The organism is Altericista sp. CCNU0014 (assembly GCF_044923475.1).
In the GTDB taxonomy this organism is placed as follows: Bacteria; Cyanobacteriota; Cyanobacteriia; order Thermosynechococcales; family Thermosynechococcaceae; genus JAAURS01.
The window spans coordinates 3,827,869-3,885,092 of the sequence record NZ_CP137338.1; the positions used below are offsets into that span (position 1 = coordinate 3,827,869).

At 53.4% G+C, this 57,224-nt stretch carries 55 protein-coding genes (1 of these 55 running past the window's edge); 19 read left to right on the plus strand and 36 right to left on the minus strand.

The genetic code is table 11. The features are described 5' to 3' along the window. Both thrC and murD read right to left on the minus strand, forming a co-directional pair. Positions 1-658 carry the 5' portion of a threonine synthase gene (gene thrC, locus R6H26_RS18265; protein WP_404784403.1) on the minus strand. Its footprint begins 641 nt before the window's first position, so only the first 658 of its 1,299 coding nucleotides appear in the window; its start codon is at positions 656-658; the stop codon falls past the left edge of the window. 416 nt (positions 659-1,074) lie between these two features. Continuing rightward, positions 1,075-2,475 carry a UDP-N-acetylmuramoyl-L-alanine--D-glutamate ligase gene (gene murD, locus R6H26_RS18270; protein ID WP_404784405.1) on the minus strand — a complete coding sequence of 467 codons (1,401 nt, stop codon included), beginning with the start codon at positions 2,473-2,475 and terminating at the stop codon, positions 1,075-1,077. A 154-nt stretch (positions 2,476-2,629) separates the two neighbouring features. On the opposite strand from murD, the gene R6H26_RS18275 reads away from it, so the two are divergent. From R6H26_RS18275 to R6H26_RS18290, 4 genes are all read left to right on the plus strand, one after another. Beyond that, positions 2,630-3,052, plus strand: a complete 423-nt coding sequence (locus R6H26_RS18275; RefSeq protein WP_404784407.1) for a DUF1824 family protein — start codon at positions 2,630-2,632, stop codon at positions 3,050-3,052. A 3-nt stretch (positions 3,053-3,055) separates the two neighbouring features. Beyond that, a complete protein-coding gene (locus R6H26_RS18280) occupies positions 3,056-3,478 on the plus strand; it encodes a DUF4332 domain-containing protein (RefSeq protein WP_404784409.1) in 423 nt (140 codons plus the stop codon). A gap of 204 nt (positions 3,479-3,682) precedes the next feature. Further along, positions 3,683-5,911, plus strand: coding sequence for a choice-of-anchor Q domain-containing protein (locus R6H26_RS18285; protein ID WP_404784411.1), 2,229 nt, complete (start codon positions 3,683-3,685; stop codon positions 5,909-5,911). Between the two features lie 165 nt (positions 5,912-6,076). Further along, the gene (locus tag R6H26_RS18290; RefSeq protein ID WP_404784412.1) at positions 6,077-6,490 is read left to right on the plus strand and encodes an LptA/OstA family protein; all 414 of its coding nucleotides are present in this window, start codon (positions 6,077-6,079) and stop codon (positions 6,488-6,490) included. A gap of 2 nt (positions 6,491-6,492) precedes the next feature. Here the strand turns inward: R6H26_RS18290 and R6H26_RS18295 are convergent, their stop codons facing one another. Both R6H26_RS18295 and R6H26_RS18300 read right to left on the minus strand, forming a co-directional pair. Then, positions 6,493-7,137 (minus strand): cupin, encoded by a 645-nt coding sequence (locus R6H26_RS18295; protein ID WP_404784414.1) that lies wholly within the window; start codon positions 7,135-7,137, stop codon positions 6,493-6,495. A gap of 142 nt (positions 7,138-7,279) precedes the next feature. Further along, entirely contained in the window at positions 7,280-7,618 is a 339-nt protein-coding gene (locus R6H26_RS18300; protein ID WP_404784416.1) for a cytochrome c oxidase subunit II transmembrane domain-containing protein, read from the minus strand. A 429-nt stretch (positions 7,619-8,047) separates the two neighbouring features. Between R6H26_RS18300 and pyk the strand changes: the two genes are divergently transcribed. The 7 genes from pyk to R6H26_RS18335 all read left to right on the plus strand — a co-directional run bounded on the left by pyk (position 8,048) and on the right by R6H26_RS18335 (position 15,490). After that, positions 8,048-9,484, plus strand: a complete 1,437-nt coding sequence (gene pyk, locus R6H26_RS18305) for a pyruvate kinase (protein WP_404784418.1) — start codon at positions 8,048-8,050, stop codon at positions 9,482-9,484. Between the two features lie 122 nt (positions 9,485-9,606). After that, the gene (locus tag R6H26_RS18310) at positions 9,607-10,107 is read left to right on the plus strand and encodes a DUF2231 domain-containing protein (protein ID WP_404784420.1); all 501 of its coding nucleotides are present in this window, start codon (positions 9,607-9,609) and stop codon (positions 10,105-10,107) included. After that, positions 10,104-10,706, plus strand: a complete 603-nt coding sequence (locus R6H26_RS18315; RefSeq protein WP_404784421.1) for a DUF2231 domain-containing protein — start codon at positions 10,104-10,106, stop codon at positions 10,704-10,706. The genes R6H26_RS18310 and R6H26_RS18315 overlap by 4 nt, the downstream gene beginning before the upstream one ends. Before the next feature lie 11 nt (positions 10,707-10,717). Further along, positions 10,718-11,674: a cytochrome c oxidase subunit II gene (locus R6H26_RS18320; protein ID WP_404784423.1), complete on the plus strand. Its 957-nt coding sequence runs from the start codon at positions 10,718-10,720 to the stop codon at positions 11,672-11,674. Further along, positions 11,671-13,353 (plus strand): cytochrome c oxidase subunit I, encoded by a 1,683-nt coding sequence (gene ctaD / locus R6H26_RS18325; protein ID WP_404784424.1) that lies wholly within the window; start codon positions 11,671-11,673, stop codon positions 13,351-13,353. Before R6H26_RS18320 ends, ctaD begins: the two co-directional genes overlap by 4 nt. Then, on the plus strand, positions 13,340-13,969 hold the full coding sequence (locus tag R6H26_RS18330) for a heme-copper oxidase subunit III (RefSeq protein ID WP_404784425.1): 630 nt from the start codon (positions 13,340-13,342) through the stop codon (positions 13,967-13,969). Before ctaD ends, R6H26_RS18330 begins: the two co-directional genes overlap by 14 nt. Before the next feature lie 9 nt (positions 13,970-13,978). Next, positions 13,979-15,490 carry a GMC oxidoreductase gene (locus R6H26_RS18335; protein ID WP_404784427.1) on the plus strand — a complete coding sequence of 504 codons (1,512 nt, stop codon included), beginning with the start codon at positions 13,979-13,981 and terminating at the stop codon, positions 15,488-15,490. A gap of 35 nt (positions 15,491-15,525) precedes the next feature. Here R6H26_RS18335 and hypE read toward each other — a convergent pair whose 3' ends face one another. Genes hypE through R6H26_RS18355 form a run of 4 tightly spaced genes read right to left on the minus strand, consistent with a single transcriptional unit; the run spans position 15,526 to position 19,521 of the window. Continuing rightward, positions 15,526-16,608: a hydrogenase expression/formation protein HypE gene (hypE, locus tag R6H26_RS18340; protein ID WP_404784429.1), complete on the minus strand. Its 1,083-nt coding sequence runs from the start codon at positions 16,606-16,608 to the stop codon at positions 15,526-15,528. A gap of 4 nt (positions 16,609-16,612) precedes the next feature. Next, positions 16,613-17,731, minus strand: coding sequence for a hydrogenase formation protein HypD (gene hypD / locus R6H26_RS18345; RefSeq protein WP_404784430.1), 1,119 nt, complete (start codon positions 17,729-17,731; stop codon positions 16,613-16,615). Beyond that, positions 17,715-18,749, minus strand: coding sequence for a dihydroorotate dehydrogenase-like protein (locus R6H26_RS18350; RefSeq protein ID WP_404784432.1), 1,035 nt, complete (start codon positions 18,747-18,749; stop codon positions 17,715-17,717). Before R6H26_RS18350 ends, hypD begins: the two co-directional genes overlap by 17 nt. Positions 18,750-18,765: 16 nt before the next feature. Continuing rightward, positions 18,766-19,521 (minus strand): DUF4058 family protein, encoded by a 756-nt coding sequence (locus R6H26_RS18355; protein WP_404784434.1) that lies wholly within the window; start codon positions 19,519-19,521, stop codon positions 18,766-18,768. A 214-nt stretch (positions 19,522-19,735) separates the two neighbouring features. Here R6H26_RS18355 and R6H26_RS18360 point away from each other — a divergent pair, with 214 nt between their 5' ends. The 5 genes from R6H26_RS18360 to R6H26_RS18380 all read left to right on the plus strand — a co-directional run bounded on the left by R6H26_RS18360 (position 19,736) and on the right by R6H26_RS18380 (position 25,269). Continuing rightward, positions 19,736-20,047: a hypothetical protein gene (locus tag R6H26_RS18360; protein ID WP_404784436.1), complete on the plus strand. Its 312-nt coding sequence runs from the start codon at positions 19,736-19,738 to the stop codon at positions 20,045-20,047. 258 nt (positions 20,048-20,305) lie between these two features. After that, positions 20,306-23,527 carry a COR domain-containing protein gene (locus tag R6H26_RS18365; RefSeq protein WP_404784437.1) on the plus strand — a complete coding sequence of 1,074 codons (3,222 nt, stop codon included), beginning with the start codon at positions 20,306-20,308 and terminating at the stop codon, positions 23,525-23,527. A gap of 12 nt (positions 23,528-23,539) precedes the next feature. Further along, positions 23,540-23,815: a BrnT family toxin gene (locus R6H26_RS18370; protein WP_404784439.1), complete on the plus strand. Its 276-nt coding sequence runs from the start codon at positions 23,540-23,542 to the stop codon at positions 23,813-23,815. Next, the gene (locus R6H26_RS18375; protein ID WP_404784440.1) at positions 23,802-24,407 is read left to right on the plus strand and encodes a hypothetical protein; all 606 of its coding nucleotides are present in this window, start codon (positions 23,802-23,804) and stop codon (positions 24,405-24,407) included. Before R6H26_RS18370 ends, R6H26_RS18375 begins: the two co-directional genes overlap by 14 nt. Positions 24,408-24,624: 217 nt before the next feature. Then, positions 24,625-25,269, plus strand: a complete 645-nt coding sequence (locus R6H26_RS18380; RefSeq protein ID WP_404784442.1) for a Uma2 family endonuclease — start codon at positions 24,625-24,627, stop codon at positions 25,267-25,269. 28 nt (positions 25,270-25,297) lie between these two features. Here the strand turns inward: R6H26_RS18380 and R6H26_RS18385 are convergent, their stop codons facing one another. From R6H26_RS18385 to R6H26_RS18445, 13 genes are all read right to left on the minus strand, one after another. Next, a complete protein-coding gene (locus R6H26_RS18385) occupies positions 25,298-25,951 on the minus strand; it encodes a Uma2 family endonuclease (protein ID WP_404784443.1) in 654 nt (217 codons plus the stop codon). A 57-nt stretch (positions 25,952-26,008) separates the two neighbouring features. Beyond that, the gene (nifJ, locus tag R6H26_RS18390) at positions 26,009-29,605 is read right to left on the minus strand and encodes a pyruvate:ferredoxin (flavodoxin) oxidoreductase (RefSeq protein ID WP_404784445.1); all 3,597 of its coding nucleotides are present in this window, start codon (positions 29,603-29,605) and stop codon (positions 26,009-26,011) included. Beyond that, positions 29,602-29,853: a HypC/HybG/HupF family hydrogenase formation chaperone gene (locus R6H26_RS18395; RefSeq protein WP_404784446.1), complete on the minus strand. Its 252-nt coding sequence runs from the start codon at positions 29,851-29,853 to the stop codon at positions 29,602-29,604. The genes nifJ and R6H26_RS18395 overlap by 4 nt, the downstream gene beginning before the upstream one ends. Further along, positions 29,844-32,375, minus strand: a complete 2,532-nt coding sequence (gene hypF, locus R6H26_RS18400; RefSeq protein ID WP_404784448.1) for a carbamoyltransferase HypF — start codon at positions 32,373-32,375, stop codon at positions 29,844-29,846. Before hypF ends, R6H26_RS18395 begins: the two co-directional genes overlap by 10 nt. Beyond that, complete coding sequence (gene hypB, locus R6H26_RS18405) at positions 32,372-33,184, minus strand: hydrogenase nickel incorporation protein HypB (RefSeq protein WP_404784450.1); 813 nt, start codon at positions 33,182-33,184, stop codon at positions 32,372-32,374. The genes hypF and hypB overlap by 4 nt, the downstream gene beginning before the upstream one ends. After that, a complete protein-coding gene (gene hypA / locus R6H26_RS18410; protein ID WP_404784452.1) occupies positions 33,184-33,525 on the minus strand; it encodes a hydrogenase maturation nickel metallochaperone HypA in 342 nt (113 codons plus the stop codon). The genes hypB and hypA overlap by 1 nt, the downstream gene beginning before the upstream one ends. After that, entirely contained in the window at positions 33,507-33,989 is a 483-nt protein-coding gene (locus R6H26_RS18415) for a hydrogenase maturation protease (protein ID WP_404784454.1), read from the minus strand. The genes hypA and R6H26_RS18415 overlap by 19 nt, the downstream gene beginning before the upstream one ends. Further along, positions 33,986-35,410 (minus strand): Ni/Fe hydrogenase subunit alpha, encoded by a 1,425-nt coding sequence (locus tag R6H26_RS18420; RefSeq protein ID WP_404784455.1) that lies wholly within the window; start codon positions 35,408-35,410, stop codon positions 33,986-33,988. The genes R6H26_RS18415 and R6H26_RS18420 overlap by 4 nt, the downstream gene beginning before the upstream one ends. Positions 35,411-35,421: 11 nt before the next feature. Next, positions 35,422-35,970 carry an oxidoreductase gene (locus tag R6H26_RS18425; protein ID WP_404784456.1) on the minus strand — a complete coding sequence of 183 codons (549 nt, stop codon included), beginning with the start codon at positions 35,968-35,970 and terminating at the stop codon, positions 35,422-35,424. After that, positions 35,958-36,674 carry a bidirectional hydrogenase complex protein HoxU gene (gene hoxU / locus R6H26_RS18430; protein WP_404784457.1) on the minus strand — a complete coding sequence of 239 codons (717 nt, stop codon included), beginning with the start codon at positions 36,672-36,674 and terminating at the stop codon, positions 35,958-35,960. Before hoxU ends, R6H26_RS18425 begins: the two co-directional genes overlap by 13 nt. Positions 36,675-36,706: 32 nt before the next feature. After that, on the minus strand, positions 36,707-38,311 hold the full coding sequence (gene nuoF, locus R6H26_RS18435) for an NADH-quinone oxidoreductase subunit NuoF (protein WP_404784458.1): 1,605 nt from the start codon (positions 38,309-38,311) through the stop codon (positions 36,707-36,709). A 69-nt stretch (positions 38,312-38,380) separates the two neighbouring features. Then, complete coding sequence (gene hoxE, locus R6H26_RS18440; protein ID WP_404784460.1) at positions 38,381-38,932, minus strand: bidirectional hydrogenase complex protein HoxE; 552 nt, start codon at positions 38,930-38,932, stop codon at positions 38,381-38,383. A 381-nt stretch (positions 38,933-39,313) separates the two neighbouring features. Then, positions 39,314-42,094 (minus strand): bifunctional acetate--CoA ligase family protein/GNAT family N-acetyltransferase, encoded by a 2,781-nt coding sequence (locus R6H26_RS18445; RefSeq protein WP_404784462.1) that lies wholly within the window; start codon positions 42,092-42,094, stop codon positions 39,314-39,316. A 780-nt stretch (positions 42,095-42,874) separates the two neighbouring features. Here R6H26_RS18445 and R6H26_RS18450 point away from each other — a divergent pair. After that, positions 42,875-44,467 (plus strand): helix-turn-helix domain-containing protein, encoded by a 1,593-nt coding sequence (locus R6H26_RS18450; protein WP_404784463.1) that lies wholly within the window; start codon positions 42,875-42,877, stop codon positions 44,465-44,467. Positions 44,468-44,542: 75 nt separating this feature from the next. On the opposite strand, the gene R6H26_RS18455 is transcribed toward R6H26_RS18450, so the two are convergent. The 4 genes from R6H26_RS18455 to R6H26_RS18470 form a co-directional block, all read right to left on the minus strand. Further along, complete coding sequence (locus R6H26_RS18455) at positions 44,543-44,704, minus strand: hypothetical protein (protein ID WP_404784465.1); 162 nt, start codon at positions 44,702-44,704, stop codon at positions 44,543-44,545. Positions 44,705-44,905: 201 nt separating this feature from the next. Beyond that, positions 44,906-47,191 (minus strand): nitric-oxide reductase large subunit, encoded by a 2,286-nt coding sequence (locus R6H26_RS18460; RefSeq protein ID WP_404784467.1) that lies wholly within the window; start codon positions 47,189-47,191, stop codon positions 44,906-44,908. Positions 47,192-47,246: 55 nt separating this feature from the next. Next, a complete protein-coding gene (locus R6H26_RS18465; protein ID WP_404784468.1) occupies positions 47,247-47,564 on the minus strand; it encodes a cupin domain-containing protein in 318 nt (105 codons plus the stop codon). A gap of 15 nt (positions 47,565-47,579) precedes the next feature. After that, positions 47,580-48,356: an SAM-dependent methyltransferase gene (locus tag R6H26_RS18470; RefSeq protein ID WP_404784470.1), complete on the minus strand. Its 777-nt coding sequence runs from the start codon at positions 48,354-48,356 to the stop codon at positions 47,580-47,582. A 190-nt stretch (positions 48,357-48,546) separates the two neighbouring features. Between R6H26_RS18470 and R6H26_RS18475 the strand changes: the two genes are divergently transcribed. After that, positions 48,547-49,185 carry a type I restriction endonuclease subunit R gene (locus R6H26_RS18475; protein WP_404784471.1) on the plus strand — a complete coding sequence of 213 codons (639 nt, stop codon included), beginning with the start codon at positions 48,547-48,549 and terminating at the stop codon, positions 49,183-49,185. Positions 49,186-49,347: 162 nt separating this feature from the next. On the opposite strand, the gene R6H26_RS18480 is transcribed toward R6H26_RS18475, so the two are convergent. The 4 genes from R6H26_RS18480 to R6H26_RS18495 form a co-directional block, all read right to left on the minus strand. Further along, complete coding sequence (locus R6H26_RS18480) at positions 49,348-49,605, minus strand: hypothetical protein (protein ID WP_404784473.1); 258 nt, start codon at positions 49,603-49,605, stop codon at positions 49,348-49,350. An 83-nt stretch (positions 49,606-49,688) separates the two neighbouring features. Next, positions 49,689-49,928, minus strand: coding sequence for a hypothetical protein (locus R6H26_RS18485; RefSeq protein WP_404791478.1), 240 nt, complete (start codon positions 49,926-49,928; stop codon positions 49,689-49,691). Beyond that, on the minus strand, positions 49,876-50,133 hold the full coding sequence (locus R6H26_RS18490) for a Txe/YoeB family addiction module toxin (protein ID WP_404784474.1): 258 nt from the start codon (positions 50,131-50,133) through the stop codon (positions 49,876-49,878). The genes R6H26_RS18485 and R6H26_RS18490 overlap by 53 nt, the downstream gene beginning before the upstream one ends. Continuing rightward, positions 50,117-50,380, minus strand: coding sequence for a type II toxin-antitoxin system Phd/YefM family antitoxin (locus R6H26_RS18495; RefSeq protein WP_404784476.1), 264 nt, complete (start codon positions 50,378-50,380; stop codon positions 50,117-50,119). Before R6H26_RS18495 ends, R6H26_RS18490 begins: the two co-directional genes overlap by 17 nt. A 225-nt stretch (positions 50,381-50,605) precedes the next feature. Between R6H26_RS18495 and R6H26_RS18500 the strand changes: the two genes are divergently transcribed. Next, positions 50,606-51,880, plus strand: coding sequence for an FAD-dependent oxidoreductase (locus R6H26_RS18500; RefSeq protein WP_404784478.1), 1,275 nt, complete (start codon positions 50,606-50,608; stop codon positions 51,878-51,880). Positions 51,881-51,930: 50 nt separating this feature from the next. Here R6H26_RS18500 and R6H26_RS18505 read toward each other — a convergent pair whose 3' ends face one another. The 7 genes from R6H26_RS18505 to cysE all read right to left on the minus strand — a co-directional run bounded on the left by R6H26_RS18505 (position 51,931) and on the right by cysE (position 55,994). Continuing rightward, complete coding sequence (locus R6H26_RS18505; protein ID WP_404784480.1) at positions 51,931-52,530, minus strand: (2Fe-2S) ferredoxin domain-containing protein; 600 nt, start codon at positions 52,528-52,530, stop codon at positions 51,931-51,933. Between the two features lie 30 nt (positions 52,531-52,560). Further along, on the minus strand, positions 52,561-52,764 hold the full coding sequence (gene nifT, locus R6H26_RS18510) for a putative nitrogen fixation protein NifT (protein ID WP_404784481.1): 204 nt from the start codon (positions 52,762-52,764) through the stop codon (positions 52,561-52,563). Next, positions 52,761-53,027, minus strand: a complete 267-nt coding sequence (locus R6H26_RS18515; RefSeq protein WP_404784483.1) for a nitrogen fixation protein NifZ — start codon at positions 53,025-53,027, stop codon at positions 52,761-52,763. Before R6H26_RS18515 ends, nifT begins: the two co-directional genes overlap by 4 nt. Then, on the minus strand, positions 53,014-54,162 hold the full coding sequence (nifV, locus tag R6H26_RS18520; RefSeq protein WP_404784485.1) for a homocitrate synthase: 1,149 nt from the start codon (positions 54,160-54,162) through the stop codon (positions 53,014-53,016). The genes R6H26_RS18515 and nifV overlap by 14 nt, the downstream gene beginning before the upstream one ends. Positions 54,163-54,348: 186 nt before the next feature. Beyond that, positions 54,349-54,891, minus strand: a complete 543-nt coding sequence (locus R6H26_RS18525) for a Dps family protein (protein ID WP_404784487.1) — start codon at positions 54,889-54,891, stop codon at positions 54,349-54,351. Between the two features lie 49 nt (positions 54,892-54,940). Further along, entirely contained in the window at positions 54,941-55,213 is a 273-nt protein-coding gene (locus tag R6H26_RS18530; protein WP_404784489.1) for an Asr1405/Asl0597 family protein, read from the minus strand. Next, on the minus strand, positions 55,191-55,994 hold the full coding sequence (gene cysE, locus R6H26_RS18535) for a serine O-acetyltransferase (RefSeq protein ID WP_404784491.1): 804 nt from the start codon (positions 55,992-55,994) through the stop codon (positions 55,191-55,193). The genes R6H26_RS18530 and cysE overlap by 23 nt, the downstream gene beginning before the upstream one ends. Positions 55,995-57,224: the final 1,230 nt, after the last annotated feature.

Below are 57,224 nucleotides of genomic sequence, written 5' to 3' on the forward strand. Positions count from 1 at the left end.
AGTAGTAAGGACGCAAGTTGATATTGACGAAGCCCCAACCGTGGGTGTTGGCCACTTCAGAACACAAACGGTTGACTTGATCGTAATTTCCGTGGACTGCCATGAGCGTGGGCGCGTAGATCAGCGTACCGATCACCTTTCCGGCTTCGAGATCGGAAGGGATGAAGACGCAACAGTCGAGTCCGGCATGGGCGGCGATCGCTGCGGTAGAGTTTGCCAAGTTCCCCGTACTGGCACAGGAAACCGTCGTAAAGCCCAGTTCGCGAGCGCGCGTCAAGGCCACAGACACCACCCGATCCTTAAAGCTCAAGGTGGGCATGTTGACCGCATCGTTTTTGATGTAGAGATTTTTAAGGCCCAGTTGACGGGCCAAACGATGAGACTTGAGCAGCGGCGTCATGCCAGTGCCCATATCGATGGGGTTGTCAGTTTCGACGGGCAGAAACTGACGGTAGCGCCAGATAGAGTTGGGACCGGACTCGATATCTTTGCGAGAGATTTTACCCTTGAGCGCGCTGAAGTCGTAGTTGACCTCTAAAGGCCCAAAACACATCTCGCAGACGTGAATGGCCTCCGCTTTATATTCCGTACCGCACTCTTTACACTTCAGTCCTTTGAAGTAAGCGGTCTTGTCTTGGGTGAGAATGCTTTGGGTCATTGCGCCTGCGTCCTTGCCTCGAAGCTCAGTGATGACAGTTTGCCAGTCGGTTCGTTAGATACTAGCACGCACAAAAACAAGCGTCAAACATACCCGACTTAAAAAGTCGGGTATTGATGAACTATATGCAGGCAGAGGTTTTCAAGCTTTTTAACTGTTTTTTTAGGATTTAAGTTCTGGAAAATTATTTTTTATCCCTCGGTTAAATTTTGCCTATAGGATCCGAAAATGCTGGATCGTTTGTTCGGCGGCAAAATCGCGATAAGGATGGAGCAATCTCCAATACCCAGAAAAAACCGCCACGCTCGTCAGAGAGGCTCTCAAGTCTGATGATGGCAGTCTTGATTTGCAGTCTCACGATCTCGACGCAAACCGCTTAGAAGTCGAGCGGTTCGATTGGTTTGCCATCAAGCTATTTATGATTGCTTCGTTCGCGGCGGCAATGCAGCCGCGCATGACAACGGGGCCGCGCAAAGCTGGCGGAAATGGTCTCCCCGGTGTTCGAAGCTTCGGTATTGGTCGAAACTAGCGCAAGCGGGCGATAGCAGGACGACCTTCGCTCCATGCTGTCGGGCGAATTCCGCAGCCCGAGGAACCGCCCGTTCCATTGTTTCGACGATTTCATACTGAAGATAGCCGCTTTCGTGGAGGCGCTTGGCAAAAACTGGGGCAGCTTTGCCAATCAACAACACAGCGGCAGCTTTTGCTCGAATGGTTTGAATCCAGAGGGTATCGTCGCCGACCTTCGGATCGCCACCTGCAATCAAAATGGATGGAGCGTCTACCGCATCCAGTCCTGTTTGGGCGGCATCGTAATTCGTAGCTTTACTATCGTTGATAAACGCAACTCCATCGTGAGTGCAGATATATTCCAGGCGATGGGGAACGCCGGGGAAGGAGGCTACCGCTTGAGCGATCGCCGTTTTGTCAATCCCGGCAAGATGGGCGACCGCCACGGCGATCGATAAATTTTGCCGGTTGTGCAGTCCCGGCATTCGCAGCACGTCAACGTCCACGATCGGTTCCCCTAGAACGCAAACCCAACCCGAATCGATATAGGTGTGGACGGACGGGATCGACTCCAATGTGCGATGAGTAGAAGTCCAGCAGACATCAGGCCAGCGCTGGGACAGGTTCTGACGGAGGTAAGGATCGTCGCCGTTCAGTATCCGATGTTGCGAGTTTTGGAGTAAGCCGGCCTTGATGTCTCGATAGTTCTCTAACGTGCTGTGGCGCTCTAAATGATCTGGCGTGAAGGTCGTCCAGACACCGATGCGGGGGGCAAGGGTTGGAGAAGATTCCGCCTGATAGCTGCTGACTTCAGCAATAATCCAATCTACAGGCTCCCCAGAAAGTGCCACCTCGCAGGCACTATAGCCAATATTGCCGCAAGCTGGAGCTTTTAGCCCAGCGACCTGAAAAATGGCAGCGACCAGTGCGGTGGTGGTCGTTTTGCCATTGGTGCCCGTAATGCCGACCCAAGGAACGTCCTTGAGATAGCGCCAAGCCAGTTCCAACTCCCCCATTACTTCAACGCCCTGGGCGCGAGCTTCAATAAGGGCGGGGAGTTGCCACGACACCCCCGGACTGACCACAAGGCGATCGGGTCTGGGAAGATTTTCTCCTGCCAGCGCCAGTAGGGTAAAACGCCAGCCCAGCAATACCGGAATGCCTTCTGCGGCAAGGGATTGCTGCTGCTCTAGGAGTTGTTCGGAGCGTCCCGCGTCGCTCGCCGAAACCTCCCATCCATCTCGTTTGAGCAGATGGGCAGCAGCAACACCAGAGCGACCGAGACCGATAATATGAGCGACAGGCATGGGAGAGAACGCGTACAGACTTTTGCATCCCTCATGGTACCGTCTGATGTGGCACGGTATGTCTGTGCGCTTTAATTTTTCTGGGCCTTCTCACCATCGATGGCGATTCTGATTGAGAATGGCAACAAGGTCATGAATGTTGAGGTCGTCCGCAATGCAGTCCACGAGTCCGATGACAACGGCGCGAGCCCGATCGATTCTCGCTCCTTTTAATTGTCTTGAGGTCAAAACCATTGCCGATTTAGAGGAAAAAATCGCCGTGCGGCAGGCGGTTTTGCATTTGGCAAGCATCGCGGATACCCACATGTTCGGGATTTTAGCGGCGGATTGGGACGAGGCGATCGCCGCGCTCTACAGCTACGCAAAAGCTTTTGGCGAAACACCTCCAGCGGTTGCGAAACCGTGCGATGGTGCCGTCTACATCAAGTTCAACCCGCGTTCTGGATCGTGCTATGCCAGCCCTTATCTAGACGATCGTCGCGGCATCCTGATTGCCTTTCAGTCCGATTTTGCCGATGGCATCAACGAAATGTGCGGTCACCTGCCCCTCGATCTTTTTGACGCGCGCGAACGTTAAACGATGACCACCTCAATGCCGCCTCAAGGTTGGCCGCTCGCCGAACTGCCGGGGATGAGCGCCCAAGATTGTCAGAAACTCTACGATCTCGAGATCGAATCGACGACGGCTTTACTCAAGCGCACCCAGACCCCTGCCAAACAGCGTCAGTTAGCAGAAAAACTGCAAATGTCCGATCGCTGGGTCCGCAAATGGATAGCGCTGGCAGAGCTATCGCACCTGAGCAGCGTTGGCTGCCAGTATTGCGGGCTATTGCTCCATGCGGGAATCACGTCCGCAGCCCAGCTCTCTAACATGAGTCCGTCTATGCTGCACCGCCATATTTTGCGGCTCCAGGTTTCGACAATGCAACGGCGAGATCTCTGCCCGAATGCAGGGGTTGTAGCGCGATGGATTCAAGAGGCGAAAATGGCCGTTCGAGGATAGCGAGCGCAGTTTTACGCGATTCGCTATCGGCTCCCTCAGCCAGCAGATCGACCTTCTGGGATCCGTAAAACCTTTGAACGCCCAGAGACCGGGGGCCAAATTAACTGTGGAAATTACTGCGGGCATTTGGCGCATTCTCGATAAACTTGGGCACCTTAGATAGCGAAATGCTTTTTCAACGCACGCTATCCTCGGGGGGCAATCATGGCAATTATTACGGTTACGACTGCAAACGATAGTGGGGTGGGGTCTCTCAGAACGGCGATCGCTTCGGCTCAGGCGGGCGACACCATTACCTTTGCCTCCGATCTTGCAAACCAGACCATCGCCCTGACAACGGGTGAAATTACCATTACTAAAAATGTGACGATCGATGGATCTGCCGCTCCCAACCTCACCATCAGTGGCAGCGATCGAAGTCGGATTTTCATGATTAACAACCTGCTCGACGTCTCGATTGCAGGATTGACATTTATCGACGGTCGAGCGGTGGTAGAGGGGACTGGGATTGGTGAAGGAGGTGCCATTAAAGTCCGAGGTTCCAGCCGTTTAACGGTTGAAAATAGCACCTTCAAAGATAATGTTGCCGAGCGAGGCGGCGCCATTCAAATAGGTTATGGCAGTTCTGCAACCGTCCTCAATAGTATTTTTGACAGTAATGACGGCTCTATTGCTAGCGATGGATTTAGCGCTGGCGCGATCTCCACTTACGGGGCGGGAGGTCCGAACGGGACGGGCAAGCTTGAAATCGAAGGTAGCACGTTCGCAAACAATAAGGGTGTAAATGGCGGTGCCGTCTACGTTCTACTGGCTCCGCTGAGCATCGAAAACTCGACCTTTAGCAACAATCAAAGTTTGAAGCAAGGGGGTGCTGTTTTCACGGATGGCGCCAGCGGCAGTCAAGCCGATACATTGGGTGGAACTACTACCATTTCGAGCAGCCGATTTGAAGGAAATCGATCGGTTGCTGGCGGGGGCGCACTCTACCTGTGGGGGTACACCAACGACCAATACATCGTCAAAGATAGTACGTTGATTGACAACTCCGTAACGCGGGGTGGGAAATACAATGTCGGGCGAGGAGGAGCGATCGAGCACAGTGGCGGCAGTCTTACCCTTGATGGCACGACGCTTGCCCGCAACGTCTCCCCGGGTCAAGGAGGAGGATTGTGGGTCAATAACAACACCGCAGCCGTTACGATTACAAATACCACCATTTCCAATAATACGGCACAGCAAGATGCGGGCGGGGGAATCTTTTTGTTGGTGCCAGATGGAAGACCTGTTACGATTACAAATTCAACCCTTGCGGGCAATATTGCCGGACGCGATGCAGGCGCAATTTGGACGAGTGGTTTAGTCCGAGACGTGACGCTTAAAAACACCCTGTTTGCTAAAAATACAGCGACGCAAACGAGACAAGGAAATACCAATTTTCAATTAAAGGATGGTGGCGGCAATCTTGTTGAAACTTTGACAGGGAATAAAGGACCCAAGGTTACTGCCACAGCAACGTATGTTAGCGATTTAAAGTTAGATACGCTACAACAAGTTGGCAGGAATTGGGTGCATCCCTTACTACAAGGCAGTCCTGCCATTAACAGCGGCGTAAGTGGGGCACCCGCGACCGATCAGCGCGGCATTTCTCGCGATAAAGCGCCCGATGTCGGTGCTTACGAATTAACCTCTAGCGACATAAGCGCTGTATCGAGCCCTATCGCGCTCAGGAGCTTTACCAACAGCGATTCCATCTTCGGCGGTATCGGCAACGACATCTATTACGTCTATAGTGCGGCAGCCTCCATCGTTGAGGAACCAAATGCTGGTATTGATAGAGTTGAAGCCTCGGTCAGCTGGACCTTAGGAGACCATCTAGAGAATCTCACCCTCATCGGAACTGCGGCCATTGACGGCACGGGTAATGCTCTCAATAATTCACTTGTCGGTAATGCTGCTGCCAACACCCTCTCAGGAGGCGATGGCGACGACCTCATGAAAGGGAACCATGGTGATGACCAACTCCTAGGTGGAGCTGGAAATGACAAGTTGCTCGGCGGAAGAGACAATGATTATCTGATGGGTGGGTCAGAACGGGATACCCTCACGGGCGGATTGGGCAAAGACCGCTTTGATTTGACGACCACTCGGACAGAGGGCTTTGACACTCTCAGAGACTTCAATGGCATTGACGACCAAATTCTAATTTCCAAGTCGGAATTTGGGCTAGATCAACAGGCGGGTACGCTTCTGCAAGCAGATTTGTTTAGACTGGGCGCTAGCGCGACAGCGGCAACCGATCGTTTCATTTATGACAGCGCTACGGGCAAGCTGTTCTTCGATCCAGACGGGTTAGGCGGTGCAGAGCAGGTTCAAATTGCCACCCTCTCTAACAAAGCGGAGCTAAGCAGCAGCCATTTAATGGCGATTGCATAGGGTGAAGGGGGCGTTACGGCGCGCCTTAGCGTCCCCCAATTTCCCCAAAAACCGTCCGAGGAATCTGAACCGATTTGCAGACCGCACGATCGCCCTTTCTGGAGTGACGCCATTGCAGTCTGTCGCTCTATAATAATCGAGCAAGCGTTGTTTCAGAGACACCCTATGGCTCGATCGTTGCCTTACAAATTCATTCTCAGCCTGTGCGCGATCGGTCTATCTTTCACGGGTTTTAGCGAAGCCACCGCCCAGGTGCAGCGTCGCGCGCTCACGCTGCGGGCGGACATGCAGCAAGCCAATGCGAAGACAGGGGTTGTAACGGCAAATGGCAACGTTCAGCTGAACTACCCAGCCCGCAAGATTCAGGCGACGGCAAATGCAGCTCAGTACTACAGCCGCGAACGACGCATCGTTTTGAGTGGCAATGTCTACGTGTTGCAAGATGGGAACAGCTTGAAGGCGGATACCATTACCTACCTGGTCGATGAGGGGCGGTTTGTGGCAATGCCGCTCGATCGACGTCAGGTGGAAGCAACGCTTTTAATTCCCGATGATGATACGCCTGTAACGAACAATTGAGGTTAAAAGGGCTTCGCAGTGCAAGCGATGGGGTCGAACTCAAAGCGAGATCGCGGTTGAGTATCGCCATAGATCTGAAATGTCAGCGTGGGTTCGGCGCCGATGGATTCGATGGAATGAATAGCTTGGGGCGTAAAGCTAATAATCTCGCCAGGGCTGAGAATTTTTTCGCCGACGGGCACGACTCGGTCGGGCAGTTCCGGGTCGTGGGTGCGCCGCCAGAAGGTATGTTTTTCTAGGCCTTTGAGGACTGCGACGACACCCCAGGTGCCGTGATTGTGGAGCGGCGAACTGACCCCTGGCAGAAAGATGACATTTTGGACGGTGAGCGGATAGCCAATCTCGTCGTAGAGGGTTTGAATGGCAAAACCAGTTTTGGGGCAAGGGTCCGGGCATTGGGTTTGCACCCAGTAGGAATTCGCCACGAGCTGCCGCACCCGCATCCGAATTTGCGGGAGATAATCCCACTCTTCGCTTTCGTGAATGGCCCGATCGAGCAAATCCGTAATTTCAGTCAGGAAGCGGTGGAAATAGTAGCGATCGCGAATTAAGTCCCACTCGCGGGCAGCGGGGCGGAGCTGGCACTCCCCCGCATCCGTCACGAGCCAGTCTCGGCCTTGCAGGGTTCCCTGGGGTTCAATCATCATCTCTTGAGACGCAAGGCTTGCGCCCCCTCAATTAAAACAAAGTCATGAGATATAGCAGGCTAAACAAAACAATCCAAATAATGTCCACGAAATGCCAGTAGATTTCCAATCTCCGCAATCGCCCCTACCGTGTAATACATCTTTATGCATAGAATCCGATCGATCCTGCATTCGCCCCCCTAGTCCCCCATCTTGGGGGAAAATTAGCCCTGTTTTCTGGATTTCTTCCCCCACAATGCCCGTCTGTGTCATCGCCCTTGCGGCGGCGGAAGCGAATCGCAAAAAGAAGGATCGCCCCTTGCACCACAATAAAAAGGGCCGTGGCGATCGCGATCGTCACATTGAAAAAGTTATCCACCAAAGCGGCTTGCTCAGAAGCTTGCTCCGGCAGGAGAGGGTGATTTTGACCCACCCAAAAACTGACGAGCGCGATTAAGACACCCGCCACTAGCGTGAGTAGCGAAGTCGGTATTTGCTTCATGACGAAAAACTGAAAGGTACGGTTGGACCGTCGCCTGAAGGACAACTGCAAATGAGACACCTGATACGAAAACATTGAGAATGGCGGGCTGTCATTCCAATGCTGCGATCCCTAGTTCCAGTTCCCTGCAATTACCATACAACACTTTGATGGCTCGCAATCTACCCAGCCGACAGTCTAAGTTAGGAAATCAATACTTTTGCCTTGGACTTAAATCGCGATCGAACTCAACGCGATCGACACACCCTCTCATTGCGACATCGCGCGCGGTATTAGTAGTGATTTGAACAGTTAATCCAAGGCTCTCCCTGTAAGCTTTCCTCAGTCAATGAATCTCTCCAAGAGTCTAACCCACGACCGTCAAGCGCTCCTTTGAACCATAGAAGACCGACTCCCATGCAATGTATGGCTAGATAAGGAAGTGTTGCGATGAAACCATTACTCCACCGCACCAAGATAGTTGCGACCATCGGCCCCGCCAGCGATTCTTCCGACATGCTGCGCAAGATGATGCTAGCGGGAATGAATGTGGCCCGCCTCAATTTTTCCCACGGTAAATACGACGAGCACGCCGAGCGGATTCGACGGTTGCGTGCGGTTGCCGCAGAGCTGGACTTGCCGTTAATGCTCCTGCAAGACTTGCAAGGACCCAAAATTCGAGTCGGCGAGTTGCCGGCAGAGGGAATCGTGCTGGCCGCAGGCGACCCCCTCGTCTTAGTGCCGATCGCCGACTACACGGGCCAACCCCATACCGTCGGCATCGACTATTCCTACGTTGCCGAAGAAGCCGAACCCGGCACTCCCATACTCTTAGACGACGGCCTGCTGGAGTTGCGGGTCGAGAAAATCGACGGCACCGCAGTTCTGTGTCAAGTCGTGGAGGGTGGGGTACTCAAAAGTCATAAAGGTGCGAACTTTCCAACGCTCAACTTGCGCCTGCCTTCAATTACCGACAAAGACGTGCGCGACCTAGACTTTGGCATCGCGCATGGGGTCGATCTCATTTCCCTCAGCTTCGTGCGACAACCGGAGGACATTCAATTGTTGAAAACATTGCTCCAGGCAAGAGGAGCCGACATTCCGGTCCTCGCTAAGTTAGAGAAACCCCAGGCGATCGCCAATCTAGAGGCGATCGTGGATGCGTGCGACGCCATTATGGTGGCGCGGGGCGATCTGGGGGTTGAAATGAGTCCAGAAAAGGTGCCGCTGATTCAAAAACAGATCGTCCGGCTCTGCAATCGCAAAGGGGTTCCGGTCATTACGGCCACGCAAATGCTGGATAGCATGATCCGCAACCCGCGACCGACCCGAGCTGAAGCCAGCGATGTCGCCAATGCCATCATGGACGGCACCGATGCCATCATGCTTTCCGGGGAATCTGCCGTGGGCGATTACCCCGTGGAGGCGGTCAAAATGTTGGCTCGCATTGCAGCGGAAGTCGAACCCTCCATTCAATTTGTCAACCACCCGCCCAATCGCGCGGACGATACCGATGCCATCAGCGAAGCCTTGCATGCCATCGATCGCACCGTCGATCTCCAGTGCATCGTGGCCTTTACCGAAACGGGCTATACGGCACAGCTCGCCTCTGAAGAGCGGCCCAAAGCCCCCATCGTCGCCTATACCCCGGACCCCAAAATTTACCGCCAACTCAGCCTCAATTGGGGGGTCAGGCCCATTCTCTTGGATCGGGTCGAGTACGACCTCTCTACCGTCCTCGATCGAGTCGAGGCCGATCTCATGCAGCGGCAGTTTGCAGCCCCTGGCGATAAGGTCTTGGTCATGGGCGGCATCCCGTTCGGTAAAGCTGGCAGCACCAACTTCCTCAAAATTCACACGATCGCCCAGCATAGAGAACGAGATTGAGTTGGGAGGTGGCCATTCAAATCCGCTGCGATGATGGTTGCTCCTTCAAACCTCCAAATTCTAAACGCGTTAAAATTCTGTGAGACTTCATTTCTCAGCGTAGGTTTTCAACAGCAAGTATCATGCTGGAGTATCTTCCCCCGCTCAACGACCACAATCTACCCTACCCCGACACAATTCATCCCATCGTGGTGCATTTCGTAATTGCCATGGTGCTCTTCGCGGTGTTGTGCGATGGCATTGGCTACTTCACCCGCAACGCTCGACTATATGAGGTGAGCTGGTGGAATTTATTTTTTGCAACCATTTCCGTTTTTATTGCCATTATTTTTGGGCAGATCGAAGCGGGATTGGCCGGACCCTATGCCGTAGCGGAGTCAACCTTGAATCTGCATACTATTCTGGGATGGTCCTTGTCCGGCATCATTGCAGCGGTTACGGCTTGGCGCTACGTTCTGCGATCGCGCGATTCTAAAACACTGCCCCCCTTATTTTTAGTCGTCGGTATACTACTGGTAGGGCTAGTTTTAGTCCAAGTCTATCTTGGTGACTTGCTGGTTTGGGTGTACGGACTGCACAGCGTTCCAGTTGTAGACGCGGCTAAGAAAGGATTGTTGCAATGAGTCCCGATTTAATTGACCCGCTCAAAGCACAGCTCGGGGCCAATGGATTGCCCTACGCCCTACCCATTCATCCTAATCTCGTGCATTTGACCCTGGGATTGTTTATTGTGGCGATCGCCTTTGATATCGTCGGCGTGCTCTTCCCTCTCGAAAAACCCATCTTCAAATTTCTCGCCATTCCCGCCACCCGATCCAACTTTTTTGATGTGGGATGGTACAACATGCTGGCAGCGGCGATCGTTACCTTTTTCACCGTAGCAGCGGGCTTCTACGAAGTCATGCTGGCCGAACCTGCCACAGGTGTCAAAAGTGCCTGGGGCTTGGAGGCAATGGACACAATGCTCTGGCACGGCTTGGGGGGCATTTTGCTGTTGATGGCGATCGTAGGGATGACCGTTTGGAGGGGATTTCAACGGTTTGTCTGGCGCAAAGAGATGGCCAGACAAGTGCAGTGGGGCTATCTCTGGGCCGGGTTGGCAATTTTTGTTTTGATGTTCGCGCAGGGCACCTTGGGCGCGCACTTAGGTGGGGACTTTGGCGTCCATGTCAGTGCCGATCGCCTGTTACAGCTGGGCGAAGATCCAAACGCGCTGTTGTAAGGATAGAACCCATGAGAATTCGCACCGTTTTAATCTTAGGTACGACTGCGACTGTCCTCGCCCTCGCCAGCGTGTGGATGGGACAGCAATCCTATAGCTGGTTCCCGCCCCAGGCGTCCGCAGAATCGCAACTGATCGATCGGTTGTTTAGCTTTTTGGTGACGCTGGGGACGTTTATCTTTTTGGGCGTGACGGGCGCGCTGACGTATTCGGTGTTGTTTCAGCAGGCGGGTAAGTACGATACCCGCGATGGTCCTCCGATTGAAGGAAATGTGCCCTTGGAAATTGTCTGGACGGCAGTTCCCTTTGTATTGGCCGTTTGGATTGCCTTTTACAGCTACCAGATCTACACGGAGATGGCAATTCTAGGGCCGATGGAACACGCGCACGGGAAGAGCATGTTGGCGGCATCGGCGATCGCAGACCCCCTAGAGAAGGTCCCTGTCGTCCCACCTGCGGATGCCATCTCCCCCATTGAAGTGCGCGCTCGCCAGTGGGTATGGGAGTTTCGCTATCCCGATCGCAACGTCACCAGTACGGAATTGCACCTCCCTGTCAACCAACGGGCAAAGCTCATGCTGCAATCGGAGGATGTGCTGCACGGCTTTTACGTGCCAGCCTTTCGAATCAAGCAAGATATCATTCCCGGTCGCACGATCGATTTCGGATTTACGCCCATTCGGGAAGGGCGGTATCGGTTGCGGGATTCTCAATTTAGCGGCACCTACTTTGCTGCAATGCAAGCCGATGTCGTGGTGGAGTCTCCCGAGGCTTATCAGCAGTGGTTAACCGAGGCAGCCGCCCAGCCGCCGACTCCAGCCTACAACCGCGCTTTTGAAGAGTATCGTTTGGCTCAGAATCCCATCAGTACGGGTTGGAAAACTGTCGAGCCAGCCGCCCCTCCCCTCGTCAACGTCTCTACCGGTCCTGCTAACAACCCTCCTAGCGATGAAGCGAGCAAACCATGACGAATCTCTCCGTAGAGGCGATCGCCCAAACTGAACAACCCCTTCCCGGTGCGCCCGATAACTGGAAGCGATTCTTCAGTTTCAGCACCGATCACAAGGTGATCGGCATCCAGTACCTAGTGACCTCGTTTTTCTTCTTCTTGATTGGCGGCCTTCTGGCCATGATCATGCGAGGCGAGCTGATCACGCCCGAATCCGACCTAGTGGATCGGGCCGTGTACAATGCCCTGTTCACCATGCACGGCACCATCATGCTTTTTCTGTGGACGTTTCCCTCCCTAGTAGGGCTGTCCAACTATCTAGTGCCCTTGATGATTGGGGCCAAAGACATGGCTTTTCCCCGACTCAATGCCGCAGCGTTTTGGATGGTGCCCGTTTTTGGGACGATCTTGATGGCCAGCTTCTTCGTGCCGGGAGGGCCTTCCCAGTCAGGCTGGTGGGCGTATCCTCCCGTGAGCCTCCAGAATCCGACGGGCAACCTCATCAACGGACAAGTGTTGTGGCTGCTGGCAGTTGCACTCTCTGGCGTGTCTTCGATTATGGGAGCTGTCAATTTTGTGACGACCATCGCTCGCATGCGAGCGCCAGGGATGACCTGGTTTCGGATGCCCGTATTTGTCTGGACGGTCTTGTCGGCGCAAATGATTCAGCTCTTGGGCCTGCCTGCGCTGACGGCGGGTGCTGTGATGCTGCTACTGGACCTTACCGTCGGCACTAGCTTTTTCGATCCTGCCAAGGGTGGCAATCCAGTGCTGTACCAGCATTTCTTTTGGTTTTATTCCCACCCAGCCGTTTACGTCATTATTCTGCCGATCTTTGGCGTGTTTTCGGAGGTATTTCCGGTTTACGCCCGTAAGCCTCTGTTCGGTTACAGACTGGTGGCTACTTCTTCTTTGGTCATCACGGGCTTGAGCACCCTGGTTTGGGTGCATCACATGTTTGCAAGCGGCACGCCGGGCTGGATGCGGATGCTATTCATGGCAACGACGATGCTGATTGCAGTCCCTACCGGAATTAAGGTATTTGCCTGGGTGGCGACCATTTGGGGCGGTCAGTTGCGATTGAATACCCCCATGCTGTTTGCCTTAGGCGGCTTGGTTATGTTTTTATTTTCGGGCATTACCGGAGTCATGCTGGGATCGGTGCCCTTCGACATTCACGTCAACAATACCTATTTTGTGGTCGGGCATTTTCATTACGTGGTCTACGGTGCCGTGGTGATGGGCATGTATGCCGCGCTGTATCACTGGTTCCCTAAAATAACGGGGCGGATGTATTCCGAAGGGTTGGGCAAGCTCCACTTTGCCCTCACGTTCCTCGGCACGAATCTCAACTTTTTTCCCATGCATCCCCTGGGACTGATGGGGATGCCGCGACGGGTGGCTTCCTACGATCCTGAATTTGCCTTTTGGAACGTCATTGCCAGTTTGGGAGGATTTCTGCTCGGCATGTCTACCCTGCCCTTTCTTCTGAACACGATCGGCTCCTGGGTGCAGGGCGAAAAAGCGCCCAAGAATCCGTGGCGGGCGATCGGATTGGAGTGGTTGCTCTCTTCTCCCCCCACGACTGAGAACTTTGAAGAATTGCCGATTGTCATTGCCGAACCCTACGGTTACGGTAAATCAGAACCCCTCGTTTCTAACCCCGATGCCTTGGAGGTCATCCATGAATCCCGCTGAGATCGATCCTTCCTCGAACGCTCAAGGCGTTCTCCAACAGCCTTTAGAAGTCCACAGCATCGCCGATCGGGGTCACGAGGACCATCGGATGTTCGGGTTCGTCGTGTTTCTGCTGTCCGAAAGCGTTATTTTCTTTAGCTTTTTTGTCGGCTATGCCGTCTACAAAACCTCAGCCTTGGAGTGGCTGCCCCCCGGCGTGACCGGGCTAGAAATCCGAGAGCCTGCCATTAACACCGTCGTGTTAGTTTCTAGTAGTTTTGTCATCTACTTTGCCGAACGCTTTCTCCATGCCAAGAATCTTTGGGGTTTCCGAGCTTTCTGGCTGCTGACCTCGGCCATGGGCAGCTATTTTTTATACGGTCAGGCGGTGGAATGGCGCAGCCTCCCCTTTGGCTTTACTGACAATACATTTGGCGGCACTTTTTATCTGTTGACTGGATTCCACGGTCTGCATGTCATGACGGGGGTACTGTTGCAGCTCATCATGCTGGGGCGCTCTTTCCTTCCGGGGAACTACGACAAGGGCGAGTTTGGAGTGGCAGCAACCTCGTTGTTCTGGCACTTTGTGGATGTCATCTGGATTATTTTGTTCGTGCTGATCTATATCTGGCAGTGAGGCAGCGTCATGATTATCGACGACCGATCCTACGACATCATCATTGTGGGTACGGGAGCGGGGGGCGGCACCTTGGCCCAAAAGCTGGCTCCGACGGGTAAGAAAATCTTGATTTTGGAGCGGGGCGATTTCATGCCCTTGGCGGAGCAGAATCGCAGTAATGTAGATATCTTCAAACGCGAGCGCTACCACGCACCGGAACAATGGTACGACCGCGCCGGAGAACCGTTTTCGCCTCAGACGAACTACGCGATCGGCGGTAATACTAAAATCTACGGTTCTGTCCTACAGCGATTCCGCGAACGGGATTTTGAGGCGGTACAGCATCAGACGGGCGTTTCGCCAGAATGGTGTTTGAAATACTCGGATTTCGAACCTTACTATACCGAAGCCGAAACCCTATACAAGGTTCACGGCGAAATCGACAAGGACCCGACCGAACCCCCGCACAGTGCCGAGTATCCCTTCCCATCTGTGGCGCAGGAACCGCAGATTGAGGAGATTGTAGGGGCGATCGCCCAGCAAGGACTTCACCCGTCTCCCTTGCCCCTAGGACTCACGCGCCAAGCGGACGACCCGACCAACGATGCTGAAGTCAGCGGGATTGTGCCGGCCTTAACCTATGCCAACGTCACTCTAAAAACTGGGGCGAGGGTCGTGCAGTTGCATACCAATCCGTCCGGTCGGGCGGTCAAAGGCGTCGAAGCGGAGATTGCCGGAGAATCTTTCCTGTTTTTGGCGGATATTGTCGTACTGGCCTGCGGTGCGATCAATTCGGCGGCGCTGCTGCTGAAGTCAACGAGCGATGTCAATCCCAATGGCCTAGCCAATCGTTCTGGATTGGTGGGGCGCAATTTAATGAAAAGCCTGATTACCGTAGTCGTGCAGCTCAGCACCCAACCCAATTCCGGCACGTTCCAAAAGACGGTAGCGGTGAATGATTTCTATTGGGGCGACACTGACTTTCCCTATCCAATGGGACACATTCAAAACTCCGGCGGACTGCTAGCAGATATCATTTTTGCGGAAGCGCCTCCAACGTTTTCAGTCCTGGCAAAGTTTATGCCCGGTTTTGGGTTGAAGCAGCTAGCGACCCATTCTATTGGTTGGTGGGCGCAGACGGAAGATTTGCCCAAACCCAACAATCACGTCCGGATCGAGGGTCAAAAACTAATCGTAGACTATACCGCCACTAACCGAGAGGCTCACGATCGCCTGATTTACCGCTGGACTGACGTACTGAAAACGGTCGAAAAAAACCTACCTGGCTTTCAGCAAGGGGTCGCGCATCCGAAGGGCGAAAGCCCGCTTCAGGTATTAGCCAATCAGTGCGGCACTTGCCGCTTCGGAACCGATCCGGCTACGTCTGTACTAGACCCGAACTGCCGCTCTCACGATGTGGAGAACCTGTACGTGGTCGATAGCAGTTTCTTTCCGTCCAATGCTGGCGTCAGTCCTGCCTTGACCGTCATGGCCAACGCGCTGCGGGTGGGCGATCGCCTGATCGAACTGTTGGGGTAGAAGTCGGAGATGGCAGGGGCTAGCAAATTTGGGGGCTAGCAAATTCTCGGAAGTTGTTCGCCGCTGAGGTAATCCAGAATTCGGGTGCCTCCAATGGCATGGTGCAGCTTTACCCATCCCTGAGAAAAGCTGGAATGGCTTGGGGGGATGCAGTCCCGCACCACACCAATTTGCTGGGCCGCTAGATCGGATGAGATGGGTGAGGTATCGCGCAGGATTTGGAGGGCAGTATCGGCTTCTGGCTCTGGCACGAAGGCGACAAAGCGACCCTCGTTAGCAATATAAAGCGGGTCTAATCCTAGAATTTCGCAAGCCCCTCGGACGGCTTCGCAAACGGGAATCTGCTGCTCTTGGAGCGCAATTTCGACCTGGGCGGCGATCGCAATTTCGTTCAGCGTCGTTGCCAACCCGCCCCGCGTGAGATCCCGGAGGCAATGAATTTCAATTCCGGCAGCAATTAAGGCTTGAACCGGGGCTGCGAGGGGCGCTAGATCGCTTTCTAACGTCGTCTCAAACGCTAAGCCTTCCCGTTGTGCCATGACAGCGATTCCGTGACGACCGATATCGCCGCTCAGGATAATTGCATCGCCAGGTTTCACAGATTTAGGGGTAATGTGCCAGGGATGGTCGATCGTACCGACCCCAGAGGTATTGACATAAAGTCCGTCCCCCTTGCCGCGCTCGACCACCTTGGTGTCGCCCGTGACGATGTGAATTCCAGCGCAAGCTGCCGCTGCTCGGATCGATTGCACCACTTTCCAAAGGATTTCCATCGATAACCCTTCTTCTAGGATGAAGCCAAGACTGAGGTAGAGAGGTTTAGCGCCGGCCATGGAGAGATCGTTGACGGTGCCGTACACAGCCATTGCGCCAATATCGCCGCCGGGGAAAAACAAGGGCGAGACCACGTAGGAATCCGTAGTGAAAGCCATCCGTCCGTGGGGAAGTTCCAACCGCGCTGCATCGTGCTGCCAGTCCGGTTCCGAGCCGAAGGCAGGCAACAACATTTGGTCGATGAGTTGGTGCATGAGTCTGCCGCCCCCGCCGTGGGCCATGAGGACGTGGGGGTATTGTTGCAGGGGGATGGGGCATTGGGCGAGAAAACGAACAGAAGTCATGGGGCTAGCGCGCTGCGACAGCAGGCATCTGACGATAGCGGTAGTAGGCAGCACAGGCCCCTTCCGAGGAAACCATCGGCGCGCCGAGGGGGTGGTTGGGGGTACAGCGCGTCCCAAAGGCCGGACATTCTTGGGGCTTGCGGATACCCTGCAAAATCTGGCCGCTGATGCACTCATCGGATGCTGCCGCAGCAGGTGCTGCGACGGGTGAAAGCAATGCTTTGTGGCGCACGTCGAAGGCTACAAATTCAGGTTTGAGTCCCAGACCGCTGGCCGGAATTTCGCCAATGCCCCGCCAGGTCTGGGGCACGATCTCAAAGACCGTTTGCAGCACAGCTCGAGCGGTTTCGTTGCCTTGTCGGCGCACCGATCGCGCGTAGCAATTTTCAACGGCGGCTTCTCCGCTTTCGAGCTGGCGGATGCAGCGGTACAGTCCTTCTAGAATATCTAAGGGTTCAAATCCGGTCACGATAATGGGAATTTGGTACCGAGCGGCGATCGCCTCGTACTCCCGATACCCCATCACGGTACACACATGTCCTGCTGCCAGAAATCCCTGAACTTGACAATCAGGGGAGGATAGAATCACTTCCATAGCTGGGGGGACTCGCACGTGGGACACCAGCAAGGAAAAATTTTGTAAGTTCTGCTGTGCAGCTTGATAGACCGCCATCGCCGTGGCTGGAGCCGTCGTTTCAAAGCCTACTGCAAAAAATACGACTTCTTTGTCGGGATTGGCTTGAGCAATTTTCAGCGCATCCAAGGGGGAGTAGAGAATGCGAATATCCCCGCCCGTTGCTTTAACGCTGAGAAGATCTCCTTTCTCAAGGCTTCCAGGGACGCGCAGCATATCGCCAAAGGAGCAGAGGATGACGTTGGGCAGGGCCGCCAGGGCAATCGCCGTGTCGATCGTCTCAGCCGAGGTGACGCACACGGGACAGCCGGGGCCGTGAATCAGAGCGATTTCAGGAGGCAGTAGCTCGTCCAGGCCGTATTTGACGATCGCGTGAGTTTGACCGCCGCAGATTTCCATGATCGTCCAGGGGCGGGTGACGAGTTGGGCGATCGCCTTAGCGTAGTGCCGAACGGCTTCTGCGTTGCGGTATTCATCGACGTACTTCATCGCGTTCCTCCACTGCTGACCAATGGGGATAGTAGGTTTGCAGCGTCTTCATATACTGTACCCGTTCGAATTGACTGGGGTCGGGACAATTTTGCTGGCTCATGGTGCCTCGCAATTGCGAGACGGATGCATATTCGTGTTCTTCGAGCCAGGTTTCGAGATCCCGCTCGATGCTGCGCAAATGACCGACCCCGTGGCGCAATAGAGCGGCCACAATTTGTGTCGCAGCAGCCCCTGCCATCAGCAGCCGCACGACATCCTGGGCATTGTGAATCCCGCTGGTGGCGGCTAGATCCGCTGGAATGCGACCGTAGAGAATCCCAATCCAGTGCATGGGCAGCCGTAAGGCTTGGGGCGTACTCAGCAACAACTGAGGCCGAATTTCCAAGGCTTCGATGTCGATATCGGGTTGGTAAAAGCGATTGAATAAAACCAGCGCATCGGCTCCCGCTTCGCAGAGGCGTTTGGCCATATTGGCGGTGTTGCTAAAGAAGGGGCTGAGTTTGACCGCGACTGGAATAGTCACCTGGGCTTTCACCTGTCTCAGAATTTCCAGATATTGCGCCTCGACCTCCGCGCCGGAGAGATCCGGGTCGGTGGGAATCCAGTAAATATTGAGTTCGATCGCATCGGCTCCAGCTTGTTGGATGTTTTGGGCGTATTCCACCCAACCACCCAGGGAGGAACCGTTCAAGCTACCCATAATGGGAATGTCTAGGGCTGCTTTCGCTTGCTGAATCTGCTCCAGATAATGTTCTGCCCCGACGTGGAAGATTTCGGGTTCTGGAAAGTAGGTGAGGGCTTCGGCAAAGCTGTTCGTTCCGTATTCGAGATGGTGGTGCAATTCCAAAACATCCCGCTGGATCTGTTCTTCAAAGACCGAATGCATGACGATCGCCGCCGCTCCGGCATCCTCCAAGCGCTTGAGGGTATCGAGGTCTTCGCTAAGGGGGGCGGCAGCTCCGACGACGAGGGGCGATCGCAGCGGCAACCCTAGATAAGTTGTGGTTAAATCCATCAGTTTTCTCCGTTTTTTAAGTCTTTAAGGTCTGAATCCAAGCAAAATCGCGATCGCTAACGGGAGGAATTGGTTGCTGGGTATAGTCAACGGTCAGATTTAACGCAGCCTCTCGATAAACTGTGTCTAACAATTCATGCAGATTAATAACAGGTTCTTCATCCTGCGATCGCAGCGGTAATGGAAACAGCGGTATCGCATCCCTCAAATTAAACGCGTACAATTCTGCGGCAGGACGGCGATCGGCTCGGCTTACTAATATTCGATAGTCTGATTGGATCCCTCCTCCCACGGGTTTCGGATCCCCAGTTCGCAACAGATCCACCTCAACCAGATTGGCATCGCTGCTCAAAATCTTCTGACGTTTGGCATCGTACTTCTGCTTGCCCTCCCCCGCTCGCTTATTTTTGGGCGATAACACTTCTACGACGGTCACAACCCTTCCAGTGCCGACCTCGCGGATTTCTAAATATCGCTCTTGCACGTCTTCAGTCATGGGCACGGTGACGGCTAGCGGCTCGCTTAGAGTTGCTGTTGCGAGATTTGGGCTAGCAGCGTTCGTGCCTTTTTGAAACACTGACACATCTGGAATCCCGACCAGTAAGGCGTCTGAATACACTCGCTTTTCTACAGCCGCCCGATACTTGGGTGTAATGACGGCATTGAGCGATCGCGCTAACACTGCAATCAACCCAAAATGTACCTCAGACCATAATTCTGGATTTTCTAGATAAGGGTTCATTCCTGGAAAATCTGGAAAGTTGAGCGTCATTTGCGCTACTCCCATAACACGATACGAATGTGTTCTCGAAAGAAGTAGAGGGTTAACTAGGTACCCCCATCCCAAATTATTTAGGTTGTTGTTCGAGGGTGTGGGGCGATCGCAACCATGTTAGATTTCCTGTCTATCCATTTGCATTGTAAACGCTCATTCTCATTGACTGCGCAAGAGGTTTTACATCCGATTTGTCAGGAGACATGGAGAGGTGCTGCTCAATAGTGCTTCTTATCATAAGATTGCGCCGCATTTGGTGCTGATGGCTTTTCTTTATCGGGTGGTTAATGGAAGGGGCACGCTGGAGCGGGAGTATGCGATTGGGCGCGATCGCATGGATCTTTGTTTGCAGTATGGCTCTGTTATTGTGGGGATTGAGGTTAAGGTGCAGCGGTTGGGGTTGGATTTTGGCTGGTCGGTTATTTGCGATCGTCGGAAGACGGTGTTGCCAATTGCCACTCGGCTGCGGTCTGAACGACATCAAACTGATTTAGGCCGAACGATTGAAGTTATTTATACTTGATCTAAGTTCCGCGAAATCTGATGCAAATCTTGAAAACGATGCCCTGATGCCATGCTAATGGATCTCAAAAACAGCCAACCTCACGTTTTTCATAAACTCACCCCCAAGGGCTACACAATCCGGCTGATTCTCACTGAATCTAATGAAGTCACACGGCCAAATTTTCTCACCCTTTTGCTATCTTTATCCATGATTTTGCCATCTGTTGCATAAATTTGTTCTTTGGCAAAAATAGAAACAACCTAAGTTGAGGGACAGATGATGTCGGGAAAGAAATTTTTGGAGATGTCGCAAGAGGAATTGTTGGAGATTATTGAAAAGGCTCAGCAAAGTGGACAAACAGGACTGAGATTGGAAGCAATCCAAGAACTGCCCCCAGAAATTGGTCAGTTAATCAATCTCAAGTCCCTTGAAATCGGCTATAACAAACTGACAGCATTACCAGAATCCATCGGACAGTTAACCAATCTCACGTCCCTTCATCTCCGCAATAATCAATTAACGATGTTGCCAGAGTCCATCGGACAGTTAATCAACCTTACGTCCCTTGATCTCCGTAATAATCAACTGACGACGTTACCAGAACCCATCGGACAGTTAACTAATCTCACATCCCTTGAAATCAGCTATAACAAACTGACAGCGTTACCAGAATCCATTGGACAGTTAACCAATCTCACGTCCCTTGATCTCCGCAATAATCAACTGACGATGTTGCCAGAGTCCATCGGACAGTTAATCAACCTTACGTCCCTTGATCTCCGCAATAATCAACTGACGATGTTGCCAGAGTCCATCGGACAGTTAATCAACCTTACGTCCCTTGATCTCCGTAATAATCAACTGACGATGTTGCCAGAGTCCATCGGACAGTTAACCAATCTCACATCCCTTGAAATCAGCTATAACAAACTGACGATATTACCGAAATCCATCGGACAATTAACCAATCTCACGTCTCTTAAAATCAACCATAACAAACTGACGGTTTTACCAGAATCCATCGGACGGTTAACCAATCTCACGTCCCTCGACCTCTGCAATAATCAACTGACGACTTTGCCGGCATCCATTGGACAGTTAACTAGCCTTATGACTCTTGACCTCCGCGATAGTGGACTAACCTCGTTACCAGATGTTATTGGACAGTTAACTAATCCTACTACCTGCCACATCCGTTTTGAGCAATTTATGAAATCGTCGGATGCAATCGTTCAATTACCCAATTTTACATCCCTTGACCTTAGCAATAACCAACTAACGACATTACCAGAATGGCTTGGTCAGTTAACCGATCTTATATACCTTGACCTCAGTAATAACCAACTGACAACATTACCAGAATGGCTTGGTCAGTTAACCGATCTCATATACCTTGACCTTAGCAATAACCAACTGATGACATTACCAGAATGGCTTGGTCAGTTAACCAATCTTACATCCCTCAACCTTAGTAATAGCCAACTGACGGCGCTACCAGAATGGCTTGCTCAATTAACTAATCTGGTAGCTCTCGACCTCAGCAATAACAGACTGACTAGTTTGCCAGAATGGCTCGTCCAGCTAACAAATCTTAAGATCTTCTACCTCCGCTCCAATCAATTCATGACTTCACCGGATGTGATCGGCCAGTTAAGCAATCTGACAGCTCTCGTCCTTAGCGATAACCAACTGAAAACCTCACCAGAATTAATCGGCCAGCTAACAAATCTCACCATCCTCGATCTTAGCAATAACCAACTAAAAACTTTGCCAGAATTAATCGGCCAACTAACAAATCTCAAAATTTTTGAACTTAATGGAAATTCATTCAGCGAAATTCCTCCAGAAGTTGTCAGAAAGGGAGGTCTCGCAGTTCGCGATTACTACCGCCAACGTTTAGAAGCGAATACAGATTACATTTACGAAGCAAAACTCCTAATTATTGGTGAAGGTGGAGCCGGAAAAACTAGCCTTGCCAATAAACTGAAAGACCCTAACTACACCCTTAAACTCGAAAGTAGCGCCACTCCCGAAAAATCTACCGAAGGAATCGATGTACTTCGCCTCGATTTCGATCATCTTAGCGGCAACCCCTTCCGTATCAACGTTTGGGATTTCGGGGGTCAAGAAATCTACCACGCCACCCACCAATTTTTCCTCACCAAACGCTCCCTCTACCTCCTCGTTGCCGACACCCGCCAAGACAACACCGACTTCAACTACTGGCTGGAAGTCGTCGAACTGCTCAGCGAAGCCAGTCCCACCCTCATCGTTAAAAATGAAAAACAAGAGCGCCCTTGTCAAGTCAACGAAAATCAACTGCGTGGTCGTTTCCCCAACCTGGAAAAAATTTTACCCACCAACCTCAACACTAATCGAGGTTTGCTCGAAATCCTTGCTGCCGTCCAACACCACATCAGCCAACTCCCCCACATTGGCACTCCCCTCCCCAAAACTTGGGTCAATGTCCGCAAAGTATTAGAAACGGACTCCCGCAACTACATCAGTCAGGATGAATTTCTGACTCTCTGCGACACCCACGGTTTCAAGCGCCACGAAGACAAACTTCAACTCAGTGGCTACCTCCACGATCTAGGTGTCTGTCTACACTTCCAAGACGATGCTGTATTAGAAGAAATTGTCATCCTCAAACCTGAATGGGGCACAACTGCCGTCTATAAAGTCCTCGACACCGCCAAAGTACAAGAAAATTTAGGTTGCTTTACAGACAACGACTTAGCCATTATTTGGGCAGATAGCCAATATGCAACTGTACGCCGAAAATTACTTCAGTTGATGATGAAGTTCAAGCTCTGCTACGAAATTCCTCACCGTCCCAAAACCTACATCGCCCCCCAACTTCTCTCCCCCAATCAACCCGAATATGACTGGGATGATACCAACAACCTCATCCTGCGCTACCACTACGAATTCATGCCCAAAGGGATGCTTACCCGCTTCATTGTCGAAATGCATAGACTCATTGACAGCGAACTCGTTTGGAAAGAAGGTGTCATTCTCAAGGATGAAAATGCCCGCGCTGAAGTAATCGAAGCCTACTACAAAAACGAAATCCGCATTCGCATTACTGGCAAACTCAAAAAGCCCCTTCTAGAGAGTATCCGTCACGAATTTCGTAAAATACACGAGTCCTACAACAAGCCAGAAGACTCACCGGAGAAGCATCGTCTCCGTTACCAAGAATTTATCCCCTGCAATTGTTCATATTGCAAAGGCACCCAAACCCCCTTCTCCTATTCCCTCGATCGCCTTCAAGCACGGTTAAAAAGCGATCGCCGCCAAATTGAATGCGACATCAGCTATGAAATGATTGATGTTCGCAGCTTGATTGACGATGCGATCGGTCACAGTGCAAACAGCCTGAATCGAGAAAAAGATTCTGAGCGATCCCGCATTAATATTCACATTGGCGATAAAATCGGTCACGACAAAGTGGGACAAGATAAGATTCAAGGCGACAAACCCGAGCATTTGTAGGCGCAATCGAGAATGGAATTTGAATGGGATGAAAACAAAGCCAGCAGCAACCTTACAAAACACGGCATCAGCTTTGAAGAAGCCAAAACAGTTTTTCAGAACGATGTCAATTCCATTACCTTCTTCGACCCCGACCACTCATTCGACGAGGAGCGCTATATTGAGATTGGACTATCCGCCAAGGGTCTACTGCTCGCCATTGTTTACGTAGAACGAGAAGGCTATATCCGCATTATCAGTGCTCGTAAAGCAACGCTAAGAGAGATAAAACTCTATGACCAAAGCTGATCGAACCCGACCAAACCCTAACATGGACGAAGACGATATTCTGCCAGAGTACGATCTGAGTAAGATATCGTACGTTCGTGGCAAACACGCCCATCTAGTCGGACAACCTCACACCGTAACCATCCATCAAGGCGATGGCACCGCTACCGTTCAAAAATTTGATAGCACAGGCAACATGACCAGCGAAAAACACAACGTTTGGATCGGCGATCGCATTGCAGGCGATAAAGTCGCAGGCGACAAAGTCATGGGCAACAAAGTCCAAATTGGCACCGTTCAAGGGGATGCCGTTGCAGGCAACAAAATCGTCAACGCTCAAAATCTAACCGAGGCTGCCAAAGAAATTCAAGACCTAATCGAACAACTCGCTCAAACCTACCCTACCGATACGATGCCCGCCAAAGTTAGCTTTGCCAATGCAATCGTTCAGCGCATTGATGCCAACACCTCCCTCAGCCAACGAATCCTGAGCGCAGGCAAAGCCGGAAGCATTGCCGCCATCGGCCAAGTTCTCAATCATCCCTTAGCGAGTTTTGTAATTGCTGCGATTGAAGATTGGCAAAAGAGTAAAAACGCTAGCAATATTGCATAAAGCCAGCACTAGAGGCTTTGTATCGAGCATTGTGCTGACTTTATGAGTGTTCTCCTCTCCCCATCCTTATGCCGCCACATCAAACAGCAGCAGTTCAGCATTAAGTTTGCTTTCGTTCAACTGAGTCCACAATATCGAGCGTGGCTTGTTGTAAAGGCGATCGCACAGATTTTTTGTAGAATGAATAGAACAAAACCTGCATTTTTAGGCAACGATCGTGACTCAGTTGCAAATCCAAACGCCACTCAACACATGGCAGCCCGCCTCCTGGGAAGAGTTTGTCAAACTTGCCGACGACCCAGCTTCTGCAAAGCTGAAGTGCTATTACTACAGCAGCCACATGAGATTTGAACCCATGTCTACGGGTGCTGACCATTCTAAAGACCATGCTTTAATGATGTTTGCGTTGTCCTTTTTTGTGGCACATCAAGGGATTTTAGCGACGGGGCATGACGGTTGTTCCTATCGAAAACCTGGGTTTGATGAGTTTCAGCCAGATATTTCCTACTACATTGGCGAGATCGCGAATGCGATTCCTTGGGGAACCAGAGTCATTGATTTAGAGCAATACCCACTACCCAATTTAGTCATTGAAATATCAGATACCTCTTTGGCAGACGATCTAGGGGCAAAACGGTTTCAATATGAGGGGCTTGGCATTCCTGAATACTGGATTGTGAACGTGCAAGCAATAAAAATTATGGCATTTGCGATCGCCTCCGATGGCAGCATTCGGCATATTCGAGAATCGCAGGTATTACCAGGTCTGAAGCTAGATATTTTAGAAGAAGCCCTCCAGCGCAGCCGTCAGGAAAACCAATCGGCAACCACCACCTGGTTAATGGAGAAATTTCGAGTTTAGTTTCTCCCTGAGAAAAACCGTAAAGACGTTAGGTACGCTTTGCATCGCCTCTAACCCAATGACGAAATGCTTTCAAAGTGGCATTTCTACCTGCCGTTTTACTGTGCGCTAAATATTGGGGAATTGCTTCGATGAGAGGGAGTCCTGGAAAAATTGGACTCTCAGAAACTTCAACATACTTTCCGTCCCGTAAAACAGCAATCAGCAACACCCCTCTGTCAAAGCACCATAACTCAGGCACCTTCAAGGCTTGATAAAGATCGGGATGGGTGCGTGAAGTTACGTCAATTTCGAGGGCTAAGTCTGGTGGCGGGTCGATGGCTAAATCTAATCGCTTCTTACCCCTCACACGGGCTTCGTTTTGGATGTAAAAGCATTGATCGGGTTCGAGACCTTGTTGTAAGTCTGGATCTTTGAATGTGGTTGAACCGAGAGTCAAAAACTCAATGTCTAATTCTTCCAATAACGCTTTGAGGAGATCGCCGACAATTTCCTTATCGTATTCATGCTCTGGCAGCGGCATCGTAATTTCTAAGACTCCCTTGTCATAGGCCAGCCGCGATCCTCGATGGTCTCCTAAATCCTCTAGAATGGCCTCAAATTCTTGCCAGCTTACCCCATGCAGCAATACATGCTGTCCCGGTGGCACATCAATCCGTTTGACGGGAATTTGGACAACCATTTTTTACCGTTCATGCCTGAGCTATAGCTCGATGTTAACCGATCTAGCACTTCTAATCTACGGATTAGATGTTGCAGGTCGAGCAGCCAGATATTGATACATCTGCCAGCGCGTATTCACCTCCGCTTGAGCCTCCTTGAGCAATCGCTTCGCATCCTCCGGGCTACTGCGCGAAAGCATCTTGAAGCGGTTTTCGCTGTACATCGCCGTTTCGACCGGGAGTTTGGGCGATCGCGAATCCAGCAACAGCGGATTTTCGCCCTGTTCCGTGCGGCGCGGATCGTAGCGGTAGAGGAGCCAGCGCCCCGAATCGACCGCGAGTTTTTGCTGCTGCATGCCTTTTTGCATATCGATGCCGTGGGCGATGCAGTGGGAGTAGGCAATAATCAGCGAGGGGCCGTTGTAAGACTCCGCTTCCAGGAACGCGCGCAAGGTATGTTCGTCCCGCGCGCCCATCGCGACGCTGGCGATGTAGACATTGCCGTAGGTCATCGCCATGAGGCCCAGGTCTTTCTTAGGTGCAGGTTTACCGCCAGAGGCAAATTTAGCGACTGCTCCCTTAGGTGTGGACTTAGACATTTGGCCGCCCGTGTTGGAATACACCTCCGTATCCAGCACTAGGATATTCACATTGCGACCGCTGGACAGAACGTGATCGAGGCCGCCGTAGCCGATATCGTAGGCCCAGCCATCGCCGCCGATCGTCCAGACGCTTTTTTTAGCTAAATAGTCGGAGAGGGTTTGGAGGCTGGCGATCTGCTCGCTGAGGTTGGGAAGCAGGTTCGGCTGATGGAGCCAGTTGGCGAGATACCCCTTCAATTGCGCGATCCGCTCCCGTTGCTCGAAGATATCGGCTTCGTCGGTTTGTTCCGCGTTTGTGAGGGCGGTTGCTAATTCGGCGGGGATGGGAGAACCCTCATGACGCATCAGCTCCTGAAGCAGGGCGATCGCCTGTTCGATGTGCTGATCCAGCGCAATGCGGAAGCCCAACCCGAATTCGGCATTGTCTTCAAACAAGGAATTCGACCAGGCAGGGCCGCGTCCCTCGCCGTTGAACGTCCAGGGAGTGGTGGGCAAATTGCCGCCGTAGATCGAAGAACAGCCCGTCGCGTTGGCAATTAACATGCGATCGCCAAACAATTGCGTGGCCAGTTTGATATAGGGCGTTTCGCCGCAACCTGCACAGGCCCCCGAAAACTCGAAGAGGGGTTCTTGCAACTGCTGCTGCCCGATTTTATTGAGGTTGAGCTGGCTGCGATCGGGGTTCGGCAGGTTGAGGAAAAAGTCCCAATTCTCCCGTTCCTGTTCCCGCAGGGGCAGTTGCGGTGCCATGTTGATGGCCTTAAGGCGCGGTTCGAGTTTGTTTTTGGCGGGGCACACGTCCACGCAGAGGGCGCATCCGGTGCAGTCTTCGGCAGCAACTTGGATGGTGAACTTGAGATCGTGCCAATCGCGATCGCGGGCTTGGGTGCTTTTGAAGGTGGCAGGGGCATCGGTCAACTGCTCCGGTTCGTAAACTTTGGCGCGGATGACGCTGTGGGGGCAAACCATGACGCATTTGCCGCACTGGACGCAAACGTCTGGGTCCCACACGGGAATTTCGGTGGCGATGTTGCGTTTCTCCCATTGAGTGGTGCCCGTGGGGTAGGTGCCATCCACGGGGAGGGCGCTGACGGGCAGGTCGTCGCCGTGGCGCGCCATCATGGGGCCTAACACGTCGCGTACGAAGGCGGGCGCTCGGTCGGGGACGGGGCTGTGGGATGCCGCTGCTGCAACGGCTCCCACGGCGACGGGCGCGCCTAGGGGTACTTCGTGGAGGTTGTCGAGGGTGCGATCGACGGCGGTCAGGTTCATTTGCACGATGGCTTCGCCCTTTTTGCCGTAGGTCTTGCGGATCGCTTTTTTGATTTGGGCGATCGCCTCTTCCCGTGGCAATACACCCGCCAAGGCAAAGAAGCACACCTGCATGACGGTATTGATGCGACCGCCCATGCCTGCATCGCGAGCGACCTGGGTGGCATTGATGGCGTAGACCTTGAGCCGTTTGGCGAGGACGATGTCCTGAAGTGCGGCAGGCAGATGTTGCCAGGTTTCCTCAGCGCTGTAGGGACTGTTGAAAAGAACCGTGGCTTCCGGTTTGGCTTCCTTCAAGACCTCAAATTTTTCGACAAACTCCCACTGGTGACAGGCTACAAAATTCGCGCGCTCGATGAGGTAGGGGGCGCGGATGGGGTCGGGGCCAAACCGCAAGTGAGAGACCGTCACCGAGCCGGATTTTTTGGAATCGTAGACGAAGTAGCCTTGGGCGTAATTGTCCGTTTCTTCCCCAATGATTTTGATGGAGTTCTTGTTTGCACCCACAGTGCCATCGGAGCCTAAGCCGTAGAAGATGGCTCTGACCACGGAATCCGGTTCGATTTGAAAGCTGGGGTCAAATGCCAAAGAGGTATGGGTGACATCGTCCACAATGCCGACGGTGAAATGATTTTTGGGTTTAGCTGCCATCAGATTGTCGAACACGACCTTGACCATAGCGGGCGTAAATTCCTTGGAAGAAAGCCCGTAGCGTCCGCCCACAACCCGAATGCTGCTGCGTTCTGCTTCGGCGAGGCTATTCACGACATCCTGATAGAGGGGTTCGCCCAAACTGCCCGGCTCCTTGGTGCGATCCAAGACGGCGATCGCCTTGACTGACTCCGGCACGGCAGCCGCAAGAGCATCCAGACTCCAAGGGCGATAGAGCCGCACTTTCAGGACGCCCACTTTTTCGCCTTGCGCCATCAGGTAATCCACGGTTTCCTGAACCGTCTCACAACCCGAACCCATCAGGACAATGACCCGCTCCGCCTCTGGATGGCCGTGGTAGTCGAACAGGCGATAGGCACGACCTGTCAACTGGGCGAAGTCGTCCATGGCGGCTTGCACGAGTCCCGGACAGGCTTCGTAGAAGGAATTCACCGTTTCCCGTGCCTGGAAGTAGACATCCGGGTTTTGGGCGGTACCGCGAATGACGGGACGGTCGGGGGTGAGGGCGCGGTGACGATGGGCCAGGATCGGGGCGGCGGGAATAAACGATCGCAGGTCTTCATCTGCGAGCAATTCGATTTTTTGGACTTCGTGAGAAGTGCGGAAGCCGTCGAAGAAATGCAGGAACGGAATTCGCGAATCAAAGGCGGCACGGGTGGCGATCGCCGCAAAGTCCTGGGCTTCTTGAACCGAGCTGGAACAGAGTAAGGCGCAGCCCGTAGCGCGGGCGGACATCACGTCGCTGTGGTCGCCAAAAATGGAAAGTCCCTGGGCGGCGAGCGATCGCGCGGCAACGTGGATGGCAATGGGCGTCAGTTCCCCAGCAATTTTGTAGAGGTTGGGAATCATCAGCAACAGCCCTTGGGAAGCGGTGAAGGTTGTGGCCAGCGATCCGGCTTGGAGCGCGCCGTGAATGGCTCCGGCGACGCCGCCCTCGCTTTGGAGTTGGACGACGCTGGGAATCGCGCCCCACAGGTTTGGCTGCTTCGCAGTCGCCCAGGTATCGGCCCACTCTGCCATCGTTGAGGAGGGCGTGATGGGGTAAATGGCGATGACTTCATTGAGGCGATAGGCGATCCGGGCTGCGGCCTCATTGCCATCTAGGGTTTCGAAGGTTAAAGATTTCATGAGATCGCTCCCAATTGGTTCAGGTCTTTGAAGGTGGCTTGCGCCTCATCTTCGTCCAGGATGCTGAGGGCAAAGCCAACGTGGACGATGACGTAATTGCCGACGGTGGCTTCGGGTACGTAGGCTAAGCTGACGTCTTTGACAATGCCGCCGAAGCTGACTTTACCCGTGCGAAAGAGCGCGTCGTTCTCCCGGTCGGGGGAGGGTTCGGCAATGCTCACAATTTGACCGGGAACGGCTAAACACATGGCGCGCCTCCTGCGTTGCTATGTTCTAAAACCCAGTGAGCGCCCAGGATCTGCCCGACCGCAAGGCCGCCATCGTTGGGCGGAATCCGATGGTGCCAATGGGGCGCAAACCCCTCGTCTCGCAGCCGCCGGATCGAGCGTTCGAGCAAATAGCGGTTTTGGAAACATCCCCCCGTCAGCACGACTTGCGCGATTCCAGCTTGATGGGCGATCGCGGCGATCGTCTCTACCAGCGTGTTATGGAATTTGGTTGCGATTTCTCCGATGGGGTGAGGGGGTTGGATATGTTCCGTAGCGCTTTGCACTCGCCCCCTAAATCCCCCGATGCTGGGGGACTTTGAGTTCGGAGTTTTTGCCAGATCATTTAGGATGCTGACTAGCATGGGTTGCCAGTTGACGATCCAAGTTCCAGTTGCATCTTGCTCTAGTTCGTAGGGGTAGGTTTCAGGGGTATGGATACCTTCCAAGGCGCTCTCCAGTTGCATGGCGGCTTCTCCCTCAAAGGTAGATTGGTGGCAGAGGCCGAGTAGGGAGGCGATCGCATCGAACAAGCGTCCCATGCTGGAAGTTCTGGGCGAATTGATGCCTTTTTGCAACATTGCTCGGAGTAGCTTGAGTTCTTGCGGTTGAAAGGCTTTTAGAGTAGGAGCATCTAGATCGAAAGCTGCTTCTCCAAAGGCTTCGTATAACAACCCTAAGGCCGCGCGGCGCGGTTCTCTGGCTGCGCGATCGCCCCCTGGCAACGGAAAAGTGCGCAGATGACCGACTCGCTGGAATCCTATGGAATGAGAAATATCTAAAAACTCGCTGCCCCAGAGAGTGCCATCTAGTCCATAACCCGTCCCGTCCCAGGCAATTCCCAAAACAGGCGGCTCTAGGTCGTTATCGAGCATCCCAGATAGAACATGGGCATAGTGATGCTGAATGGGAAGTACCGGAATCTTGAGGGACTGACTCAAGGCTTGAGCAAATTGGGTGGAGGCGTAGTCGGGGTGGGCATCATGGGCGATCGCCACGGGGTTTGCGGCGTACAGATCCAGAAGTTGGGCGATCGTTGCATGAAACCGCTGAGCCGTTTCAGCCTCGTCCAGATCGCCCAAGTGCTGGCTGGCGAGGATTTGACCTTGAATGGAGAGTGCGACGGTATTTTTGAGATGACCGCCAACCGCGAGGATACAAGCAAGCGAAGCAGGTTCAAAGTCCCCCAGAATGGGGGATTTAGGGCTTGCCGCGAGCGGAGCCGAACGGGGCCAATGCAGGGATGAAAGCGTAGGTGCAATCTCTTTCTCTGCATTCGACGCAGAAAGGGGAGATGGCGCATACCCCCGCGATCGCCGCAACACCATCGGACGATCGCCCATGACCCTGACCACTGAATCATCCACAGGTTTCGCAATAGGACGGTTATGCACTAGAAAAATATCGGCAATCGCCCCCAATTCCTCGATCGCGTCTCGCTCGTCCGCACAAATCGGCGCGCGAGAGTGATTGCCACTAGTCGCCACAATTGGAAATCCCAGTTCTGCCAATAGCAAATGGTGCAGGGGCGTGGAGGGCAGCATCGCACCCACGGTCGCCTGATGGGGCGCGATCAATGCCGCCAGGGTCGATTGCGAAAGTTGCTGAAGCAAAACGATCGGGGCAGCGGCGGATGTCAAACAGTCTGCCTCTGCCGGAGAGACTCGGCAATCTTGACGGATCGCGTCCAAGGTCGGATACATCACAGCGAAGGGTTTGACGGGGCGATGTTTGCGATCGCGCAGCCGCCGCACTGCTCCTTCATTGCGCGCATCGACGATCAGATGAAACCCGCCTAACCCTTTCAGCGCTAGAATCTCTCCCTGCCGAATCCGATCCGCAGCAAGGGTAATGAACTCAGAGGAAGAAGATCCTGAAGCGATCGCCTTGCCCTGGCGATCCCATAACGCCAAGCGAGGGCCGCAGGCAGGGCAAGCATTGGGTTGTGCGTGAAAGCGGCGATCGCGCGGATCGTCGTACTCCCGCTGGCAGTCGGGACACATGGGGAAGGATTGCATGGTCGTGTTGGGGCGATCGTAGGGGAGCGCCGTCAGAATGCTATACCGAGGGCCGCAGTGGGTGCAGTTGGTGAAAGGATATTGATATCGGCGATCGCGCGGATCGAAAATCTCCCTCAGACAAGCAGGACAAGTGGCCAAGTCGGGCAAAATCCAAGCCGACTTGACCGAAGAATCCGGGGCAGAAGCCTGAATCTCAAACCGTTCGTAACCGCAAGGGGCCAGCCAATCCGTTTCCAATTGGGACAGGATAGCGTGAGCGGGGCGATCGCGTTCCAAGCGTTCCACAAACGCGGTCAACCCAGACGAACTTCCTTCCACTTCAATATCCACACCGCTGTCATTGTTTCTGACCCAGCCGCCCAACCCCAACTCCGTCGCCAAGGTATAGACAAAAGGCCGAAACCCTACGCCCTGCACCATCCCCCGCACCTGCAAATGCAGGCGTCGAGACAGGGGATGGGACAAGGGGACAGGTCGGATCATTGGACGACCTCCACGGGCAATTTCCCTCGGAATAGATTGCGTTGGGCTTGGAGATACATCAGCCACGCATCCATCCCCGCGCCCGTACGGGCGGAAACCTCAAACACCATGGCATGGGAAGCCATCCGGCGCACGTTGGCAATCGCCGTTGCGCGATCGAACCCGACGGCTTCGGCAATATCCGTCTTGGTCAAGAGCACCGCGTCTGCCGACTGAAACGCCGTGGGATATTTCAGGGGTTTATCTTCGCCCTCGGTCACGGACAGCAGGACGACCCGCAGGGTTTCGCCCAAATCGTAGGCCGCAGGGCAAACCAGATTGCCGACATTTTCGATGACGAGAAGATCCAGGTTCGCCAACCCCAGATGGGAGGCAGCATGGGCCACCATATCGGCTTCGAGGTGACAGGCCGTTCCGGTGGTAATTTGCAGCGCCGTTGCCCCGGCTGCCCGGATCCGCTGGGCATCGTTTTCAGTGGCGAGATCGCCAACAATGACGCCCACTCGATCGGCGCGATCGCCCCGGACTTTGGCCATGCGCTCGATCAAGGCGGTTTTCCCTGCCCCTGGAGAGGACAGAATGTTCAACACCAACAGGTCATTGGATTGAAAAACCTCCCGATTTTGCAGCGCAAAGCGATCGTTCTTCGACATCAATCGCTCGCGGACTTCGACAGTACGGGCAGGAGAGGAATGGTCATGGCCGTGGTGGTGGTCATGATGGTGATGGTGATGGGGGTGGGGGTGAGATTCGGTGGCGCTATGGAGCACAACGGAATCTACTTCGTTACATCCGCAATTAGTACACATTAGGACACCTCCAAGGATGCGAGTTCGAGTTCTTTGCCCTGAAGCACGTAAGTACTCCAGGTTTGACAGATCGGACACTCATATCCCAGTTCCGTAGGTCTAAATTCCCGCTGACAATTATTGCAATAACAAACCGTCGGACAGGTTTCGATGTTCAGTTGCGCTCGTTCGGCGATCGTGCCCTGGGTGACGACATCGAAGGCAAACCGCAGGGCGTCGGGTTCTACGCCAGAGAGATCGCCAACGCGCAGTGCAATTTCATGGATGCGAGTGGCATGCTCGCGGGTGGCATAATCGAGGGCGATCGCCAGTGCGTTTTCCATTAACCCGACTTCGTGCATAAAGCCTCCTTCCAGCGAGTCGATCGGGGATTGGCGATATAGTCTTTCAGCGTTTCTAAACTCCAAGCCGCTCCCTCAAGGGCGATCGCCGATAGCGGTGCGCCGTAGTCGAATCGAATGGCTGGAATCAGAATTTGATAGGCCGCTGGATCGGCGTCGTAGAGCGTGTTGGCAAGGTGCAATAGGACGCTAGGACTCCAAAGATGATCGAGTTGACTCCTTCCTTTTTGGGACGCTACGGGTTCGAGGCGAGCCTGCGTTCTTCCTCCTGCGATCGTGCAAGCATCGATAAAAAATACGACTTCTGCTTCCGCCATCTCTGCGGCTAATTCAGGCGTCAGTTGGTGGACGGACAGCGATCGCACGTCCGGCAAGTTCCAGGCAGCGACTCGATCCGCGACCCAGGGGCCAACGCCATCATCGCCCCGAAGGGAATTACCGTAACCGATCGCTAAAGTTTTCATCGGTATACCTCATCCAGTAAACGACCATCGGCGGCAACCAGTTGCAGGTGGAGGGGCATTTGTCCTGCTGCATGGGTGGAGCAGGACAGGCAGGGATCGTAACAGCGAATCCCTGCTTCCACGCGGTTGAGCAATCCTTCGGGAATGTCGGAACCGTGGATGTAATGTTTGGCAATTTGAGCCACAGTTTTGTTCATCGCCAGGTTGTTTTGTCCGGTGGCGATAATCAAATTCACCTTCTCCAGCAACCCGTTTTCATCCACTTGGTAATGGTGGAATAGCGTGCCCCGTGGCGCTTCGCTAACCCCCACCGCATTGAGCTGATTCACTCCGCCGTGGGCGCGACAGCGCGAGGAGAGCACATCGGGATCATCTACCAATTCCTGGATTTTTTCCAGACAGGCCAGAATTTCAATCAGACGAGCGTAGTGATACAGGAAGGAAGACGTGGGAACGCCCCCAGCGAGATCGCGCAATTCCTGCAACTCCCGATCTGCGCCTTCCGTGCCGATGCGATCGCAGACATTCAGCCGCGCCAACGGCCCCACGCGGTAGATCCCATCGGGGTAGCCTAGGGGTTGGTAGTAGGGAAACTTGAGGTAGGACCAGGGTTCCACAGCTTCTCCGAGGAACGCGTGATAGTCGTCCTCGCTAAGTCCATCGGCGACGATGTTGCCTTGGCTGTCGGTGAACCGGAGTTTGCCGTCGTAATGCTCCCACTCGCCGTTTGGCCCGACTAATCCCATGTACAGAGTGGGGAACTCGCCAAAGATATCGATTTCGCTTTTAAGCTGCTCGTCCAACATTCCCTTGAACAATCCCAACGCCAGATTCGCCGTCTCGAAGGCTTCCGGGAGGCGATCGACGATCCACTGGCGGCCTTCTGGGGAGAGGGGCGATCGCACTCCGCCGGGAACCGTCCAAGCTGCATGGATCTTGCGTGCGCCTAGTTTTTCGATAACAGTTTGACCGAACTGTCGCAGTCGAATTCCCGCCCGTGCGAGATCGGGGTTAGCTGCAATCAAGCCAAAAATATTGCGTTGGGCTGGATCGCTATCCCAGCCCAACAGAAAATCGGGACTACTTAGGTGAAAAAACGAGAGGGCATGGGATTGAGTAATCTGTGCCAAATTCATCATCCGCCGCAGTTTCTCGGCAGCAGGAGGAATTTTGACGGCTAGAATTTTGTCCCCGGTTTTTGCCGAAGCGAGCAGATGGCTCACCGGACAAATCCCGCAAATCCGAGCAGTAATTCCGGCCATTTCCGTAAAGGGACGGCCTTCGCAGAACTTCTCGAAGCCGCGATATTCCACCACGTGAAAGCGGGCGTCGGAGACTTCCCCGGCATCGTCCAGGAAGATGGAGATTTTGGCGTGACCCTCAATGCGGGTGACGGGATCGATAACAACAGTACGTGACATCGGCATCCTCCCTATCCAAACTTAATCATGTCGCGGCCTTCCATCACGGGCATTTCTCCCCGCAATAAAGGCTCTAGGGTCGCCCGAATGCGATCGGCGGGAGGCGGACAGCCCGGCATGTAGATATCCACATCCACCACCTGATGCACGGGCACGACTTGGTCTAACAACTCCGGTACGATGCCCGGTTCGTGGGGAAGTTGCGGCGAATATTCCGCCAACTCCAGATAACCGCGCTTGAGTACCGATTCCGCCCCGTCTAACATATTTCGCATCGCGGGGACATTGGCCGTGACGGCACAATCCCCAAAGGAAATCAGGATTTTGGTTTGCTTGCGAACTTTCTGGATCAATTCCAGATTGTCCTCATTAGCAACGCCCCCTTCCACCAAGCACACATCCACGTTTTCGGGATAGTCCTTGATATCGGAACCCACGGGGCTAAACACCACATCGGCGTGCTGGGCCAGCTCGATCAACCACTCGTCCAAATCCAGGAAGGACATGTGACAGCCGGAACATCCCGCCAACCAGACCGTTGCAAACCTTATCTTGTCCATTCGCGTTTCTCCCGTGCCGTCACTAAAAATTCCAACTTGGCGCGATCGCGTTCTTTCTCGCCCGTGGTACTGCCCTTGCGGAAGATGGCCCCCGTGGGGCAAGCATCCACGCACTTCCCGCAGGACGTACAGGCATCCACTTCGCCCCAGGGTTGATGCAACCCAGACACGATGAAGCAATGTTCGCCCCGCTGGGCCACATCCCAAACGTGCGCCCCCTCAATTTCGTCGCAAACCCGGACGCAGCGGGTGCAGAGAATGCAGCGATTGTGGTCGATGCCGAACTGTTCGTGGGAGACATCCACATGCCGATCGGGGAAGCGATAGGGAAAGCGCGAGTGATCCATGCCGACCGTAATGGCCATATCCTGCAACTCGCAATTGCCGTTGGCCACGCAAATCGCACAAACGTGATTCCCTTCCGCGAAGAGCAATTCCACATTCATGCGGCGAAAGTTTTGCAGCTTAGGCGTATTGGTTTGAACTGCCATCCCTTCTGCCACCTCCGTGACGCAGGCGGGCTGAAGTTTAGAACTGCCTTCAATTTCGACCATGCACATCCGACAGGCGGCAGCGGGCGTCACGCCTTCCAAAAAGCAAAGGGTCGGAATTTTAATTCCCGCTTCCTTCGCGGCCTGGAGTATCGTTGCACCCTGTTCGATCGCAACATCCTTCCCGTCAATTTTGAGCGTTTTTACGGTCATGACTCGTGGTTCTCCTCACGGAACGGTCGAGGTTAGGGGATGGCGGCTGCGTCCTGACGCAAGAGCGCCTCGTACTCGCCCTTGAAATACCGAAGGGTACTCAGCACCGGATTCGGAGCCGATTGCCCCAACCCGCACAGGCTCATTTCCTTCACCATTTGACAGAGCGCTTCCATTTTGTCGAGGTCCGATGCCGTGGCCTGACCCTTGACAATTTTGGTCAGCATTTCGTGAAGTTGCACCGTTCCAGCCCGACAGGGCACGCACTTGCCGCAACTTTCGCCCCGGCAAAAGTCCATGTAAAACTGAGCAATTTCCACCATGCTGGTGGACTCATCCATCACGATCATGCCGCCGGACCCCATCATGGTACCGAGGCGTTGCAAGGACTCGTACTCCACGGGCGTGTCGAAAAATTCCGCTGGAATACAGCCCCCCGAAGGCCCCCCCGTTTGCACCGCCTTCACGCGACCGTCCGGCACGCCCCCGCCCATCTCTTCTACGATCTGGTGCAGGGTCGTCCCCATCGGCACTTCCACCAACCCCGTGTTCTGCACCTTTCCGGTGAGGGCAAACACCTTCGTGCCCTTGCTCTTTTCCGTACCGATGCTGCTGTACCAGTCCGCTCCCTTGCGCAGGATGGGCGTGATATTGGCATAGGTTTCGACGTTGTTGATCAAAGTCGGACACTCCCACAACCCCGCTTCTGCCGGATAGGGAGGGCGCGGGCGCGGATTGCCGCGCCCTCCCTCAATGGAGTGGATCAAGGCGGTTTCCTCGCCGCAAACAAAGGCTCCGGCTCCAATCCGAATATCGATTTTGAAGTCGAACCCAGACTCGAAAATTTGACTGCCCAGCAATCCGTATTTCTTCGCCTGCTGGATGGCTTTATTCAAGTGCTGAATTGCCAAGGGATACTCGGCCCGGACGTAGATAAATCCGTGACTCGCACCGATCGCATATCCGGCGATCGCCATCCCCTCCAGCACCCGATGGGGGTCGCTTTCCAGCACGCTGCGGTCCATAAACGCCCCCGGATCGCCCTCATCCGCATTGCAGATAACGTACTTCTGATCCCCCGGCATTTTAGCCACCGTCGCCCACTTCAGCCCCGTAGGATAACCGCCGCCACCCCGTCCGCGCAAGCCGCTTTGAGTGATTTCCTCCACCACCTCGGCGGGGGTCAGCTCGTAGAGCGCTCGGTAGAGGGATTCGTAGCCGCCCGCTGCGATGTATTCCTCAATCCGTTCGGGATCGATTTGACCGCTGTTTTCCAGCACGATGGGTTGCTGTCCGGCAAAGAAAGGCTGGTTTGGATCGCAGGGTTGTGCCTTCACCGCCCCCGTTTGAATCCCGGCAGCAAAAGAGGGCGCATCTTCCGCCGCGACCTGCTCGTACAGCTTGCCGTCGGGATCGGTGGCGACCAGCGGGCCGCGCCCGCAAAAGCGCAGACAGCCGACGCTAGAGACTTCCACGTCTTCCGTCAGCCCTGCGGCGGCAATTTCGTCCTTCAGCGCTTTCAGAACGGCTTCCGCCCCAGAAGACTGACACCCCGCCGCCGTGCAACAACGGATGCGTTTCGGCTTGCGGCGATCGCGCTCTTCGGCGGCAATGCGGTATAGCTCTGTGATATCCATCCTGCAACTCCTCTCTAAACCAACGTGCTACAGAAACCAACGTGCTAGAGCCAATCGGTCGGGATAAATCTAGATTTCGGACAACGTTTTGGACAACGCTTGCACCTTTGCCAACGATTCTTCCGGCGTGAGCTTACCGCCGACGACCCCATCGAACACCACTGCGGGTGCAATCCCGCAGGCCCCGATACAACGGGCAGAGAGCAACGAAACCTGTCCGTCGGGAGTGGTTTCGCCCATCTTGATGCCCAGTTCAGACTCCAGCCGTTCGACAATCTGGGTTGCGCCTTTGACATAGCAGGCCGTCCCCAGACACACCACGCAACTGTGGACGCCGCTGGGTTTGAGGGAAAACAAATGGTAGAACGAGGCAACCCCATACACCCGACTCAGCGGTAGCTTCAACTGACGGGCAATGTAAAGCAACACTTCCTCCTCCAGATACCCAAAGGATTCCTGCGCTTTATGCAACACCTCGATCAGCGCGTCGGGCTGATAGCGGTTGCGCTTCAGCGTCATGTCCAGGGTTTTGTAACGGCGATCGCAACTCGTTGCGGATCGAGCCATTGATGAACTCTCTGGCTGGCGAACCTGGGAAACTTGAGTATCGAGTGTTGGCATAGGTCACCTCTGCGAAGCGGGCAGGCTCTCTTGACCGAAAATGCTACAGAAGATTGGAGGTCTCAGAAATAACCTCGCTAGTTCAATAATAAAACTTTTAAAAAGCTTCGTATTTATCATCGAAAATTAATTTTTCGGACGGTCAAAGCCCATGAATTTTAGCTCTGAGTTTATTCGAGCCGACTTAAATTGGATAACTGAAGCTCCCTTTTTAAGGGAATTTTTAGATACTCTAGAGGCAAAAAAAGGAATTAAACCAATCAATTTAACAATCATTATGTTGTTTTAATTCCTGCCTCTATTCATACCTCTATGCTAGATCGAAAATGAGTTTTCGATCTACGAAATCGAGTTTTTTTGTATTTAATCCAAGACATCTGCCTAGGGTAACTGAATGGATGCCACAACGAGTCGAGGCGATCGCCTCAGCGCAAATCCAACCTTCTCGGACACCCGTTGCATGGCTGTATTTTCGGGCAGGATTTCCGCCGAAACCAGATCCAGGTGTTCGTTGCGGGCCACGTCCAACAAACGGCGCAACATTTCAGTCCCGAGTCCCTGGCGTTGGTAGCGATCGCTCACCATCAGCGAAAACTCCGCTTCGTTGACGCCGTGCAGTTTGCTCAAGCGGGCCACCGCCAGAATTTCGCGATCGCCCGTTTCGGGATTTTTATAGTCTGCAACGAGGGCCATTTCGCGATCGTAGTCAATGAAGCAGAGGCGCATGAGCCGTTCGTGGGCGGTACGCTGGCTCAACTTCATCAAATGGAAGTAGCGAAAATACACGCTTTGTTCCGAGAGGGTTTGGTGAAACTTCACGGCCAAAGGTTCGTCCTCCGGTCGGATGGGACGGATCTTGACCGGGGTGCCGTCTCGCATCTCCCAAGTCCCCACGTATTGGATGGGATAGGGCTGAATGGCGGGCTTCGGCAGCTCGTGGAGCGCTAGCGTCGGATCGTGGAGGACCACCCGCGCGTCCAAGGCGATGAACGGCGATCGATTCCCATCTGGCTCCGTTGTCACCAGCAATGGATTAATATCGATCTCCTTAATCCAGCGCTGTTCCACGACCAACTGGCTGAAGCGAACCATCAGCTTCGCTAAGGCATCCAAATCCACAGGGGCTCGCCCGCGCACGCCCTTGAGGGCTTTGTAGATTTGGGTTTGCTCCATCATCCGCCGCGCCAAAGTCGTGTTGAGGGGCGGGAGGGCGATCGCCCGATCTCGATACACTTCCACCAGTTGCCCGCCGCTGCCGAACAGCAACACAGGCCCGAACTGTGGATCGATGCTGCTGCCCACAATCAGCTCGTAGGCATCGCTGAGACGCACCATGGGCTGCACCGTCACGCCCTGGAAATGCTCCGGCCCTACCCGTTCGCCAACGGTTTTGACAATGGATTCAAAGGCCCGACGCACCGCCTCGCGATCGCCGAGATTGAGCTGCACCCCGCCCACGTCGGTTTTATGGGTAATGGTTTCCGACCAAAGTTTGAGCACCACCGGATACCCCAGGCCGTCCGCCCGCTCCATAGCGTCCTCAACCGTAGAGGCCGTAAGGGTTTGAACCGTGGGCAAGTGGTAGGCCGCTAAAACCTGTTTCGATTCCGTCTCCGTCAGGAGGGTGCGCCCCTCCGCCCGCGCGCAGTCCAGAATCGCCGTCACCGCCTCCCGATCGGGCGATCCGTCGGCATCGTCGGCGAGGCTGGGGGTTTCGTACAGGGCTTGGAGGTTGTAGCTAGACTGCCACATATAGTTAAACACCCGCGCTGCCGAATCCGGGTAGGCATAGGTGGGGATGCTGGCGCTATTCAGGATGGCCTCCCCCGCCAGCACATCGGCCCCGCCCATCCAACTGGCCAGGATCGGTTTGGGCGATCGCCCCTGCTGGGGGTTTTGTTCTAAATAGGTCTTCAGCTCCTCCGCAATCTGGGTGGGTTCCGTCATGGCCTGGGGCGTCAAAATCACCAGCGCGCCATCGCTGTTGGGGTCTTGCAGGACGGCATCCACGGTTTTCAGGTAACGCTCCGGCGTTGCATCCCCCAAAATATCCACCGGATTGCCGTGACTCCAGAAGGGGGGCAATACCTCATTTAAACGCTCCGTCGTCTCTGGCGAGAGGGTCGCTAACTCCCCGCCTGTAGTGGCTAACATGTCCGTCGCCAACACCCCAGGACCGCCCGCATTGGTGATAATCGTCAGGCGCGGCCCCTTGGGGCGGGGTTGCTTGGCTAACACTTCCGCCATATTGAACAGCTCCGAAATTCGCGTCACCCGTAACACGCCGCAGCGCCGAAAGGCCGCATTCAACACATCGTCGCTCCCGGTCATCGCTCCAGTGTGGGAGGCCGATGCCTTGGCGGCTGCTTCCGTACGTCCGGCTTTAATCACGATAATGGGTTTGGCAAACGCGACCTCCCTCGCCGCCGACAGAAAGGAGCGCGCATCGCCGATGGATTCCATGTAAATCACGATGCTTTGGGTGTGGGGATCGTCGCCCAGGTAGTAGATTAAATCTCCCCAGCCCACGTCCAGCATGGAGCCGATGGAAATAAAGGCGCTAAAGCCTACATTTTCCCGAAAGCTCCAGTCCAGAATGGAAGTACACAGCGCCCCGCTCTGGCTGATAAACCCCACATTCCCAGGGCGCGCCATGGCACTGGCAAAGGTCGCATTCAGTCCCGAATGGGGATTCATGAGACCCAAACAGTTGGGGCCAATAATCCGCAGTCCATTCTGCCGCGCCTCCGCTAAAATTTGTTGTTCCAGGGCAATCCCCTCCGGCCCGATTTCCTTAAACCCTGCCGAGACAACAATGGCGCTTTTGACCCCAGCAGCAACGCATTCGCGCACCAGCCCCGGCACCGTTGCAGCGGGGGTAGCGATGACGGCCAGATCTACGGCATCGGGAATGTCCGCTAAGCAGGGGTAGGCTTTGATACCCATGACGCTGTTGCGTTTGGGATTGACGGGGAATACCGTTCCGCCAAACGGGTTTTGAATCAAGTTCCGTAGGAGAGTCTTGCCCACGCTCCCCGGCGATTCGCTGGCACCAATCACGGCGATCGATTGCGGTTCGAAAAAAGACTTCAGCACCTGACGTTCCGAACGCAGAATGTCGTAGGCGGGATCGGTCATCCAGGTCTCGGTCTTCAATGTCATGGGGATACCTCTTTTCTAGATTGGGTGGATGGGTCGCGCGCGATCGGCGGTACCAATTCAGCAACTGGACGAGGATACTACCTTGTCAGGAAGCGATAGAAACCTCAAGTCTCCGATTTGACCGTACTTTAGAAGTCACAGAGATAATCCCAAAGTATCTCTAAGCGTGAATTCATTCTAACTAAGCGTGAATTCCAGAAATATATTGCTTATTAGGCATGCAGGCGTACTGCGGCTCGAGCGCATCTACGCAAATTCGAGCGCATACCAACTTCCTGCACTGACACGCGCAGAGAAGTTGGGGTCTTTTCTTAAAAGATCGGTTACGGCTAAACAGCGCTTTACATCGTACACCTGCGAATCAGAAAAACATGCAGCGCGCAAAACTGAGGCAACTTGTTGCCACCGCAGTTTAATATTTTCTGTTCCAGTTCCCTCCCTACAAGCTACTACACTTTACTTTTCCGAACAACATAACAGATCCAACGCAGATCCAAGGTCGAGCCAAAATCTTAAGAAAAGATAAAATGCGCGACTCGATACAGTTCTGGATCCTAGTAATTTAGTAAATATACTCATAAGAATTCTGAAATCGAGGCAAGGCGTCCGTTTAAGGTTTAGTTGTCTCGTGAATTCGAATCTTACAGATATATCCCATCGGCGATCTGTGGTGAGCGAGAGAATCGGTCTATCCGGTTGAGATTTTTATCGCTCCGTAATGAATGCCATCGTTCAGTCTCTACTCCCGGTCCAGCACACTTGAAGTAGCGAGGTAAGATCGTGGCCCAAGCCATTACCAATGAATGCGATCGATGCGATACTTGCGCGCCGTTATGCCCGGTAGATGCCATCAAAACAATCGACGATCGGTATTGGATCGATCCCACGCTCTGTAATGACTGCGAGGGTTATGCGGAAGAACCCGTTTGTGCGAGCAGTTGTCCTATCTCGGTACCCGTTCCTTGGCAAGCCAAAAAAGGGAGGCTCAAAGCAGACGAGCGCCCGATCCGGCCCGATCTGTTTGCGAATGGGAAGAACCATCCGTTTGCATCGTCAATTGTGTCTTGGGAGTTATGCAACGTATTGGCGCAACGACAATCGCTACCCTGGGAAACCGATGCGGACGGAGCGATGGTCTATGGCCGTCCGATCAACCAAAATCGCGGGCACCTTTCCTTTCAAATTGCAGAAGCCCAGCCGACAGAAATTGTCAAACCGCTTGCTGGGAAAAAGGCGCGCGATCGCATTAACGCCCTAGATATCCGAGCCGCTTGTTTGCATCTCCTCTATGCAGCCTATGCCACTACTCTGGAAAAACCTTGGGAGGAAGTGTTCGAGATCGACGATCGAACGATCGAAGCTTACCTCGGCCTCGACAAGCGCAAGGATCTCAGCAAAATTGACAAACTAGCGCTCGTCAAAGAACTGGTGCAGCAGCCCTGCTCGTTGCTTACAACGATGCACTGGCCGCAACAAGGAAAAATCCAGGCTTTTGAACTCAAGAACAGTCGCCTCTGGCACCTGCAAGAGATCGCACACCACTTTCAAGAAGACGAACTGGGTTACCAACATCTAGTGGGAATTACCGTCAGCATTAAAGCAGGTCAATGGACCCAGTATTTCCTCAACCGCAAAGACTGCAAGGAAAGGACGGCATTTTACCAATACAGTACCCTGCCGAAATCCCTCCTGACTGCTGCGATGGGCCAATGGCAACAGCACGAAGGCGCAGTGCGGATGATGTTCTGGCTGCTTTTTAAGACCAAGGTGGGCAAAGATCAGCGCATCACTGCACCCACGCTGATGCGGGTGGCCTATGGCGCGGATAAAGTCCAACGGGCGGCAACGTCGCGCGAAGATCGAAAACGACTGCTCCGCTGTTTTGAAAGCGACCTGGAAGTTTTGAACCACTTCGGCCTCAAACCCATGTTCGATCCGGTGACGTACCCAGAGGAGATTCAACCCCTCTGGGCAAAACTGTCCGAGCTGCCCGACGATGCGGAAGCGGCGCTGGAATTTTGGACGAACGACGGAACCCTGACCAATCGGTTGACGGACGCCGGGCCGCGCGGCAAGTGGAACCGACTCATGAATGCTCGTTTTAGCTACTTCCATTTGCCCTCTGACTGGGAACAAGTATCTCCCAAGCCCGAACCCAAGCGATCGACTCGGACGAAGAAGCAAGTTCAAGAGCCAATTGTTTTAGACAGCCAACAAATTGTAGAAGCTCGAAAAAGTTTGGGTTGGAGCCAAAGAGAGCTGGCTCAGAAAACTAAAAAAAGCCAAAGCTGGATTCGAGATCTTGAAAACGGACGATTTAGCGCCAAAGCTAAGGAGCGGACGTTGCTCAAACAGCTTTTAGGGATTGACTGAACGTCTCTCGAGGGTTCAGGCGTCAATCGACAACTCCAGCAACTGCCCTAACCCAGGCAAGCTGCTAAATCTGCCTCAGGTGTAGAAATTGCTTGCGAGCGATAGGTTTGCAAACTGAAAGGGTTTAAACGCGGCCAAGGGATGCACGATCGCCAATGCGATCGCCTCGAGCAGCAATCTCAACTCTTCCAACCCCAAGCGCCAGATCCAATCTAACCGTTGCCAGCCAGTCCTCAACCATGCCTCAAGCCCAAAACAGTATTGATATTAAAGCCGTGCTAAAGCGCTACGACAATATTCAGGGTGCCCTGTTTACCTAGGTTTAAGCAATTGCAAGGAATCGTGTCCTACCATCGGGGCGGCAAGATTACTATCTTGGATGGGGAAGGGTTGGAGGCGATCGCTACGGGTAAAGGCGATCGCACTCCAGACCCGTCTCTATGAAGGCTGCGCATCTGTGGGTGTCGGAGTTGGAGTCTGAAACACCGCCGGGATGGCCCGCAGGGCAAACACCACCATTGCCAGCGCGCCAAAACTGAACAGAATATCCCCTGGGATTCTCAGCCAGACGGTCCACTGCATCCAGGGACTCCCGATCGCCTCAGCACTACGGGCATACCAGGTGCCATGATTGACCGATTGCACGAGTTGGTAGAACCCGTTGGGAATCAGCCCAGTCACCAGCATAGCGACCAATCCTCCGTTTAAAGACCAGAATGAAAACCGCAGCAGCTTTTCATTCCAAGCCCGATCTGGCACAATTTCACGCAGAGCGAATAGCATCAGAGCCAAGGCCAGAGACCCATACACACCAAACAGAGCCGAGTGAGCATGAATTGGAGTCGTGTTGAGTCCTTGGGAGTAGTAGAGAAAAATCGGCGGATTAATCAGAAACCCAAAGACCCCCGCGCCAACCAGATTCCAGAAACAGGTGGCCAGAAAAAATCGCAACGGCCAACGATAGAAGCCTTCTGCTTCCTGAGATAGACGTAAAGTCTTGACGACTTCAAAGCCAATCAGAGTCAATGGCACCACTTCGAGGGCCGAGGCCACGGCTCCCATGGCGGCGATGAACACAGGCGTTCCCGCAAAGTAGAGATGGTGCAGGGTGCCAATTACACCGCTACCGAGGTACAGAATGGTGGTTAAATAGGTGGCGCGCAAGGCAGAAGACTTTTTCAGGAAGCCTAGTTCGCTACAGAGGTAGGCGATCGTCACGGTGGCAAACACCTCAAAAAATCCTTCCACCCAGAGATGCACCACCCACCAACGCCAGTATTCCGCCACACTCAACGGGGTGTGATTGGTATACATCAACCCCGCCGAGTAGAACAGCGGGATCGTAATCGCGCTATAGAGGAAGAAATGATTGAGTCCGGTGCGATCCGCGTCGTGCTTCAGGGCAGGCTTGAGCGCCCGGTACATTAGCCAGAGCCAGAACACCATCCCGCCAATCAGCAGCAGTTGCCACACCCGACCCAGTTCCACATACTCGTAGCCCTGATGCCCCCACCAGAAGCTGTATTTACCCAAAATTCCCTGAATCCCAGACCAGGAACCAGCTAAAGAGCCGACCACAACCACCGTTAATGCCGTCAGTAGCCCCGCATTGCCCCAGGCTTGGCGCTTGGGTTCATGTTGACCGAAGCGCGGGGCGAAATAGAGTCCAGCCGCCAACCAGCAGGTGGCAATCCAGAAAATCGCTAATTGGAGGTGCCAGGTGCGCGATGCAGCATAGGGTAAGTATTGTTGCAACGGAATCCCGTAAAAGCCATCCCCTTCGACCGCATAGTGAGCCGTCACCATGCCCATGACGATCTGGACTAAAAACAAGGCCATGGCTACACCAAAAAAGAGGCTGGTGACTTTCTGGCTCGGCGTCGCTAGACGAATAGCAGGCCGTTGGGCCACCGTCAGAACTTCATCGGCTTCGGTTTGGGTGAGATAGAGGGTGAGGAAGAGGGCGATCGCCGCAATCAGCACCACAACCGACACAATGGACCAGACCACAAACTGTCCTGGGGGTTGATTGCCAATCAGGTCATCGTGGGGCCAATTGGCGGTGTAGGAAAACGGCGCATTGGGGCGATTGGCTGCTGCTGCCCAAGAAGTCCAGGTAAAAAATGCGGTGACATCATGAATTTGCTGGTCGTTTTGGAACCAGCCATCGGGAATGGAGTGGATGCGAGAACCATGAGCCAGCAGTTGTTTATAATCCTGAAAAACTTTCCGCAAACCCTGGGCTTGGACTGCGGTCAAGACTAGTTCTCCAGTCTGTGGGTCATAGCGGTTGGTTTTAAATTGCTCGCTCACTTGCGCTTGCAAACTGGCTCGTTCTGGCGCGGTCAGGGCTTGCAGGTCAGCTTCGGAAAATTGCGGATTGTTCTGGGCTAGTACCCCCGCTGTGGCCAATCCCCAGCGATGCAAGACATCGGCAGTCCAATCGGGAGCCAGGTAGCTGCCATGCCCCCAAATGCTACCAATATGCTGGCCACCTCGTCCCAAATAGGTTTCTTGCCCATGCTGGATATCTGCCTGAGTGAGAATAATTTCCTGTTGGGGAGAACTCACAGTTACCGGAATGGGCGGCGCATTTTTCCAGATGGCGGCTCCGGCACCGATCAACACGGTAAAGGTAATGATGCAAATTAAAACCAACCAAGCGGGCAAACTGAGTCGTCTCGGTCGGCTAGGAATTGGAATATCTAAGGTTGAATCGACCATCGCTGTCGCTCCCAGATTGAGTTAGGGCAGAACGTTATCGTGTTCGGAAAGGTTTTTAGGTATGTAAGAACGCGAGATTTTCCAATGCTTGCAGCGAATGGGGCGTATAGGCAGGCATGTAAACGAATACGCCCGGTTCCAATGTAACTTCGCGACCGTCAAGGGTGAGGATGCCTCGTCCTTCGATGACGGTCACCGTCACATTGCGGGGGGCGGTATGTTCAGCGACGTGAGTGCCCGCGCTTAAGCACACCAAACTGAATTGCCCCTGCTCGTCTTTAACCAGGGATGTTCTCGAAACGCCGGATTTAGTATAATCTGCCCGATCGCGGAGCTGAATAGTTAATGGCGCTGATTGAGTATGGGTTGTCATCTGGATTCTCCTTGATTAAATGCGTGTGGCACACAGAACGATGTAGCCCAAGTCTTGCCGATATTGGCGGAAGGCTCGGCGCATCCCTAAAACTCGTTTTCGCAGGTTGGGTTGGGTGAGGATATTCCCGAAAATCCGAACGGTATTCACCAGCCCTTCATCCTGAATCATTCGACCAATATTTAGCAGTCCTAGGGGGCCAGTTTGGTGCTGATGAACGGCTAAGCCCGCTGCTATGCAAGCTGAAATCCAGTTCGCCTCGGATAACGGCGTAGAGTTAGCTCGGATGGTTTGCGCTAAAAGCTGATGAATTTCTTCCTCATGGGCTTGTGCCAAGAGTTCGTGGGATAGAAATTTACCGCCCGGTTTGAGGCGATCGCGCACTCCGCTCAAAATCTTGGCCTTTCCGGCGGGAGATTGCAGGGTCAGAATGGCTTCTGCCAAAACATAGTCAAAGGTGTCTGGAAGGGTGTCTAGCTGGAAAATATCTCCTTCAATCAGAGTAATCTGTCCTGATAATCCGGCGGCCTCCACTTGGGCACGAGCCCGCTGAACGCTGTCAGGATTTTTCTCCATCCCGACGACGTTAACGCCAAATCGCTGGGCTAGGGCGATCGCACTTTCGCCAAAGCTGGAAGCTAACTCCAGAACGGTGTCGCCGGGTTTAAACTCGGCCCACTGGAACAATTGCTCGGTGGCGAGTTTTCCGCCCGGTCGCAAAATCTTCTTGCCCGCTGAGGCTAAGACCTGATGTCCTGTTGCAGTCTGGACGTTGAGCAAAGTGTTGGTCATGGTCTCGACCTTCCTGCTTGAGACTGTCCTGCTTCCAGTGTCTCAAGCATTCTGATATCGGTCTATGAGCTAGCTCATAGTTGGATGAAGACTGCTCGATTTTGGCGATCGCTCGTTTTGGCAATCCGACGAATATAGCTTTCAGTTGGGTAACGATTATGATGAACGTAAGCCTAGATCAATGCCCCCTATGTCACTTGCGATTACAGAAGCAATTACCACGCTCGCCGAAGCAGAACGACGATTCAATCTGTCGCGAACGGAGGATGAGTCGTTTTTCTTGGAGTGGCAGACGATGTTGCCGGAGCTTTCATCGGTTGAGACATTCGCGTTAGATGACGTGCGACGGCGTTATTTATACCAACGGTCTGAGGGGCAGTTGTTAGAAGGAACCGTAACTTTGTTGCTGGCTTCGCCGCTGCTGGCGATCTCAGGATTTTACGATCCGCCGTTTCGGGTTCGTGCTGAGGAGTCGATTCAATTGAGACTGGATGATGGTGAAGAGATCCTGCAAGGGCGAATGGATGTATTGGTACTTTTGAATCAATTTTGGGTGGTGGTGTTGGAGTCCAAGAAAACGGCTCTGTCGGTTTGGGTGGCTCTGCCTCAGACGATGGCTTATCTGATGGCTAATCCTCGGCCTGAGCAGCCCAGTTTTGCCATGGTGACCAATGGGGACGATATTTTGTTTGTGAAATTGGTACAAGCTGAGCCGCGATGCTATGCACTATCGCGTATTTTTGCACCGTTTACTTCAGGTCGAGAGCTTTGTGGTGCTTTGCAGGTTCTAAAACGGATTGGTCAGACGATTGGAGCGGTTGCGGGGTAGGCGATCGCGATTGCGGCATAAAAATTCGCTCAAAGGATTACTTGCGGTAGCGTCGATAAATATCGAAGTCGCTATCTAATGTGGCGATTGCAGCAATGTCTAACCGTTCAGGAATTTCAATTAAACTCGGACTACTACCAATTAGGCTGAATGGTGGATAGGTCATGGGTGCCGTTGTTTCAGATAGGCGGCGATCGCCTTTTTGCGAGTTGCGCGTTCGGATAAGTCGGGCGGTGCATCCTGCAAAAGATGCTGAGGATGTCCTCCCCGTCTTTCGATAAAGGTACTGTCTAGATTAAGAGCTAACCATCGTTCCCGAATCAGACGTGTAACCAGTTCACTTCGGTTAATATCCGTTTCATGGGCGAGGATTTCAGTCAACTGTTGTTCTGTTTCAGGATCTAATCTGACGGTCAGCATAACGGTAATACTTGTATGACACGTATGACAATCATAGCCAATTCTTTTGCGTTCAGCCGTGTTGTCTTCATGCGATCGCCCTCCTAAAGCGTCAGCAATTTCCGCCGCATGGCTTCCATACAAAGGGCAACACGGGGACTGGTGTGGTTTTCGTCGAGATAGTCGATGTCGAGTTTGACTTTGAGATGTTGAACGCAATTTTGGACGGTTTTGAGAGAGAGGTTCATGTGCTGGGCGATCGCTAAATTCATTTCAACTGCGATCGCCCTACTACTCATAATGCGACCAAACAGACACAACCCTAATCGTTTTCGTTTCCTCATCAATCGAATAAACCAGACGATGTTTAATATTGATCCGCCTCGAATAATATCCTTTTAGATTGCCAGATAGTTTTTCATAGGGAGGCTCGTAAGGATCTCTTTTGAGAATATCGAGTAAACTGCTAACATTGTCCGCCAAATTAGTAGCCTTCAATTTTTTGGCATCCTTCAGTACAGCTCGACTAAACTCAATCTTCCAACCCATGTAATACCTGCATAAATTCTTCTTCAGACCCCCAATCGTCTAACTTCTCTGCTTCTCCGATCGACTCCACAAAACCAGGGATAGACTGTAAATAAAGCGTTTCCTGGATACTTTCCCAATCATCTTTAGACAGCAAGACCGCATCTCCCTGGCGACTCGTGATGACTCGCGGCGAATGATCTTTATTCACCTGCTCAACTAAGCTAAATAACTTTGCTCTAGCTTCACTCGCACTTAAGATTTCCATGGACATCCTATACTCGTACCACTCATTGTACCACTTTCATGATTGGGCTAATGTATCAGCACGATCTTAACGAGAGCCAAGCCTGTACCTAACACCGTCACCCCGGACAGAGGCAGATGACGAATCCATAACATTATCCCTCCAGTCCAGTGCCGATCGCATTTCCAGAATCGTCTTAGAGGATAATGACAGCAGCGTAAAATTTTCATCCCACTGAATTGCACCATGACCGCTACCCAAGTTCTGACCGCCGGACCCGAATCGCGATCGATCCACCATCAAATTGTAATTGTCGGCGGCGGCGCGGCGGGCCTCACGGTTGCAGCCCAGCTCGCCGATCGAGATTCAGCCTTAGATATTCTGATTCTTGACCCCTCCGAATCCCATTACTACCAGCCCGCTTGGACGCTGGTTGGCGCGGGCTGCTATCGCTACGAAGATACCGTTAAGCCGACAAAAAGCGTTATCCCTGCGGGCGTACAATGGCGGCAGGATGGAGTCGTTTCCTTTGACCCAGAGGCAGATCGACTGCAAACCCAGCACGGCGCTACCATCACTTACGAAATCTTGATTGTCTGTCCGGGCATTCAGCTCGACTGGGACAAGGTGGTCGGTCTCAAAGAAGCCCTCGGCAAAGATGGCGTTTGTAGCAACTATGCCGTCGGGGGTGCAAACTACACCTGGGAACTGCTGAACGACTTTAAAGGCGGCAATGCTCTCTTTACCTTTCCCGCCACGCCTATCAAATGCGCGGGCGCGCCTCAGAAAATTATGTACTTGGCAGACGATATCTTTCGTCGCAATGGAGTGCGATCGCAAACCAATCTCAGCTACTGTACCGCTGGCCCTAAAATTTTCGCCATCGAAACCTTCGTGCCACCGCTTACGCAGGTGCTAGAGCGCAAAAATATTGCAATGAAACCGAAACACAACCTCAAGGAAGTTCGCGCCCAAGCAAAGGAAGCCATCTTTGAAGTCGCGACGGCAGACGGAACGGATACCGTAACGCTGCCCTACGATATTCTCCACGTTGCGCCGCCCATGAGCGCGCCGGACTTTATCAAGAACAGCCCGCTGGCGATCGCGGGACCGGGGGGCTGGGTGGACGTGCACAAGCACACGTTGCAACACAACCGCTACCCGAATGTTTTTAGCTTGGGAGATGCATCTTCATTACCCACATCTAAGACCGCAGCAGCCATTCGCAAAGAAGCGCCCGTTCTGGTCCAAAACTTGCTCGACTACTTGAGCAAAAAACCTTTGGAAGCCCGCTATAACGGTTATAGCTGTTGTCCCCTCATTACGGGTTTTGGTAAAACAATCCTGGCAGAGTTTGACTACGATGGCAAACCAGAACCTAGTTTTCCCCTAGACCCAACCCAGGAGCGCTACAGCATGTGGATTCTCAAGCGCCATGTTTTACCCTGGGTCTATTGGAATCGCATGTTGAAAGGAAAACAGCATGAAGGAGAACCGATCCGAAAGTGGTTGAGAGCGTGATGGATTCAACCCGATACTTTATCTTCTCTGTATCTTCTCTGTCGTCGGGATTAACTCGGACCAGGCCCAAAATGTTTGGCGATCAACTCGGGAACGTGATGCGGCTCCACCTTGTTGTATAAATGTTTCCCAGGCATCACCATCAAACTGGGTGCTGTAGAACAACGCTTCTGACAACCCGTGTACTGAATATCAACCCGATCGCACAAATTGCGATCGCGCAGGGCCTTCTCCAATACCCGATCGAGCGCGCGCCCGCCGCGTTTTTGGCAACCCGATTTGTGGCACAACTGAATTTTGAGGCGAGAGGTAGGTACAGCATCGTTGACTAGAGCGCAATGGGCGGGAGCGGCGATCGCCGGGAGCGGCTGGCTGGGCATCGCACTCGCGCGCAACCGCACTTCATTCGCCTTTAACTTAAGCGTTCCTTTGGATGGGTCGAATTCGCCTTGCCCCGTGACTTGGATGGGATCTTCCAGCGCCAGTCCGGCCCGCAAGGTCAATCGCAAGTGTTTGGGTAACTTAACCTGGAAATTCTCAGCAGCGAGACCCACGTTCAGGTACTTTAGCTTGTGCCCTTCGGCAGCAAAGCCTAAGAACCGCCCCTCAATATTGAATTCAAAGCGTTGGCCGTTTTGGATGGGTTTCATGGGTCAACTCCTGAGTTACCTACAAACAACTTAAGCTAAACGTCGAGCCTCAAAAGTTTTCGGCAGTGTTAAAGGGTCGTCGAGATCGGCGATCGCCAGTTCCCACCCGTTAGCGAGCGTGAAAATCGTACCGTCCTCGGCGAGGGTTTCTTTCACCACTTCTTCCTCCAGATCTTTCTTGGCCACGTAAGCGACCAGATGGCCTACTGCATTGTGGCGTAGCATCACTTTCATGAGAGTTCCTCTGCGAGTTCGAGTTCTTTGGTGCGGCAGCCCACCACGTAGCCTTTCTCAATAAAGTGAACGGCATAAATGTAGGAGCTTTGAAGAAAAGTGCCAATGCTGACCACATAGCCCACTTCTCCCTTTTTGGCGAGGGTTGCGCCAATATCTTGACCGGGAAAGGTCCCGTCGTTGCGGATGAGCTTCCGCACCCGCACCTTTTGACCGATGTCAAAGCAGGGCGGGTTATCGATTTCAATTTCATCGGAGGACATGGGCATACCTCTGGGTATGGGCGAGATTCAACAATTCGTCAACAGTTAGACTGCGCTTTGTCTCTGTAGACTTCTGACGGACGGCATCCAGAACCGTTTGAACTTCATCGGGGTCTAAAAAGATGCCGTTCTGTTGCAGCAGTTGGGCGATCGAATGCCGCCCCGAATGCTTGCCCACTACAAAGCGACGCTCCCAACCGACCTCCTCAGGCGCAAAGGGTTCGTAGGTGATGGGATTTTGCAGGACGCCGCGAGCGTGAATTCCCGACTCGTGGGCGAAGGTATTGTCGCCTACGACGGCTTTCCAGGGCGGTACGGGGCAGTTGGAGGCTTTGGCGACCAGTCGGGATAGTTCCAGCAAGCGTCGGGTTTCGATAGGCACGGGGACTTGGTAAATGCGCTTGAGAGCCATGACGACTTCCTCTAGGGCTGCATTGCCAGCCCGCTCGCCCAGGCCGTTGACGGTGGTATTGACCGATTGCGCTCCGGCTTTCAGACCCGCCAAGGCGTTTGCGGTAGCCAATCCCAGATCGTTGTGGGTGTGCATTTCCACTGGAATTTCGAGGGCAAATACTAGTTGCCGTACTTTGTGATAGATCGCCAGCGGATCGAGGATGCCGACGGTATCGCAAAAGCGAAATCGGAAGGCGCCCCACGCTTGGGCCTGCTGCGCTACGTCCATCAAAAAGCTCTCGTCGGCCCTAGAGGAATCTTCACCGCCGACCGCAACGTCTAGACCGCGATCGCAGGCGAAGGCCATGACTTCCCGCAGGCGTGCCAGCATGACGCGCCACTGCCCGTGGAATTTTGCAGCAATTTGAATCTCGGAGACGGGGATGGAAATATGCACCCGCTTGAGGCCGCAGGCGATGGAGGCTTCCAGATCGCTGCGAACGGCTCGATTCCAACCCAGAAGTTTAGCCTTGGGGCCGAGATCGACTACGGCGCGAATGGCCTGCATTTCGGCAGTTCCCATGGCGGGAATGCCCACTTCCAATTCCTGTACCCCAATGGAGTCGAGGAATTGGGCGATCGCCACTTTCTCTGCCACGTTGAAGGCAACGCCCGCAGCCTGTTCGCCATCGCGCAGGGTGGTGTCGTTAATGTGAATGGGATGGGGGGGAAGATTGCTCATGGTTTGATGGGGGTGGGGTAGATCGGTTTGGACGCTCGATCGGATGGGATATGTCTGCAAACAACGCTTTCAAGAAGAATTGATTTGCCGCCCATACCATCGCACCAAAACTGAGCACGGTCAGGGTAGAAGTTACCATAAACCCTCCTGAGGGAACGAGTCGTTGGGTCGCGATCGGAGTTTGGGTTATGTGCCTTGAACGAAGGCGAGCGTTAAGCTATCGTGGGCGAGGAAGTGGGCTAAGTGAAAGGCCCGATCTTCCGTTTCCAGTAAGATTTTTTCGTAGAGATACCGGGTGGCGCGATCGCCGATACTTTCGGCTTGGGCGGCTTGGCTGCGCAGGAGTTTGATGATGTCCTGTTCGGCAGTTAAGTCGTGCTCTACCATTTGACGTTCGGGGTACGCACCGTCCGGTTCTGGGGTAAAGCAGCAGAGTTCGGCGAGTTTGGTAAAGCTGGCGGCAGGGGTGCCACCCAAGCCGTTCAGTCGCTCGGCGAGGTCGTGAACAGCCTCCTGAGCTGCACCGTAGCTGTCTTGAAAGAAGGAATGCAGGGCGTAAAACTCGGATCCTTCGACGACAAAATGATGCTTTTGGTATTGCAGGTAAAGGGATTGAAAGCTGGAAAGGGCTAGGTTGAGTCCTTCGCAGACGGGAGCGGTCACGTCTCGCTCGAGGCCGACGGGGTTGTCTAGAACTTCGCCAAAGGGTCGGAAGATGGTTTGTGGCATGGGAGGCTCCTTGTGGGATGAATGGAAAGATGGGGGAGGGGAAGACACTTTAGGCGAGACCGTCGCTCTGCCAACAGCGCTCTAGCCAATCCAGTAGGTCGCGGCGCGAGGCGGTGAACTGCTGAATCGTACTGCGCACTAATAGAAGGGCGATCGCGTGATCGACTGCGACGCGCAGGGTGCCGTCGGCGGGGCAGGTACAGGGGATCTGCAGTTCCCGCAGGCGGTAGCAGACCTGCCATCGATCGGGCTGGGCGATCGCCACGATTTGGTCGGCGCTCGACTCCCGATGGAAGGGCTTAGTGAGGGGTGTGGGTATCATGGGACTGGCTCGCAGGTGGGGTTAGGGTTTGCAGTTGGCGTTCGAGATGCTCGATCCGCTCTAGCAGCATCCGAATGGCTGAGGCTTCGGCATCGGGCATTTGGTTGTGATCTAAGGGACAAAATGGCGTTTTGGTCCGGCAGAGGTTGCGACCGGGCACCCCCACTACCGTGCAATCGGAGGGGACATCCCGCAGGACGATCGAACCCGCACCGATCCGCACGCAGTCGCCAATCTCAATATTGCCGAGGACTTTAGCGCCCGCACCCACGACGACATGATTTCCTAAGGTGGGATGGCGTTTGCCGCTTTCTTTGCCCGTCCCGCCCAGGGTTGCACCTTGATAGATCAGCGCGTAGTCGCCCACAATCGCGGTTTCGCCAATGACGACGCCCATGCCGTGGTCGATAAATACGCCCTGACCGATCGCCGCGCCGGGATGAATTTCAATCCCGGTCAGAAACCGTCCTACGTGGGCAATGAACCGAGGCAGGACTGGCAGGCGGAGATGGTGGAGCCAATGGGCGAAGCGATGGAGCGTGAGGGAATGAAAGCCGGGATAGCACAGCAATACTTCCAACCAGTTGCGGGCGGCAGGGTCGCGCTCGAAAATAATCTGAAAGTCGCTGACGATCGCCTTGAGTCCGCTGAAGAGGCAATCGCTTGCGGATGCTCTCTCAACGGATTCCAATGCGCTGGGAGTCGTTCGCCTGCCGAACGGAAGGCTCGCAGCCCAGTTCGGAGGGAGATTCAAAGATAGAAACTTGGAAGACTGCACCATTGGAGTCGGAGAGATGCGAAAGGTATCTATTGCTTATAGCAAGTCCCTTCCGTCCCGCCAAACGCAGCGGCGCGAATAGAATTTATTGAATTACTTAAAAAGGACTCACGGCCTCAACCCCTGTCCCAATTGGGATCTTCAAAATTCCTTGGGGGAGGGGTTCTAGTTTTAAGCTTAGGGGGTGCAAGTATTAATGGGAATGGGGAATTGTATTGGATGTACTCACTGGAAACCAAACGATCGTCAGGCGTTGACCGAATTTTTTGACCTCATTTTGCAAGCGAACAATGTACTCACACTTCAACTCGAATCTTTCGATTAATATTGTCGCACAACTTTCTGTGTCGTTCGCTACAGTTTTTATTTTAGAAGTAGAATTTGTACGATCCACTTATTTTTAATATTGTTTTTGGTTTTCAAAGTCCCCTTCGACTGAGAGGCGGCCTGATGGAGAGCAAAAGACTCTAAACGCTTTCTGGGAAAAGATTTAAGCTTAAGCATCAAGGCTTCCGCTCCTGTTTAAAACGGTATTATAGATAGCAGTTTTTTGACAAAATGATAATTCTGATACAGAATCGAACAAAGTAAGGTCTTGTCAATCTAGTTCAAAAACCTCAAATTTTCCTCGCTGGCTTAGGTTTAGAGTTGTCCAGAAGGGGGCATTGCGTTGAGGATTGAGTACAAATACTTTTGAGTCTTAAAAATACGAAAAAAGACCTCCATGTCCTGCTCTGTCTGAACTTGAGTTGAGTACAATAATTTCTGCCGCCACGGCCCAACAATACTCGTACCCTACCCCAATAATACTCGTACCTCCACCTCATCCATAAAATGAAGTCCCCAACTAGTCGGGTGTGGAGGGGTTGAGTGCATTCCTAAGTAATTCAATAAATCCTATCGGCGACGGTATTTTCCGTCGCTTTTTTGCGGCTTGGTATAACGTTCTCATCGCTCATCGCTCCGCCGTTCTAACGCAGAACCCGAACCCATACCGTTCTCCACCTGGCGGTCGAGCAGTATGAGCGCCATTCCAGTTCCCTTGGATTGTCAGATGAGAAGTTGCGTCTTCGCTGCATCTCCTTGAAGAATACCCGCGATCGCAGGTCGGTCGAGTTTAGGGTTTCTCCCCTGCGCAGGCAGATCGATTCAGGACAGACGCATCTTCTTCATCTTCTCTCTTCTCTTCTTATTCTTGTTTTCTTATTGAAAGTTAAATAGAACGGTTCTCCT

Bases quoted from the DNA above. Each gene is read 5' to 3' on its own strand.
- murD (WP_404784405.1), bottom strand. From the start codon at position 2,475: ATGCCTGTCGCTCATATTATCGGTCTCGGTCGCTCTGGTGTTGCTGCT.
- R6H26_RS18275 (WP_404784407.1), top strand. From the start codon at position 2,630: ATGCAGTCCACGAGTCCGATGACAACGGCGCGAGCCCGATCGATTCTC.
- R6H26_RS18280 (WP_404784409.1), top strand. From the start codon at position 3,056: ATGACCACCTCAATGCCGCCTCAAGGTTGGCCGCTCGCCGAACTGCCG.
- R6H26_RS18285 (WP_404784411.1), top strand. From the start codon at position 3,683: ATGGCAATTATTACGGTTACGACTGCAAACGATAGTGGGGTGGGGTCT.
- R6H26_RS18290 (WP_404784412.1), top strand. From the start codon at position 6,077: ATGGCTCGATCGTTGCCTTACAAATTCATTCTCAGCCTGTGCGCGATC.
- R6H26_RS18295 (WP_404784414.1), bottom strand. From the start codon at position 7,137: ATGATGATTGAACCCCAGGGAACCCTGCAAGGCCGAGACTGGCTCGTG.
- R6H26_RS18300 (WP_404784416.1), bottom strand. From the start codon at position 7,618: ATGAAGCAAATACCGACTTCGCTACTCACGCTAGTGGCGGGTGTCTTA.
- pyk (WP_404784418.1), top strand. From the start codon at position 8,048: ATGAAACCATTACTCCACCGCACCAAGATAGTTGCGACCATCGGCCCC.
- R6H26_RS18310 (WP_404784420.1), top strand. From the start codon at position 9,607: ATGCTGGAGTATCTTCCCCCGCTCAACGACCACAATCTACCCTACCCC.
- R6H26_RS18315 (WP_404784421.1), top strand. From the start codon at position 10,104: ATGAGTCCCGATTTAATTGACCCGCTCAAAGCACAGCTCGGGGCCAAT.
- R6H26_RS18320 (WP_404784423.1), top strand. From the start codon at position 10,718: ATGAGAATTCGCACCGTTTTAATCTTAGGTACGACTGCGACTGTCCTC.
- ctaD (WP_404784424.1), top strand. From the start codon at position 11,671: ATGACGAATCTCTCCGTAGAGGCGATCGCCCAAACTGAACAACCCCTT.
- R6H26_RS18330 (WP_404784425.1), top strand. From the start codon at position 13,340: ATGAATCCCGCTGAGATCGATCCTTCCTCGAACGCTCAAGGCGTTCTC.
- R6H26_RS18335 (WP_404784427.1), top strand. From the start codon at position 13,979: ATGATTATCGACGACCGATCCTACGACATCATCATTGTGGGTACGGGA.
- hypE (WP_404784429.1), bottom strand. From the start codon at position 16,608: ATGACTTCTGTTCGTTTTCTCGCCCAATGCCCCATCCCCCTGCAACAA.
- hypD (WP_404784430.1), bottom strand. From the start codon at position 17,731: ATGAAGTACGTCGATGAATACCGCAACGCAGAAGCCGTTCGGCACTAC.
- R6H26_RS18350 (WP_404784432.1), bottom strand. From the start codon at position 18,749: ATGGATTTAACCACAACTTATCTAGGGTTGCCGCTGCGATCGCCCCTC.
- R6H26_RS18355 (WP_404784434.1), bottom strand. From the start codon at position 19,521: ATGACGCTCAACTTTCCAGATTTTCCAGGAATGAACCCTTATCTAGAA.
- R6H26_RS18365 (WP_404784437.1), top strand. From the start codon at position 20,306: ATGATGTCGGGAAAGAAATTTTTGGAGATGTCGCAAGAGGAATTGTTG.
- R6H26_RS18370 (WP_404784439.1), top strand. From the start codon at position 23,540: ATGGAATTTGAATGGGATGAAAACAAAGCCAGCAGCAACCTTACAAAA.
- R6H26_RS18375 (WP_404784440.1), top strand. From the start codon at position 23,802: ATGACCAAAGCTGATCGAACCCGACCAAACCCTAACATGGACGAAGAC.
- R6H26_RS18385 (WP_404784443.1), bottom strand. From the start codon at position 25,951: ATGGTTGTCCAAATTCCCGTCAAACGGATTGATGTGCCACCGGGACAG.
- nifJ (WP_404784445.1), bottom strand. From the start codon at position 29,605: ATGAAATCTTTAACCTTCGAAACCCTAGATGGCAATGAGGCCGCAGCC.
- R6H26_RS18395 (WP_404784446.1), bottom strand. From the start codon at position 29,853: ATGTGTTTAGCCGTTCCCGGTCAAATTGTGAGCATTGCCGAACCCTCC.
- hypF (WP_404784448.1), bottom strand. From the start codon at position 32,375: ATGATCCGACCTGTCCCCTTGTCCCATCCCCTGTCTCGACGCCTGCAT.
- hypB (WP_404784450.1), bottom strand. From the start codon at position 33,184: ATGTGTACTAATTGCGGATGTAACGAAGTAGATTCCGTTGTGCTCCAT.
- hypA (WP_404784452.1), bottom strand. From the start codon at position 33,525: ATGCACGAAGTCGGGTTAATGGAAAACGCACTGGCGATCGCCCTCGAT.
- R6H26_RS18415 (WP_404784454.1), bottom strand. From the start codon at position 33,989: ATGAAAACTTTAGCGATCGGTTACGGTAATTCCCTTCGGGGCGATGAT.
- R6H26_RS18420 (WP_404784455.1), bottom strand. From the start codon at position 35,410: ATGTCACGTACTGTTGTTATCGATCCCGTCACCCGCATTGAGGGTCAC.
- R6H26_RS18425 (WP_404784456.1), bottom strand. From the start codon at position 35,970: ATGGACAAGATAAGGTTTGCAACGGTCTGGTTGGCGGGATGTTCCGGC.
- hoxU (WP_404784457.1), bottom strand. From the start codon at position 36,674: ATGACCGTAAAAACGCTCAAAATTGACGGGAAGGATGTTGCGATCGAA.
- nuoF (WP_404784458.1), bottom strand. From the start codon at position 38,311: ATGGATATCACAGAGCTATACCGCATTGCCGCCGAAGAGCGCGATCGC.
- hoxE (WP_404784460.1), bottom strand. From the start codon at position 38,932: ATGCCAACACTCGATACTCAAGTTTCCCAGGTTCGCCAGCCAGAGAGT.
- R6H26_RS18445 (WP_404784462.1), bottom strand. From the start codon at position 42,094: ATGACATTGAAGACCGAGACCTGGATGACCGATCCCGCCTACGACATT.
- R6H26_RS18460 (WP_404784467.1), bottom strand. From the start codon at position 47,191: ATGGTCGATTCAACCTTAGATATTCCAATTCCTAGCCGACCGAGACGA.
- R6H26_RS18465 (WP_404784468.1), bottom strand. From the start codon at position 47,564: ATGACAACCCATACTCAATCAGCGCCATTAACTATTCAGCTCCGCGAT.
- R6H26_RS18470 (WP_404784470.1), bottom strand. From the start codon at position 48,356: ATGACCAACACTTTGCTCAACGTCCAGACTGCAACAGGACATCAGGTC.
- R6H26_RS18475 (WP_404784471.1), top strand. From the start codon at position 48,547: ATGTCACTTGCGATTACAGAAGCAATTACCACGCTCGCCGAAGCAGAA.
- R6H26_RS18480 (WP_404784473.1), bottom strand. From the start codon at position 49,605: ATGCTGACCGTCAGATTAGATCCTGAAACAGAACAACAGTTGACTGAA.
- R6H26_RS18485 (WP_404791478.1), bottom strand. From the start codon at position 49,928: ATGAGGAAACGAAAACGATTAGGGTTGTGTCTGTTTGGTCGCATTATG.
- R6H26_RS18490 (WP_404784474.1), bottom strand. From the start codon at position 50,133: ATGGGTTGGAAGATTGAGTTTAGTCGAGCTGTACTGAAGGATGCCAAA.
- R6H26_RS18495 (WP_404784476.1), bottom strand. From the start codon at position 50,380: ATGGAAATCTTAAGTGCGAGTGAAGCTAGAGCAAAGTTATTTAGCTTA.
- R6H26_RS18500 (WP_404784478.1), top strand. From the start codon at position 50,606: ATGACCGCTACCCAAGTTCTGACCGCCGGACCCGAATCGCGATCGATC.
- R6H26_RS18505 (WP_404784480.1), bottom strand. From the start codon at position 52,530: ATGAAACCCATCCAAAACGGCCAACGCTTTGAATTCAATATTGAGGGG.
- nifT (WP_404784481.1), bottom strand. From the start codon at position 52,764: ATGAAAGTGATGCTACGCCACAATGCAGTAGGCCATCTGGTCGCTTAC.
- R6H26_RS18515 (WP_404784483.1), bottom strand. From the start codon at position 53,027: ATGTCCTCCGATGAAATTGAAATCGATAACCCGCCCTGCTTTGACATC.
- nifV (WP_404784485.1), bottom strand. From the start codon at position 54,162: ATGAGCAATCTTCCCCCCCATCCCATTCACATTAACGACACCACCCTG.
- R6H26_RS18525 (WP_404784487.1), bottom strand. From the start codon at position 54,891: ATGCCACAAACCATCTTCCGACCCTTTGGCGAAGTTCTAGACAACCCC.
- R6H26_RS18530 (WP_404784489.1), bottom strand. From the start codon at position 55,213: ATGATACCCACACCCCTCACTAAGCCCTTCCATCGGGAGTCGAGCGCC.
- cysE (WP_404784491.1), bottom strand. From the start codon at position 55,994: ATGGTGCAGTCTTCCAAGTTTCTATCTTTGAATCTCCCTCCGAACTGG.